We start from the raw sequence: 55,873 nt of genomic DNA on the forward strand, positions 1-55,873 counted from the left end.
GGGCGGGCCTCGCGGGGCAGGACGACGGGGCCGGGGCGCGTGGGCGGGGGACGAGGGCAGGGGGTGCTCGTCGTGTCCGTCAACGGTCAGGGATGGGCTGCGGTTCGGTGCGGACGTCGGAGGCAGCAGACGGGACGTCCTGGGTCAGGAGAGAGTCGTGCGGAGCGCGGGCGGGGCGGGGCGGCTCAGGGAGGATTCAGGAAAGAGAGGGTTGCGTCGTTACCGGGTCGTTATATAGTTCAAGTGCGTCGACCGTTTGCTGTGGCGGGAAGCGCGAGAAGTGATTGCAGGACACTCTTGGTGCAAGGGAATGAAGGCCGGCCGCTCGCCTCAGCGGCCGGCCTTCTGTCGTTCCCCCGGCCCCGTTCCTCCGACTCCCCTCCTCTCAGCACCCCGGCGTAGGCTGTACGGCGTCTGGATGTCAGGGAACCGCTTCCTGAGCGCCGAGAAGGAGGACCAGTGGGGTCGAGAGAGGCCGTCGCCGCCTGGGAGTCGCTCTTCCGCGCCCAGGTCCAGGTGATGCGCACCCTGAGCACCGAGTTCCCCTCGCGGGAGATCTCGATGAACGAGTACGACGTGCTCTTCAACCTCACCCGGCAGCCCGGTCGGCGCGCGCGGCTGCGCGACCTGAACCGGCACGTCCTCCTGACGCAGCCCAGCGTCAGCAGGCTGATCGATAGGCTCGCCGCCCGCGGCTGCGTCGAGAAGAGCGAGGATCCGGCGGACGCCCGCGGCACGATCATCGCGATCACCGACGAGGGCTACGCGCTCTTCCGCCGCGTCGCGCTCACCCACATGAGGACCATCTCGGAGCAGGTCGGCGGCGTCCTCGACGAAAACGAGCTGAAGCAGCTGACCGCGCTCTGCGACAAGCTCCGCGACGGCATCGCCTCCTCCTGATCCGTCACCGCTAGCACGGGCCGCAGCGACCGGCCAGGTCTTCGCCGCGGCGCGGGACTCGCGGATCATGGGGGTCACCATGAGTGACACCTCCCCCACCCTCGTCTGGCTCCGCGACGACCTGCGCCTGGCCGACAACCCCGCCCTGCGCGCCGCGATCGACCGTGGCAACCCCGTCGCGGTCTGCTACGTGCTCGACGAGGAGTCGGCGGGCATCCGTCCGCTCGGGGGCGCCTCCCGCTGGTGGCTGCACGGCAGCCTCGCAGCCCTCGCCGCCGACCTGCGCGAGCACGGCGCCCCGCTGATCCTGCGCCGCGGGCCGGCCGAGGCCGTCGTCCTCCAGCTCGCCGAGGAGATCGGCGCCGGAGCCGTGCACTGGAACCGCCGCTACGGGAGGGCCGAGCGCACCGTCGACGCGGCGGTGAAGGAATCGCTCCGCAACGGCGGCCTCGAGGCCGAGAGCCACCAGGGCTCGCTGATGTTCGAGCCGTGGACCGTGCAGACCGGCGCCGGCGGCCCCTACTCCGTCTACACGCCCTTCGCCCGCGCCTGCCGCGCCAAGCCGACGCCGCGCGCGCCGCTCCCCCGCCCCCGCTCGCTCGACGGCGTCACGGGAGACATCGCCTCCGACGCCCTCGACGACTGGGAGCTGCTGCCCACGCGTCCCGACTGGGCGGGAGGGCTGCGCGAGCGCTGGGTCCCCGGCGAGAAGGCGGCGGCCGACCGGCTGCGCGCGTTCCTCGCGGAGCAGCTCGACGACTACGCCGACGGCCGCGACCGGCCGGCGGAGGACGCCACCTCGAACCTCTCCCCGCACCTGAGGTGGGGCGAGATCAGCCCCTTCCAGGTGTGGCACGCCCTCGAGGAGGCGCACGCGAAGGGCCTGCACCGCGGCGACGGCAGCGACCGGTTCCTCTCCGAGGTGCTCTGGCGCGAGTTCTGCTACCACCTGCTGTTCCACTGGCCGGATCTGGCGACCGCGAACTTCGACACCCGGTTCGACTCCTTCCCGTGGGGACGCCCCGGCCAGCAGGCGATCGACGCCTGGCACCAGGGGCGCACCGGCTACCCCCTGGTGGACGCCGGCATGCGCGAGCTCTGGAGCACCGGCTACATGCACAACCGGGTCCGGATGGTGACCGCGTCGTTCCTGATCAAGAACCTGCTGGTCGACTGGCGGGTGGGCGAGGAGTGGTTCTGGGACACCCTGGTGGACGCGGACCCGGCGAGCAACGCCGCGAACTGGCAGTGGGTCGCGGGCTCGGGAGCCGATGCGTCGCCGTTCTTCCGGGTCTTCAACCCGGTCACGCAGTCGAGGAAGTTCGACCCGGCCGGCGAGTACATCCGCCACAACGTGCCGGAGCTCGGCGGAGTCGAGGGCGCCGCCGTGCACGAGCCGTGGACGCTAGGGGACACGCTGACCGGAGGCGCGGACGGCTACCCGGCGCCCCTCGTCGACCTCAAGGAGACGCGGGCGCACGCACTGGACGCCTTCGCGCAGATCAAGAGCGCCCCGCGCGACATCTCGCCGAGGGGCGACGACTGAGCGTCGCCGGCTAGACGCGTCCCGACGGGCCGGTGGAGCGGCCGGACTCGGCGAGCGGGTCCTCCTCCCCGCCCTGATCGCGCAGATCGCGGGCCGGGATGCCGACGAGCACCGCCCCGTCGGGCGCGTCCTTCACCACGACGGCGTTCGCGCCCACGCTGACGTCCGATCCGAGCACGAGCGGGCCCAGGACGACCGCGCCGGCGCCGACGACCACCCGGTCGCCGAGCGTGGGGTGCCGACGCTCGCGCCGGGCCGACCTCCCGCCCAGCGTGACGGAGTGGTAGAGCATGCAGTCGTCGCCGATCCGCGCGGTCTCGCCGATGACGACGCCCATGCCGTGGTCGATGAACAGACGCCGGCCGATGGTCGCACCGGGGTGGATCTCCACTCCGGTCGCCGCGCGCGCCGCCTGGCTGAGCAGCCGGGCGGGCAGGCGGAGGCCCCGCCGCCACCAGGCGTGCGCGACGCGGTGCACCCAGACCGCGTGCACTCCCGGGTAGGAGAGGACGACCTCCACCGCGCTCCGGGCGGCGGGGTCGCGCTCCCGGGCGGTGCGGACGTCCTCGCGGAGCAGGGCGAGGAGCCCGGGACGCTCCGGTCCGGACGGGACGCGGCGCTCCGGCCGACCGTCGCGTCCGGAGCGGGGCGTCCCGCCTCGTCTCGAGGGGCTCAGCTGCGGAGGTCCTCGTACAGGACGGTCGAGATGTACCGCTCGCCGAAGTCGCAGACGATGGCGACGATGGTCTTCCCCGCGTTCTCGGGGCGCTTCGCGACCTCGAGCGCGGCCCACATGATCGAGCCGGAGGAGATGCCGCCGAGGATCCCCTCCTGCGCGGCCATCTCGCGGGCCACCCGCACGGAGTCGTCGAGCGTCACGTCGATGATCTCGTCGTAGACCTCGCGGTCGAGGATCGCGGGGACGAAGTTGGCGCCGATGCCCTGGATCTTGTGCGGCCCGGCGGTGCCCTGGGTGAGGAGCGGGGAGTCGATCGGCTCCACTCCGATGACCTGCACGCCGGGCTTGCGCTCCTTGAGCACCTGGCCGACTCCGGTGATGGTGCCGCCGGTGCCGATGCCGGCCACGAAGACGTCGACCGCGCCGTCGGTGTCCTCCCAGACCTCCTCCGCGGTGGTGCGGCGGTGCACCTCGGGGTTGGCGGCGTTCTCGAACTGGCGGGCGAGGATCGCGCCGGGGGTCTCGTCGACGATCGCGCGGGCGCGCTCGACCGCTCCGCGCATGCCCTCGCTGCCGGGGGTGAGCACGATCTCGGCTCCGTAGGCGCGGAGGAGGACCCGGCGCTCGACGGACATCGTCTCGGGCATCGTGAGGACGACCTTGTAGCCGCGGGCGGCGCCCACCATCGCGAGCGCGATGCCGGTGTTGCCGCTCGTGCCCTCGACGATCGTCCCGCCGGGGTGCAGCTCGCCGGAGGCCTCGGCCGCATCGATGATGGCGACGCCGATGCGGTCCTTCACGCTGTTCGCAGGGTTGTAGAACTCGAGCTTGGCGAGGACCGTCGCCTGGTCGGCGCCCTCCAGCCGGTTGATGCGGACGAGAGGGGTCCTGCCGACGAGCTGGGTCACGTCGTCGTGGATGCGTGCCATGGTGTGCGCTTTCTGCCGGGGCCGGCCGCCCGGGGCCCCGGAGCGGTGGGTGGAACGGGTGCTGCAGCGCCCCTCGGAGCGGCGCTCCCCCCACGATACGGATGCATCGACCCGAGGTCAGCACCCCGGACGCGCCCGCTCCTGCGCATCACCCGCCAGCTCCTCATCTCCACCGGGAGGAGGACGCCCCGCGGGCGCACCCGTCACGTACCATGAAGCCGGGGGATCGCGCGACTGCTCGCGAGGCTTCTCGCCACCCTCCCTCAGATCTCCGCGGCCCGGCGCCGCGTCGAAAGGACGACCGCTCCATGGCACTTCCCACTGCATCCCGCCGCTCCGTCCGGCCGCTCGGGATGTCGCTGCGGGCGGTCATGGGGTTCATCGGGATGAGCGCCGTGGCGGGCGTCCTGATCACCGTCGGCGTCACGCCGGCCCTCGCGCTGACGGGCCTGGCGACGAGCAACACGATCGGCATGTTCCAGAACCTGCCGGGCTACCTCGACGTGGGCCAGCTGATGCAGCGCACCAACGTCTACGCGAGCGACGGGACGACCCTCCTCGCCTCCGTCTACGACCAGAACCGCGTCGAGGTGGGCTGGGACGACGTCGCGCAGTCCGCGAAGGACGCCGCCGTCGCCGGCGAGGACCCGCGCTTCTACGAGCACGGCGGCATCGACCTCCAGGGCACGCTCCGGGCCATCGCCGTCACGCTGACGGGCGACGACCTGCAGGGCGGGTCGTCGATCACGCAGCAGTACGTCAAGAACGTCCTGGTGCAGAAGGCGGAGTCGATCACCGACGAGGCCGCGCGCGACAAGGCCTACCAGGAGGCGACGGACCCGACCCCCGAGCGCAAGCTCAAGGAGATGCGCCTCGCGATCGGCCTCGAGAAGGAGGCGTCGAAGGACGACATCCTGCTCGGCTACCTCAACATCGCCCTCTTCGGGGGCACCGTCTACGGCATCGAGGCCGCGGCGAACTACTACTACGGCATCCCCGCGAGCCAGCTCTCGACCTCGCAGGCGGCCGCGCTGCTGGCGATCGTGAACAACCCGGCGAAGTTCCGCTTCGACAACCCGGGCGACGAGGCGAACGGCGCCGCCAACGGCTACGCCGCCACCAAGGAGCGCCGCGACTACATCCTCTCGGAGGAGCTCAAGCACGGCCGGATCGACCAGGCCGCGCACGACGCCGCCGTCGCCGAGCCGATCACCCCGAACATCACGGAGCCCTCGACCGGCTGCACCACCGCCGGCAACGCCGCGTACTTCTGCGACTACGTGCTGAACGTCCTCCGCAACGACTCCGTCTTCGGGGCGACCGACGACGAGCGCTACCAGCGCATCCGCCAGGGCGGCTTCGACGTCGTGACGACCCTCGACCTCGACATCCAGCAGGTCTCGCAGGCGGCGCTCAACGCCTACATCCCCTCCGTCGACCCGCGCTTCCAGGTCGGCGCGACGGCCGCCTCCGTCGAGGCGAAGACGGGCCGCGTGCTCTCCATGGTGCAGAACACGCAGTACAGCCAGGACGAGCAGTTCCTCGCCGCGAACCCCGGCTACAGCGCGATCAACCTCAACGTCGACCTCAGCATGGGCGGCGGCTCCGGCGTGCAGACCGGATCGACCTACAAGGTGTTCACGCTGGCGCAGTGGCTGAAGGCGGGGCACACCGTCAACGAGTCGTTCGCCTCCCCCACCTCCGGCTTCAGCTCCTACCCCCAGAAGTGCAACGTCGAGGGCGACGGCGGCTACTACGGCAAGTTCTCGCCTCGCAACGACGACCCGTCGGAGGACGCGAGCTCGATGAGCGCGCTCGGCGCGACCACGAACTCGATCAACACCGGCTTCATGGGAATGGCGCAGCAGCTCGACCTCTGCGACATCCGCACCACCGCCGAGTCGTTCGGGATGCACCGCGCCGACGGCCGCGAGCTCGCCAACGGGCCGGCCTCGGTCCTCGGGACGAACGAGATCGCGCCCCTGACGGTGGCCAACGCCTACGCCGGGATCGCGAACGACGGCACGACCTGCTCGGCGATCGTCATCGACCGGATCACCGACAGCGAGGGCAACGCCGTCGCCGCCCCGGCATCGGCGTGCACGCCCTCCGTGTCGCCCGAGGTCGCCCGAGGGATGCAGTACGCGATGCAGCGGGTGATGACCTCCGGAACGGCCTACGCCTCGAACCCCTTCGACGGGATCGAGCACATCGGCAAGACGGGCACCACCGACGAGGCAGCCGACGTGTGGACGGCGGGCGCCAGCAAGGCCGCCTCCCTGGCGGTCTGGGTCGGCAGCATCAACGGCTTCGCCGACAACACCAAGCAGAACCTGCGCTTCATCAGCCTGACGGGCGAAAAGGGGACCATCCGCGCCTCCAACGCCCGGCACGCCATCTGGAAGCCGATCATGACGGCGCTCGACGAGAAGTACGGCGGCGACGACTTCACGGCACCGCCTGCCTCGATGCTCGCGTACTCGCCGCGATCGGCGGCGAACTCCGAGGTCCCCGACGTCACGGGCGAGACGGTCGAGAGCGCCACGGCGATCCTCACCGCCGCCGGTTTCGTCGTCGGGATGCACGAGTCGGTCGACTCCGCGACGATCCCGGAGGGCTCCGTCGTGTCGACGACGCCGAGCGCGGAGGAGACGGCGGTCGCCGGCGGGGTGATCCCCCTCCAGGTGAGCACGGGCAAGGCTCCGGCCAATCCGAACGACATCTCGGACCTGAACGGCGACCTGATCGAGTAGAGACGTCGCCCGTCCCGTGAAGGGGCCGATCCCTCCGGGGGGCGGCCCCTTCTGCTGTCTTGGCGCCGAGCCTGCGCGGGCGCCGTCGCGCCGACTCCGGGCGGACGGGCGTCCGGCGCGGCCGTGGCGCGCCTCGTCGGGGATGTCGCAGGCCTCGCCTAGGGTGCTGGTGCAGCGAGAGGATCCATCCTGAAGCGACCGAACGTCCCCGTCTTCCAGCCCCGTCGAACCGTCCACGGGGCTCTCGGCGCGCTGGTCGGATTCGTGATCGTCAGCGTCCTGGCGGGTCTGCTCGCCTCGCTCGTGGTCGCCCCGGCCGCCGCGCTCACCGGCGCGGCGACCTCCGGCACCATCTCGGCGTTCCAGTCCCTCCCGAGCTACCTCGAGGTCGGGCGCCTGATGCAGAAGAGCGACGTCTACGCGGGCGACCCGGACGATCCGACGCTGCTGGCCTCCTTCTACGACCAGAACCGGATCGAGGTGCCGGCCGACCGGATCGCCGACTCCGTGAAGGACGCGCTCGTCGCGAGCGAGGACCCGCGCTTCTACGACCACGGCGGGATCGACCTGCAGGGCACCCTCCGCGCCATCGCCAGCACCTACCTCCTCGACGGCGACACCCAGGGCGGCTCGTCGATCACGCAGCAGTACGTGAAGAACGTGCTGGTGCAGAAGGCCGAGTCGATCCCGGACGAGGCGGACCGCGACCGCGCGTACGCGGAGGCGACGGCGACCACGGCCGAGCGCAAGCTCAAGGAGATGCGGCTCGCGATCGGGCTCGAGAAGGTGTCCTCGAAGGACGACATCCTGCTCGGCTATCTCAACATCGCCCTGTTCGGAGGCACCGTCTACGGCATCGAGGCCGCGGCGGAGTACTACTACGGCATCCCGGCGGCCGACCTCTCCCTCGCGCAGTCCGCCTCGCTCCTGGCGATCGTGAACAACCCCGAGAAGTTCCGCTTCGACCGGCCGGACGACACGGCCAACGGTGAGGCGAACGGCTACGCGCAGACCCGGGAGCGGCGCGACTACATCCTCGACCGGATGCTCGAGACGGGGAGCATCGACCAGGCCGCGCACGACGCCGCGGCCGCCGAGGCGATCACCCCCGACATCACCCCGCCGTCCACCGGCTGCCAGACGGCCGGCAGCGCGGCCTACTTCTGCGACTACGTGACCCACGTCCTCCGAGACGACCCGGCGCTCGGAGCGACCGACGACGAGCGCTACGCGGCGATCAAGCAGGGCGGGATCAAGGTCTACACGACGATCGATCTCGATCTGCAGAGGACCGCGCAGGAGCTGATGGACGAGCAGGTCCCCTCCTCCGATCCGCGCTTCGACGTCGGGGCGACGGCGGTCGCCGTCCAGAACGGCACCGGGCGCATCCTCACGATGGTGCAGAACAAGCGCTACAGCCAGGACCCGGACGTGATCGCGAGCGGGCCGGAGTTCTCGGCGATCAACCTCAACGTCGACGCGTCCGCGGGCGGCGGCAACGGCTTCCAGACCGGCTCCGCCTACAAGGTGTTCACGCTCGCCGAATGGCTCGACCGCGGGCACACCCTGCTCGAGCAGTTCGACTCGAAGCAGAAGAACTGGACCGGCTTCGCCGACAGCTGCGAGGGCACCTGGGACTACGACTCCTACAACCCCAAGAACGCCGGCGACGGCGGCTACACCGACACCCAGACGGCGCTGTACTCGACGATCTACTCGCTGAACACGGGCTTCACCGGGATGTCGCACCTGCTCGACCAGTGCGAGATCCGCAAGCAGGCCGAGGCCTTCGGAGTGCACCGCGCGGACGGGACCGCGCTCGTGCAGTCGCCGGGAGCGGTCCTCGGCACCAACGAGATCGCACCGCTCACCATGGCGACCGCCTACTCCGGCATCGCCGCGAACGGCACGACCTGCACCCCCGTCGCGATCACGGCGATCGTCGGAGCGGACGGCCGCGAGATAGAGCCGGTGGAGACGACCTGCAGCCGGGCGGTGTCGTCGAGGGTCGCCTCGGCGATGCAGTACACGATGCTCAAGGTGACCGCCGAGGGCACGGGTGTCGAGGACGATCCGAAGAACGGCATCCAGCACATCACCAAGACGGGCACCACCGACAACTCCGCCGACACCTGGGCCATCGGGGCCTCGACCGAGACCTCCCTCGCGGTCTGGGTCGGCAGCATCTCGGCACGCGCGGACGGCTCGAGGGTGAACCTCGACTCGATCGACTTCGACAGCGGCTGGGCGCCCTCGGCACGCCACCGGATCTGGAAGCCGTTGATGACGGCGATCGACTCCCGCTACGGCGGCTCCGACTTCCCGCAGGCCGACCAGTCGCTCATCGCGGCGCCGCAGGTCACCGTGCCGGACCTGTCCGGCCGGACCGGCGACTCCGCCGCACAGGCGCTGACCGCAGCAGGGCTCACTCCCGGAGCGACGTCGCAGGTCGACTCGACGCAGCCGATGAACACCGTGGCCGGCACCGGTCCGGCCGCGGGCACCCGCGTGGACAAGGGATCGGTGGTGGGCGTGCAGCTGAGCACGGGGAAGGCGCCGCCCGCTCCCGCTCCGGGCGGCTGACACCGCTGGACCGGGACGTCGCCGGTCGGCGAGGATCTGCGACGGGAACGGTTCAGGGGGGAACGGGTCAGGGAAGCCGGCTCAGGGCCCGACGGCTCCGGCGGGGAGCAGCCCGAACTCGACGAGCTCGTCGTCGGTGAGCAGTCGGCTGCGGATCATGAAGCGCTTGCCCTCGGGGGCTTCGACGCTGAATCCGCTGCCCCGCCCGTCGACGAGGTCGACGGTGAGGTGGGTGTGCTTCCAGTACTCGAACTGGGAGCGGGACATCCAGAAGTCGATCGGGTCCAGGCCGTCGAGCCGGAGCGACTCGACGAGCACGTCCGAGGCGCCGGTGCGGAACATCCCGGCGGGGAAGCACATCGGGGAGCTGCCGTCGCAGCATCCGCCCGACTGGTGGAACATGAGCGGCCCGTGCAGCGCCGTCATCCGGCGGAGCATGCTTGCCGCCTCCGCAGTGACGTCGACCCTCGTGGAGGTCATGATTGGTGCTCCTTCGCTCGTGGTGCGGAATGTCTGTGTGCGCCCGACCGCTGACGGCGGACGCTCCTCCGGGCGGCGTCTCGATACGCCGCTGCGCGGACTACTCGATCAAAATGAGGGGGCGCCCCCTCGTCCGATGCCTCGCCCGAAGGGCCGAGCACCGTTCTCCCGCGCGCCGCCAGGTGCCTCGCCCGAAGGGCCGAGCACCGTTCTCCCACGCGCCGCCAGGTGCCTCGCCCGCAGGGCCGAGCACCGTCCTTCCACGCGCCGCCAGGTGCCTCGCCCGAAGGGCCGAGCACCGCTCTTCCGCGCGTCGTCAGGTGCCTCGCCCGCAGGGCCGAGCACCGTCCATCCGCGCGCCGTCAGGTGCCTCGCCCGAAGGGCCGAGCACCGAACGGCGGATCCGCGTGCCAGCGGATCCGTCTCGGTGCGAGCGCTCCCCGCTCCTCCCCACCCGGCCACGTCGGCGAGCCGACCGCGGCACGGGCGACGAGGAACGAGGAGCCCGTGCGAACCAGCTCAGAAGAAGCCCATCGGTCCTTCCGCGTAGGAGACGAGGAGGTTCTTCGTCTGCTGGTAGTGGTCGAGCATCACCTTGTGGTTCTCGCGTCCGATGCCCGACTGCTTGTAGCCGCCGAACGCCGCGTGCGCGGGGTACTGGTGGTAGGTGTTCGACCAGACGCGGCCGGCTTCGATGGCCCGGCCGGCGCGGTAGAGCTGGGCGCCGTTGCGGCTCCACACTCCGGCGCCGAGGCCGTAGAGGGTGTCGTTGGCGATGCCGATCGCGTCGTCGAAGTCGTCGAAGGAGGTGAGGGCGAGGACGGGTCCGAAGATCTCCTCCTGGAAGATGCGCATCGAGTTGCGGCCCTCGAACACGGTCGGGTTGACGTAGTAGCCGCCGCTGAGCTCGCCGCCGAGGTCGGCGCGGTCGCCGCCGATGAGCAGCTTCGCTCCCTCCTGCTTGCCGATGTCCATGTAGGAGAGGATCTTCTCGAGCTGGTCGTTCGAGGCCTGGGCGCCGATCATCGTGGCGGTGTCGAGCGGGTTGCCCTGTTTGATCCGCTTGACCCGCTCGAGGCCGTCTCCGACGAAGTCGTCGTAGATCGAGCGCTGCACGAGCGCCCGGGACGGGCAGGTGCAGACCTCGCCCTGGTTGAGGGCGAAGAACGAGAAGCCCTCGAGCGCCTTGTCGTAGAAGGAGTCGCGTTCCGCGGCGACGTCGGCGAAGAACACGTTGGGGCTCTTGCCGCCCAGCTCCAGCGTCACCGGGATGAGGTTCTCGCTGGCGTACTGCATGATCAGGCGGCCGGTGGTCGTCTCGCCGGTGAAGGCGATCTTGCGGATGCGCGGGTGGGAGGCGAGCGGTGCGCCCGCTTCGAACCCGAATCCGTTGACGACGTTGAGCACGCCGGCGGGGATGAGGTCGCCGATCAGGTCGAGCAGCACGTGGATGGACGCCGGCGTCTGCTCGGCCGGCTTCAGCACCACGCAGTTGCCCGCGGCGAGCGCCGGCGCGAGCTTCCACACGGCCATCAGGATCGGGAAGTTCCAGGGGATGATCTGCCCGACCACGCCCAGCGGCTCGTGGAAGTGGTATGCGATCGTGTCGTGGTCGATCTCGGAGACGCCTCCCTCCTGCGCGCGGATCGCTCCGGCGAAGTAGCGGAAGTGGTCGATGGCGAGGGGGATGTCGGCGGCGAGGGTCTCGCGCACGGGCTTGCCGTTCTCCCACGTCTCGGCGACGGCGAGCAGCTCGAGGTTCGCCTCCATGCGGTCGGCGATCTTCAAGAGCATGTTCGAGCGCTCGGCGGGGCTGGTCTTCCCCCAGCTCGCGAACGCCTTCCAGCCCGCCTCGACGGCGCGGTCGACGTCGGCGGCGGTGCCGCGGGCGATCTCGCAGAAGGGCTTCCCGGTGATCGGGGTGATGTTCTCGAAGTACTGGCCGCTCGCGGGGGCGACGTACTCGCCTCCGATGTAGTGGTCGTAGCGCGAGCGGAAGGAGGCGACGGATCCCTCCGTGCCTGGATTCGCGTAGACCGTGGAACCCGGCTCCTGCGGTGCCTGCTCGGCGACCTGGTCGGCGTACAGCGTCATGTGGACCTCCATCGACGTCGTTGTCGTGGGCGCGGGGTGGGCGCCCGATCCTGACGCTACGTCGCGGGGGGTTGCACGACGTTGCACGGGTCGACGCACCGGCGGGAGCGGCGAGGACGGAGACCGGACCGGCCGGGCGGAGACGCGGCCGCCCGAGGAGGAGGGCCCCGCGGCCCGGACCTCAGACGCTCGCGAGCAGGCGCTGGGCGATCCGGCTCATGTAGACGCCGTAGGTCACCGTGGCCGCTGCGGCTCCCGCGCCGACCCAGGACCACACCTGCGGCCAGGCGGAGCCGTCGACGAGGACCACGACGACTCCGATCGCTCCGACCAGCGTCGTCCAGGTGGCGAGCCAGAGGTCGATGGTCCGGCCGAAGATCCTCGCCATCGGGTAGAAGTGCAGGCCCACGATCACGGCGATGGCCGGCACGAGGAACCGGTCGAGCCCGGTGCCGGTGAGGACGCCCACCGCGACACCGATCAGCACGCCCTCCGCGGCGAAGACCGCCCCGAACAGCAGACCGTTCGGCTTCGCCGCGCGGTCGGCGTCGGTGAGCTCCACCGCCATCCTCCGCCGGGCGACGAGGAGGCGGACGGCCTGCACGGCGAAGACCACGGCCGCGAGCGCGCAGACGGTCACGGCGGTCGTCGCCGCCGGTGCAGGCCAGCCGACCGTGGTGTCGCTCGCCCACCACATCGTGAAGACCGCCATCAGGAGCAGGCCCCCCGCGACTCCGCTCGCGAGGGCCCGGGGAGGTGGTGCGAGGGTGCTCATGCGTCGAGGCTAGCGAGACGGCTCCGCGGCCGGACGCTCCGGCGGGAGTCCCGGGAGCGGACGGGACGGCTCAGCGCTGCTCCGCCTCGATCGTCTCGAGGTGCGCGGCGACACCGGCACGCCGCGGCGAGCGGGGCGGGAGGACGCGCAGGAGCTCCCGCCACACCTCCGCGTCGTCGCGGCCGTCCGGGCCCTCCGCCCAGGCGAGGAGGGTCGCGGGCGCCGCATCGGCGAGGACGCTCGCCCGCACCCGCAGGCGCAGCTCGCCGGCGATCGCCCGGATCCCCGGCGCCTCGGACGAGGGCAGCGGCGCGCCCCGGTAGGCGTCCAGGGCGAGGCGGTGGGAGCCGCGGTCGAGCAGGCCCAGCACCTGGCGGGCGTCGAGGTCGACCGGGCTCGCCAGGCGGTAGGGGCGCGAGAGGGGTACCAGGCGCGGGAGGGTCGGCTCGAGCGCGCGGCGCAGCCGCACCATCTCGGCGCGGACGGTGACCACCGCGTCGTCCCGGCCGTGGAGCAGGAGGGCGAGCTGCTCGGCCGAGAGCCCGGCCCGGTGCCAGGCGAGCAGGGTCAGGATCTCGGCGTGCCGGCTGCTGAGCTCGAGCGTCGCTCCGGCGGCCGTCACCAGGCCCGTCTCGCGCCCGAGGACCCGCAGGCTCGGCGCCCGGGCCGCCGCCGTGCTCCGTGCAGCGGGCCGCCGCGGGCGGAGGAGCCGCTGCACCATCAGCTCGCTCTCGACGGCGGCGGCGGTCGCCTCCATCAGCGGGAGGGTCTGCGGGGCGACGACGTCGGCGCCGCCGGTGATGTCGATCACGCCGAGGATCTCGTGCGTCTCGGGGTCGTGCACGGGGACGGCGGTGCAGCTCCACGGGTGCACGAGCGAGGCGAAGTGCTCGGCGCCGTGGATCTGCACGCCGTGGTCGAGCACGAGGGCCGTCCCCGGCGCGGACGTCCCGACGTCGGGCTCGGCCCACGCGGCACCCTCGACGAACGACATCCCCTCGGCGAGGCTCTTGAGGTGCTGGTCCCCGTCGATCCAGAGCAGCCGCCCGAGCGCGTCGCCCACCGCGACCAGCACGCCGCTGTCCTCGTCGGCGTCGCGCACCAGCAGGCGGCGGATCACCGGGAGGACCGAGGCGAGCGGATGCCCGGTGCGGTACTCGCGGAGGTCGTCGCCCGAGAACGAGAGCGGTGCCGTCAGCCGGTCCGGATCGAGGCGCCGCCGCCGTGCGCGCTCCCACGACTCCTCGACCAGCGCGCGCCGCCGACCGCTGCCAGGGCGGGCCAGCCACGGGTTGGTCATGCGCTTCGCCTCGTCGTCGGGTCGGTGGGAGACGACGCTACTCCGCGGAGCGCGGCGGCGCCTCTCTGCCTCCGACGCTAATCCGGAAACCTAGGGCCGTCGCACCTCCCAAGCGATAGACTTTTCGACGCAATGCCCATGACCGCACGCCTGGTGAAGTTCGGTACTCGAGGGGTTGAACGGGAATTACCGCCGAACACTTCAAGCCGCAGACCCCCGGGCATCGTCCAAGAGCCGCATAAAACCACCCACCGTTACCGCGTCGCCCAGGCAATGTCGAAGTTCTCAGGAGCGTCTTGCCTATCGAGCGGCAACCCGCTACATTTTGGTCATGAATCAGGATGAGATCCTAGAAGTGCTAGAACAGGTCTCGGCGGGAAACGATGTCGCCGAAAATGAAATCGAGTTGCCTCGGATATTTATCACTGATACCGAAGTCTACCGGCGACTTTTGCGGGACGAAATAGATCTTATCACGGGCGGTAAGGGTACTGGCAAGAGCGCCATGTATCGCATGATAACCGAAACCCCCATCGCTGCAGATATCGCGGTATTAACCGCAACGAATCCTACGGGCGCACCAGAATTTCTTGCATTATTTCGCGGTAACGACAGCGAAGAGCGCCTAAGGTCTATTTGGGTCGTGTACTTCGCAAGCCTGCTCGGTAATTATGTCGTGGATAAATATGGTATAACAAGCGGGGTCGAAAGCGAAGTTTCGGAGCTACAGGAGATACTCCAAAGTTTAGGTCTTCGAAAAAAGGTAGGACCCGGTCCGTCTCTGCTCGCGCGGATAAGAAAAGCCACGACAGTGGAAGGTCAACTTAAAGCTGGACTCACCGGGTTGAACATCGGCGTCGGATTGAAGTTCGACCTGGGTGAAGACACCGACGGTCATGGTCAAAGTACTATCTTAAACTATCCTGACTTCTATTCTATCTTGCGCTCTTCCGCGGAGATTCTGGAAGCGAATGGTGATCGCGTCTGGATCGCTATGGATCGCCTTGATGAATGCTTCGTGCGAAACTCAGCGACTGAAAGACGAGCGCTCAGAGCTCTCCTCCGGGCTTCCTTGAATATCTCCCAAGCATTAGATTACACGAGCTGGGTACGACTCAAGATCTTCCTCCGTACAGACCTTTTCTCCCGATTCACAGAGGACGGCGCGTTCACCAATGCCACCCATCTACGGCGCGGAGACATTTCTTGGACTTTCAATAGTATGGCAGATCTGATAGGGCATCGCCTCACTCAAAGCTCTGAACTCTTTAAGAGCAGAGTTAGCGACGCGTCGCATTTGAACAACTCGAAGTCCACCTGGGATGCACTACTGCCCGATATGGGTCCAAAGATCCGTCATACATCGCAGGAACTCTGTCTATGGACTTGCGATGGAAGTGGTCTATACAATCCACGCAATCTCATTACTTTAATAAACCTTTCCTTAAACCGAGCCCGTGAGAATCAGCGACGCGCCATAAGCACAGGACGCGCTAGCCGCTCGGAAAGGCCATTAGTGAACTTCGGCGAAGTTAATGCAGCCGCTGGGGAATTGGCGCGACGGCGATTCCAAGACACGGTAGTCAATGAGTTTCCTGAGGTTCAGCCACTGGCTGACAAGTTAGCCAATGGGCCGAATGAGTACATCAGCAAGCAAGAATTGATGCTAAGGGTAGGAGGAACGGCCAACGAATTGCCTGAGACGACGGACACGATTTCACTCCTATTGCTCAGTGGACTAGTCGGCCAAACAAGCTCCGGAGGATATCGAATTCCTCGGCTATACAGGTCTGCACTTAGAACGAGCCGACTTAACGGTGATCCTTCGAAGAAAATTGGACATTAAACATGCCTGATAACGTGCAGTTACTGCTCTTAGTGAGCGAGTACCTTCCTCATTCCGCGGGGAAAAATTCCACGTAAGCAAGTCAGCTGAGGGCAAAGCTTAGAAGACCTTCGCCACAACACCTGTCAAGAGTCATAGTAGTGCTTGCTCAGAAGTGCCCTCGGGGTCTGGGTGCGGACGCCGGCCGCTGGAGTAGCAGCAGCACCGCCGCCACCAGCACCGCGACGCCCAGGACGGCTCCCGTGGTCAGCCGCTCCCCCAGCACCGCCACGCCGAGGAGGGTCGCGGTCGCCGGCTCCAGGAGGGTGAGCGTCGAGACGGTCGCCGCGGGAAGCACTCGCAGGCCGCGCGCGAAGAAGGTGTAGGCCACGGCGACCGTCACCACTCCGAGCCAGAGCACGGCCGGGATCGAGCCGGAGAGCCGCGACGGATCGCCCAGCAGCAGGAACGGGACCGCCAGCAGCGCCGCGGCTCCGAACTGGGCTCCCATGGCGGCGACGGGGCTGAGCCCGCGCTCGAGCAGCAGCTTGCCGCAGACGGCGTAGAGCGCGTAGGAGGCGCCGGCGCCGGCCGACGCGGCGAGGCCGGGGAGTGTCACGCCGCCGGATCCGCCTCCGCTGAGGAGCACCACTCCGATCGCGGCGAGCGCGGTCGAGGCGAACCAGCGCGGGCTCGGCGTCGTCCGCAGGACGAGCCACTCCAGCAGGCCGGTGAAGGCGGGAGCGGAGCCGAGGGCGACGATCGTGCCGACCGCGACGCCGTTCTGCGCGGTGCCGGTGAAGAAGGCGGGCTGGTACGCGGCGACACCGACCGCTCCGAGCACGACGAGCAGCACGACGGCGCGGGTCGGGCGGGAGCGGCTCCGCCGGCGCAGAGCCTCCACGCCGAGGAGAGCGGCCAGCAGGGCGCCGCCGAGGACGATGCGCGCCGCCCCGAGGAGGAGCGGATCCACGCCCGCCGCTCCGAGGGCCTGGGCGGTCCCCGTCGCGCCGAAGCAGACGGCGGCGAGGAGGACGGCGCCGATCGCCGAGGTCCGGGCCCCGCTCATCCCGCCCCGCTCCCCCGGCCGCCTGACGACCGGCTCCCAGTGTCCCAGGGATGGGCGCGTGCTCTTCCGCCTCTCGCGCCGGGGGCCCAGGATGGAGGGACCGGACTAGCGGAGGAGCACGACGTGGGCATCGCGGAACCGTTCGACCTCGAGGACCACCACCGCAGCGCGCACGGCGCCCTGCGCGAGCACTTCTCGGTGCGCGAGTTCGAGGAGGTGCCGCTGGACCGCGAGGCCATCGTCGCCACCGCGTACCTGCGGGCGATCGAGCACGCCACCGTGGCCCGGGTGCTCCCCCTCGCGCGCGCCCACCCCGACGAGCAGGTCCGCGCGTTCGCGTCCGTCTGGGCCGCCGAGCGGCACCGGATCGCCGACGCCCTGGGCGACGTGCTCGCGGCCTCGCCGCAGATCCGCGGCATCGACATCCGCCCGCCGGAGCCGACGGTGAGGTCGCGCCCGCTCCTCGACCGCGCCGCGGCCTCCCTCGCCGGCCCCGTCGCGCTGGCCCTCGCGGTGGACGCCCGGGTCACGGTGCACGGCTACCGCCGGCTCGCCCGGCTCTCGCTGCACCCCGAGATGGAGCGCCTCGCCGAGACGGTCACGGGCATCCTCGAGCGGCAGGCCGACTTCTTCACGGTGCACGCGGCGGGACGCCTCGGACGCCCGCTGCCGCGCCGGGTGCAGGCGGCCGGCCTGCTCGCCGTGCTGCGCCTCCCGATCGGCGAGGCCGACCTGCCGGAGGCTCTCGCGCGCGAGGGCCGGGAGCTCGTCTTCGGCCGGGACGACGGCGGACTCGACGGGATCGACGCGGGCGTCGTCGCGGCGTTCGCGCTGCCCTGCACGGCGGCCCGGCGGCTCGTGCACCCGTACCGGCCGGTGTCGATCCGTGCCGCGCACCGCCTCGGACGGCTCGCCGCCGACACCCGCGCCGCCGTCACGACCCTGCTGGAGCAGGTGCGCGAGTAGCGGCGGCGCTCAGCCCAGCAGCTCGCGCACGTCCTCGGCGGTGATCCCGCCGGTGGCCGCCGCGCCGTCGTCCGACATGACCGCGGCGAAGAGCGCGGCCTTCGCCTCCTTGAGGGCCATCACCTTCTCCTCGATCGTGTCCTTCGCGACCAGGCGGTAGACCATGACCGAGCGGGTCTGGCCGATGCGGTGCGCGCGGTCGACCGCCTGCGACTCGGTGGCGGGGTTCCACCACGGGTCGAGCAGGATGCAGTAGTCGGCCTCGGTGAGGTTGAGCCCGAAGCCGCCGGCCTTGAGCGAGATCAGGAACACGCCCGCCGCGCCCGAGCGGAACCGCTCGATGACCTCGTCGCGCTTCTTCGTCGCTCCGTCGAGGTAGGCGTACTCGATGCCCGCCGCGTCCAGCCGGCCGCGGACCCGGCCGAGGAACCGCGTGAACTGGCTGAACACCAGCACGCGGTGCCCCTCGCCGAGAGCGTCGCCCAGCAGCTCGTCGAGCAGGTCGAGCTTGGTCGAGGGCACGCTCTCGTGCGCCTCGTCGACCAGTGCCGCGTCGAGCGCGACCTGGCGCAGCACGGTCAGCGCGCGGAAGATCGCGAAGCGGTTCTTCTCGAAGTCGCCGATCAGGCCCAGCACGCGCTGCCGCTCCCGCGCCAGGTACGTGTCGTAGACCTTCCGCTGCTTCGGGCCGAGCTCGACCTCGAGGGTCTGCTCCTGCTTGGGCGGCAGCTCCTTGGCGACGAGCTCCTTGGTGCGCCGCAGCATCAGCGGGCGGATGCGCCGCCGCAGCTGCGAGAGCTTCTCGCTGTCGGCCTCGCGCTCGATCGGCTTCTGGTAGAACTCGACGAACCCGGCGGGCGAGGGGAACAGGCCCGGAGCGACGATCGACAGCAGCGACCAGAGCTCCATCACGTTGTTCTCCATCGGCGTTCCCGTGATGGCGAGCTTGAAGGGCACGTCGAGCCGGCGCGCGAGCTGGTGCGTCGCCGACTGGCGGTTCTTGACGAACTGCGCCTCGTCGAGGAGGAGCCCCGACCACTGGATGCCCGAGTACGACTCGTAGTCGAGCCGGAACAGGGCGTAGGAGGTGACGACCAGCTCGGCCTCGCCGATGACGCTGGAGAGCGCCTTCCGCTTCTTCTTCGACGTCTCGTCGATCCCGACGACGCGGAGGTCCGGGGCGAAGCGCTTGGCCTCGCCGACCCAGTTGGGCACCACGCTGGTGGGCGCGACGACGAGGAACGGGCGCGGCGAGGTACCCGCCTCCGCGGCCGCGGCGCGCTGCTCCTGCATCACCCGGGTGACCAGGGCGAGGGACTGCACGGTCTTGCCCAGGCCCATGTCGTCGGCGAGCACGCCGCCGAGCTGGTTGTCGTAGAGGAACGAGAGCCAGTCGTAGCCGAGCTGCTGGTAGGGCCGCAGCTCCACGGCGAAGCCCTCGGGCAGGACCCGCGACTCCAGCGCACCGGTCGCGGTGAAGCCGGAGAGCCCCTCCACGGAGCGGCGCCACGCGGCGGCCTGCGCCTCCACGACGCCCAGCTCGACCAGCTCGTCCCAGAGGGAGGACTGGAACCGGCTGATCCGCAGGGTCTCGCCGGGGTCGTCCGAGAGCTCGCGGGCCTCGGCGATCAGCTCGCGGAGGCGGCCGAACCGCTCGTCGTCGAGGGCGAAGTAGACGCCGCTGGGCAGCACCATGTACTCGTCGCCGCGGGCGAGCGCGAGGAAGATCTCGGCCAGCGGGACCGCCTCGTCGTTGACGGTGACGGAGATCTCGAGGTTGAACCAGTCGCGGCTGTCGGGCTGGGCGACGGTCTGCACGGCGACCACGGGCGCGGTCTGCGCCTCGCGGTACTCGACGCGCTCGCCGATCTCCTCGATCTCGACGGTGCCGAGCTCGCGGAGCCGCTCGACCTCGCCGGTGAGGAAGCCGACGGTCTGCATGCCGCGCAGGTCGAAGGTGGGGCGCAGGCGCCTGCTCGACGGGGACACCAGGGCCGGCGTCGACTCCGGGTCGAGACCCGCTCCCACGAGGGAGTCGAGGATCCGCTGCTCGGCCTCGGGGTCGCGGTAGCCGGCGTCCTCGCCGACCCGCAGCGGGAGCCGCTCGGCGTCCACGCCGCCGCGCGCCCCCTCCACTCCGTAGCGCCACCACCACGAGCCGCGCAGGCCCGCGCCGTCGGTGTGCTCGAGGGTGAGGCCGAGGCGCGGCTCGGGCACCGCGGGCGCCTCGAAGGAGCCGTCGCGGGAGACGATGTCGAACAGCCGGTGCAGCCGCTGGTAGTGCTCGGTGAGGAACGCCGACTCCTCGGCCACCGGGATGCGGATGGCCTCGCGGCTCCAGAGGAACGTGCGCGCGGAGGACAGCAGCGGCGCGGCGAACGGGATGAGCGTGACCGGGCGGGCGCGCATCTCGTCGCCGCCCTCCCACGTGTAGAGGCCGACGGCCGGGTCGCCGATGAAGCCGAACTCCTCGGGCGCCGGGTGGTCGCCGATCGCGACGAGCGAGCGCAGCTCGAGGCCGGCGGCGGTGCGCGTGACGTCGATGGAGGCGGTGGCCGTCGTGTCGAGGATCTTCAGCGGCGTCTGGTCGCGGTCGCCCATCACCAGGCCGATGCCCGCGCGGACGGCTCCGTGCAGGGCCGCCCAGATCGCCTCGCTCCGGCACTGGTCGAGGTAGAGCCAGGTGTCGGGCGAGTAGTAGCTGGAGGCGCTGTGCCCGGAGAGCAGGCCCTGCATCTCGCGGATCACGTCGATCTGGCGCTCGTCGTAGTCGTGGCTGTAGTGCAGGTAGCCGAGGTCGCGCCAGCTGGTGCCGGTGCGGACCCAGCGGTCGCGGTCGCCCATCCGCACCGGGCGCACGCCCAGGCGCGGGCGCGGCTCGGGCGGCGGCCGGTAGGAGTTGTAGCGGCCGGGCGGGCGACGCACGGGCTCGCCGGGCAGCAGCTCGAACTGCAGGCCGAGCGGGATGCCGGTGTGCGAGCGCTCCGCGCCGGCGAGGAGCGGGGCGAGCGCGCTGCGCCACTCCGGGACGGCGTCGACGGCGGCCTCGCCCGGGAAGGGACCGGCCACTCCACCCTCGCGCTCGCGGCGCAGGGCCTCGATCAGGACGGCGGCGACGTGCTTGCACTCGTGCTTGACCGGGCAGCTGCAGGCGCCGCCGAGGAGGGTCCAGTGCTCGCCCTCGTCGCGGAGCTGCACGCTCACGGCGTACGGCGAGCGCCCGGATCCGCGGACCTGGCCGAAGAGGCGGGTGCGGCCGCCGAACCACTGCAGCTCGCGCACGCGGCCCTCGTCCGCGTACGCGGTGCCCTTCTCGACGGCGGCGGTTCCGACGAGGGCGCGGATGTCCTGCTCGGAGAAGGGCTCGTGGCCGGCGGTCACCGGCCCGGGTGCGGCCGACGGCAGCACCTCACCGGGGGGACTCTGGCGGGCCATGGACCTCACGCTCTCCGCGCTCGAACGAGCGCATCCGTCTATTCAACCCGATTCCGGAGGCGCTGCGAGCCGCGGGCCGGGATCCGTGGAGGACGCACGGCCGTCCCTACGATGGAGGGATGCCCCGTCTGGCCGTCGTCTCGGCGCACACCTCCCCGCTCGAGCAGCCGTCGACGGGCGACGCGGGCGGGATGAACGTGTACCTCGCGGCGGTGCTCCCGGAGCTGGCGGCGCTCGGCTGGGAGATCGAGGTGCTGACCCGCGGCGAGGGCGTCCGGATGCTCGCGCCGGGTGTGCGAGTGGTCGGCGTGCCGGTGCCTGCGGGCGACAAGTACGCGCTGGCGGCCGCGGCGCCGGACTTCGCGCGCGCCGCGGAGGGGGCCGACGTCGTGCACTCCCACTACTGGGTGTCGGGCCTCGCGGGGGCGCTCACCGGCAGGCCGCACGTGCACTCGATGCACTCGGGCTCGCTCGCGAAGAACGCCCGGCTCGCCCCGGGCGACGTCGCGGAGCCGCAGCAGCGGATCGACGCGGAGCGCTCCGTGCTCGCCTCCGCCGACGCGATCGTGGTGGCGGGCGCCTCGGAGCGGGAGGACGTCGTCAGCGGGTACGGCGCGGATCCGGACCGGGTCGTCGTGGTGCCGCCCGGAGTCGACGCGCGGTTCCGCCCGGGCGGCGGCGAGCGCTCCGGAGTCGTCCTGATCGGCCGGGTGCAGCCGCTCAAGGGGCAGCTGCTGGCGGTCGAGGCGCTCGCGGCGATGGCGCCGGCGGAGCGGCCGGTGCTGCGGCTGGTGGGCGGGGCGGCACCGGGCCGGGAGTCGTACCTCGACGCGGTGCGCGCCGCGGCGGCTCCGCTGGGAGACCGCGTGCTGATCGAGGGGGCCGCCGACCGCGACCAGGTGGCGGAGCGGCTCCGGAGCGCGCAGCTGGCGCTCGTGCCCTCGGCGGCCGAGACCTTCGGGCTGATCGCGCTCGAAGCGGCCGGCAGCGGCACTCCCGTGCTCGCGCGCAGGACGACCGGCCTGGTGGACGCGGTGCGCGACGGCGGAAGCGGCGTGCTGCTCGACTCCGACTCCCCTGCGGCGTGGGCCGAGGCGATCCTGACCCTGCTGGGCTCGCCCGGCGAGCTGGCGCGACTCGGCCGCGGCGGCGTCGACTGGGCGGCCGCCCACTCCTGGCCGGCCGCCGCCGCCCGGCTGGACGCCGTCTACCGCGGCCTGTCGGCCCGCTGAGGGAACCCCGGACCGTCGAGGGACCCCGCTCCGCCGGATTACCTCGACGGGTCGGGGCTCCCTCGATGCAGGGAGGGGGTCAGTCGGCGATGGCGGGGGCCCCGGGGTCGAGGCGGGCGCCGCGGGTGGAGCGGTACCAGGGCGCGAGGCGGTCGGGCGAGACGGCGACCATCGCGGCGCCCGTGAATCCGGCGTCGTTGCCGAAGCGGGCGGGGACGATCTCGGTGCCGATGTCGAGGAAGCGGGCGAACTCGTCGAAGACGTGCGCCGCCGCGCCGCCGATCACGAACAGCTGCGGCGAGAGCAGCATCTCGAGGTGCCGGTAGTAGACGCTGAGGCGACCCGCCCACTCCTCGAGGGTGATGCCCTCGCGGCGGACGGCCGAGAAGCCGACCTGCGGCTCGAAGTCGGGACCGTCGATGTGCAGGTGACCGAGCTCGGAGTTGGGGATCACCACGCCCTCGTGGACGAGCGCCGTCCCGATGCCGGTGCCGAGGGTGGTCAGCAGGAGGAGGCCCTCGCGTCCGCGCATCGCGCCGAACTCGCGCTCGGCGACCCCCGCCGCATCCGCGTCGTTGACGACGACGACGTCGACCCCGGTCGCCTCCGAGAGGAGGGCCTGCGCGTCGAGCCCGACCCAGCGCTGCGAGACGTGGGTGGTCTGGCGGACGACGCCGCCGCGGACGATCCCGGGGAAGCCGACGCCGACGGGCGTGCCTGCGATCGGCGAGACGTCGCGGACGATGCCGGCGATCGCCTCGGCGAAGTCCTCGGGCTCCTTGCCCAGCGGGTTCGCGACCGCGAAGCGGCGAGCCGCCCGCTCACCGGTGGTGACGTCGACGAGGGACGCCTTGATCGACGTCCCCCCGATGTCGACGCCGACGGCGAAGCGCGGGAGGAGGCCGTCGTGGGGCTGGGTCACGGATGCTCCGTCTGCAGTGGTGGGCGAGTGCGGGGACTCGCGAAACGGTCGGCCCGTCGGATCCGGGATCGCGACGAGCCGAAGGCGATTCTACGAGCCGTCAGGTGCGCGCGGGCTCCGAGAGGGCGCGGAGGACGAAGTCGATCACCGGCTCGTAGAGGTGGACGGCCAGCCCGTCGTCGATCGGGACGACCACCTCGATCGAGCCCTGCGCCTCGGCGACGAACACCGCCGGGTCGTTGCAGTCGGCGATCGCGATGACCGGCAGCCCCCGCCGGCCGGCCGCGCCCGCGAAGCCGTGGTCGGCGACGACCAGGTCGGGGCGGATGCCGAGCTCGTCGAGGCGGTCGAGCAGCGCGTCCATCGGCTCCGGCGAGTGCGTGTGCTGCAGCCCTCCCCCGCGGTAGACGCAGGTGACCCCGCCGGTGCACCATAGGGCCTGGTGCTCGTCCGCGAGAGGCACGCGGATCCCGTCGGGGGCGGCGAACGGGAGCGCATTCACGTCGATCACGCGAGCGCCCCGTTCCGTCGCGGCAGCAGCGAAGCGGCGGTAGACGTCCATCAGGGTCGCGGGGTGCGCGGTGGCGAACAGGAGGAGCGCCCCCTCGCGGACAGCGGCGGCGAACCGGTCGCGGTAGCGGGCGAGACCCGCGACCGTCAGGCGGGCGTCGATCCGGTCCTGCCCGCTCTCGAAGGAGGGGTCGGTGCTGATCCCCACGCGCTCCCCCATCAGGGCGAGCAGGCTCTCGAGCGTCCAGTGCTCGGCCACGTCCACCCCGTAGAGGTGCGCGGGCTCGCGGGCGGCGAGGCCGCGGAGGTTGCCGAGGTTGCTCGCGCGGCCGGTGAGGACGTCCCCGGCGAGGAGGGAGGAGTCGAGGTACGCCTCGAGCTCGGAGTCGGGACGCGGCATGCGGGACCTCTCGATCGACGGGGAGCTCCCAGGCTACGGGCAGTTCAGGTGTTGACATCCGATCCGTCGCCGATATATCGTTACTGCATCGCCGACAGATCGGGAGCAGCCGCTCCCGACGGGCGACCGGATCCGATCGAAAGGGATCCCCTCACGGCAGAGAGCAGCACACCCATGAACTCCAGGACCTTCTTCTCCGACGACCGCCGCGACTCCTGCGACGGCGACCACTCCTCCCGCCACGAGCACCCCGGCCGCGGACAGCGCCGCGGACCCGGCGGTCACGGCCGCGGCTTCGGGCCCGGCTTCGGCTTCGGCCCGGGCTTCGGCCCCGGCTTCGGCGGCCCCTTCGGCCGCGGCGGAGGACGCGCCCGACGCGGTGACGTCCGCGCGGCCCTCCTCTCCCTCCTCTCCGAGAAGTCCTCGAACGGCTACGGCCTGATCAAGGCCATCGCCGAGAAGACGAACGGATCGTGGCGTCCCAGCCCCGGCTCCGTCTACCCCACCCTCCAGCAGCTCGTCGACGAGGGCCTCATCACGGCCGTCGGCGAGGGCCGCGGCACCGAGTACCAGCTCACGGACGCGGGCGGCACCTACGTGCGCGAGCACGCCGACGAGCTCGACGCGGCCTGGGAGGCCACTCCCGGCGCGAGCGACGCCGATCGCGCCTTCATGGAGAACGTCGGCAAGCTGATGGGCGTCGTGCAGCAGTTCCGCGGAGCGACCGAGGCGCAGCGCGCCGCCGCGTCCGCCAAGCTCGACGAGACCCGTCGCGCGCTGTACCTCATCCTCGCCGACTGACCTCGGCTCCCCTCCCGCGATCCGTCGCGGGAGCCCCGGTCGGACGGGACCCCCTCGCCTCGGCGACGGAGTCCCGTCCGTTCCGTCGTCTCCGGAGCCGGCGCCTCAGCGGGCGGCGGACAGGCGCGCCAGACCCTCGTCGAGGGTGACCGACGGGCTCCACTGCAGATCGGCGCGCGTGCGGCGCTGGTCGAACCAGTGCGCGGTCGAGAGCTGCTCGGCGAGGAAGCGGGTCATCGGCGGCTCATCGGCGCCGGGCCGCACGGCCCACACGCGCTCGACGAGTGATCCCGCGACGCGGGCGACGGAGGCAGGGACGGACCAGCGCGGCGGCTCGACGCCCGAGGCGCGGCAGATCCCGGCGAGCAGCTCGGCGACGGGGCGCGGCTCGCCGTTGGTGACGACGTAGGAGCGGCCGTGCACCTCCTCCGCCCGCCCGAGAGCGGCGACGATCGCCGAGGCGGCGTTGTCGATGTAGGTGGAGTCGATCAGCGCCTGGCCGTGCCCGAGGAGCGGCAGTCGGCCGGTGCGCGCCCGCTCGACGATGCGGGCGACGAGCTGGGTGTCGCCCGGACCCCAGACCAGGTGCGGGCGCACGGCGACCACCGCGAAGCCGGGGGCGTCGGCCGCGAGGGCCAGCAGCTCGGCCCGGGCCTTGGTGCGCGCGTAGTCGCCGCGGGCCCGGTCCGGATCGGCGGGCTCGGCGTCGTCGCCGATGATCGAGGAGCCGGAGTGGGCGACGGAGGGCGACGAGATCTGGACGAAGCGGCTCACGCCGGCGCGGGCGGCGGCGGCGAGCAGACGCCGGGTACCGTCGATGTTCACGCGGTCGAAGTCGCCAGGATCGCCGGCGAGCGAGACCTTCGCGGCGAGGTGCACGACGCCCTCGGCCGCGTCGACGGCCTCCTCGACCGCGCGCGGATCCGTCAGCGAGCCCCGCGCCTCCTCGACGCCCGCGACCCCGGAGGGCCGACGCTGGAAGGTGCGGACCTCGTGCCCCTGGGCGACGAGGCCCGCGGCCACCGCACCGCCGAGCAGGCCGCTCGCGCCGGTGACCAGGACCCTCACGGCGCCACCATCCGGCCGCCGGCGAGCACGCCCTCGGCCCAGCGCGAGAGCGCGGCCCGGTCGATCTTGGAGTTGTGGCGGATGTCGGTGGGCAGCGCCGGGACGACGAGAACCGCGGCGACGGGCCGGGCGACGGCCGCGCGCACCTCGGCGGCGAGGGCCTCCTCGGCCAGCACCACGCGGCGCGCGCCCGAGCGCAGCTCGACCACGGCGACCAGCTGCGCGACTCCGCGCGGGCCGGCTCCGACGATCGCGGCGCGGGCGACCGAGGTGACGCGCGCCTCGATCCGCTGCTCCGGTCCGACCGGCGTGACGACGCCGTCCGGCGTGACGACGACGTGCGGCATCCTGCCCTCGACCCAGAGGCGGCCGGCGGAGTCGATCCGCCCGACGTCCCCGGTGCGGTGCCAGCGCTCGCCCGGGACGGCGCCGACGCGGGCGGCGCGGTCGGTGAGCCAGAGGCGCTCGTAGTGGTCCTCGACGTGACCGGCCGAGACGACGATCTCGCCGGTCGTGCCGGTGATCTCCTCCGGCTCGTCCGCGGCGCGGCCGCCGGCGTCGAGCGGGGCGATCCGCAGCCGGACGCCCGCGGCGGGCACGCCCACGCAGACGCCTCCGCGCGGATCGTCGTCGGAGGCGGCCTCGCGGATGCCCTCCAGCGACGCGTCGGTGAGCAGCAGCCCCTCGGTCATGCCGTAGGGAGTGCGGGCGGAGGCGTTCGGCATGAGCGCCTGCGCCTCGCCGAGCAGTCCCGCCGAGACGGGGGCGCCGGCCGAGAGGAAGGTGCGCACGCCGGCGAGGGCGCGGTGGTCGTCAGTGTCGAGCGCGCCGGCTGTGGCCACGACGTTGGCCAGTGCGGCCGGCGAGAGGAACAGCACGGTCGCGTCGACCCGGGCGGCGGCCGCGGCGACGGCGGCCGCGGTGAGCGTCCGGGGCGCGGTGACGTCCATGTCCGGAGTGGCGGAGCGCGTGCCCAGCGCGGGGCCCAGCAGGGCGAACGGCGCGAAGCCCGCGACGAGCCCGGTGCCCGGTCCGATCCCGTACTGGCGGGCGAGCGCGTCGCGGACGCCGGCGAGCTGGCGGTGCGTGTAGACGACGCCCTTGGCAGGGCCGGTCGAGCCGGAGGTGAACAGGATCGCGGCCACGGCGTCGGCGGCGGGCGCCTCGCCCAGCGCCTCCGGGTCGGCGGCCAGCTCGGCGCGGCCGAGCTCGATCAGCTGCCCGAGCGAGGTGTCGACCCCGAGGGCCGAGGCGGAGGCGCGGGGCAGGGTCTGCGTCGAGACCCGGCCGCCGGGCCAGCGGAGGGCCCGCGCGACGGCGAGGCCGGGCAGGGCGCCGACCACCAGATCCGGCCAGGCACCGCGGACCGCGCGGGTGAGACCGCGCAGGCCCAGGCCCGCGTCGGCGACGACCACGACGGCTCCGATGCGCAGGCACGCGTAGAGCAGCGCCGTCAGGTCGGCACCGGGCGGCACGAGGAGCGAGACGCGGTCGCCCGGGGAGACGCCGGAGGCGCGGAGCCCGGCGGCGAGCTCGCGGACCCGCTGCGAGAGCAGGCGCCACGAGACCGAGCGGGGCCCGCCGCCTCCGGGAGGCGCCATCTCGACCAGGGCGAGCGAGTCGTCCTGCGCGTTGCGGTCGAGGTGCGCCCAGAGCGGCTCGACCGGCGCGGTCGGGCGGCGGACGTCGGGGGCGGGGTCGCCGCCGAACGGCTCCTCGCCGTCGGAGAGGTCGCCCAGCCAGGTGAGGACGGCGGACGAGTAGTCGACGTCCTCGGCCACCAGGTGGCCCGCTCCCTCGTAGCGGTGGACCTGCGCGTGCGGGAGGCGGTCGACGAGGTCGTCGAGGTAGCGGTCGGAGAAGATCGGGTCCAGCGGGCCCCAGAGCATCAGGGCCGGCGTCGTCAGGGCGCTGACGCCCTCGGCGATGCGCTGCAGCTCCGGGTCGCTCGGGTGCGCGGAGTCGACCGGGATGTCGGCGACGAAGCCGCCCACTCCGCCGCGGCGCGACGCGGACCGGTAGGGCGCGCGGTACCCCTCCTTCACCGCGGAGGGCAGCGCCGGGTGCCCCAGCGCGAGGGTCGTCTCGAGGAAGGCCGGCGTGCCGACCGTCGAGGCGCCGAGCACGCCCGACGCGAGCGCGAGCCGGAGCGGGGCCGGGATCGGCTCGTCGGCGCTCTGGTGGATCGCGGTGTTCAGGAGCATCGTGGCGCGCAGCTGCTCCGGGTGGTCGACCGCCCAGCCCAGCGAGACGACTCCGCCCCAGTCGTGGCCGAGGGTGACCACGTCGTCGAGGCCGAGCACGTCGGTGAGGTTGGCGAGCTCGCGCACGCGGTCGGCGAGCGTGTGCAGGGCGCCGGTCCGCTCGGAGAAGCCCATCTCGAGCTGATCGACAGCGACCACCCGCCAGGCGGGGCCTCCGCGGCGGGCGGACTCGAGCGTGGCGGCCGCGAGGCGGCGCCAGAGGTAGGACCAGGTGGGGTTTCCGTGCACGCAGAGGACGGTGCCGACGGGCTCCGTGCCGAGGGCCTCGCCCGTGTCGAGCAGGTGCCAGCGGCGCGGCACGCCCTGGGCGTCCGGAGCGTCGACGAGGCGCGACCACGCGGGATCGAGCCCGTCGAGCCCGGCCGGGGGCATCTGCGCGGCGGCCGTGGAGCCGAGCGCTCCGCGGATCCGCTCGGCCGGGTGGGGCGCGGTCACCAGGCGATCTCGAGCATCGCGGTGTTGATGCCCGAGCCCACTCCGATGAGCAGCACCCGGTTGCCGGGCTGCAGGGTCTCGGCCTCCTGGGCCAGGGTGATCGGGATCGACGCCGGGCCGACGTTGCCGAGGGTGGGGTAGGTCGTGGGGACGCGGCTGCGGTCGATGCCGACGGCCTTCACCAGGGCGTCGGTGTGCACGTCCGACACCTGGTGTGTGATGTAGCGGTCCATCCCGCTCCAGTTCCAGTCGCGGGTGGCCTCCTTCCACGCCGAGAGGACGAGCTCCATGCCGCCCTTGAGCAGCGCCTTCGCGTCCGTGAACATGCCGTCTACGCTGCCGACGCAGAGCTCGTTGAACTGCGTGGCCGCGCGGGTGATGCCGCCGAGGATGCGGTGGCCCTTGGGGTGCTCGTCGGCCGGGCCGAGGACGGCCGCGGCGGCGCCGGAGCCGAGGGTCAGGCTCGCGAACTCGCTCATGAAGTCCTTGCGCTTGACGCCCTCGCGGCTCAGGCGCTCGATGGTGTTGACCTGGATCTCGTCGGCGTCCTCGCCGTCGATGATGAGCGCGTAGCGGATCTGGCCGGAGTCGATCAGCTGCGCGGCGAGGGTCATGCCGTTGACGAAGCCGAGGCACGCGTTCGCGATGTCGAAGTTGATGGCCGACGAGGGCAGGCCGAGCCCGTGGTGCAGGCGCACGGCGACCGAGGGCTCGAGGTGCTTGCGGGTCACCGACGTGTTGATGATCAGGCCGATCTGGTCGGCGCGGACGCCGGCCTCGGCGAGAGCGCGCTTGCCCGCGTCGATCGCCGCTCCGTCGAAGCCCTGCTCGGAGCCCCAGTTGCGGCGCTCGTGCACTCCGGCGACGCGCTGGAGGAGCCCGGTGGGGAGCCGCAGGCGCTTGAGCGCCGGAGCGAGCCGCGCCTCGATCTCGGCCGAGGTGGTCACGCGCGGAGCCAGCGTGGTCGCGACGGACAGCAATGCGACGTTGCGGTGCGTGGTCGTTGCGTTTCCGTCCAACGGAACTCCCTGTCGAGTTGTCGATCCTGGCATGTGCCTCCGTGATTTTACGCTGTCGTTCAGGCTGCGCTTCCTGGACGCCCGCTGGGCGGTCGCGGAACGCGTCCTCGGCGGCCCGACGGAGGCTCCTCCCCCGGAACGACGGGCGAGGAGCCGCCGATGCCACACGCGACGCGCGGTGTCAACCCACCCGCCGGGGCGTCAGGTCCCCATCGCCCACGGCTCGCGATCGCCGCGGAGGCGGGCGGCGAGCGCCATCGCCTGCTCGTCGGTCAGGGTCGCGACGTAGTCGACCACACCGCGTCCCCGGCCGAGCCGCTGCAGCGCCGCCGGGTCGGAGGTCGGCCGGCCGCGCTCGTCGGCCGGGAGCCAGTCGGGGTGGTCGGCGCGCAGGCGGAAGTAGCCGTCGGTCGCGAGCTCGATCAGGTCGAGCAGCTTCTGCGGAGCCCGCGAGCCGTCGCGTGGATCCTCCAGCCAGGCGTCGAGGTGGGTCACCAGCGTCTCGAGCACCTGCGACTGGCCGCGCTGGTAGGTGGCGAAGTCCGGCCGGTCGATCACGAAGCGGGTGTGCACGAACTTCAGCACGGCCACGTCGTGCCAGGCGTCCGGGAGGAGGGAGAGGTGGCCCGAGCGCACGTTCGGCTCGGCGAGCACCACCACGGAGCGCTGCAGGCGGCCGATCCAGGAGGAGACGAAGGCCTCGATCGCGCGCTCGGTGCGCGTCGATCCGTCGAACGGGAGCGCGAGGAGCCCCTCGACCAGCTCGGTCGACACTCTCTCCACGGAGGCGCGGAAGTGCTCGTCGCTCGCGATCCACGGGTCGCGGGCCACGAGCCTCCGGCGGAGCATCTCGAGCGAGTGCCCGGGCGCGCGCGCCCACAGCTCCTCGGCGTCGAGGGCGGCGAGCGCGTTCTGCTCGCGGAGGAACGCGCGGAACTCCACGGCGACGGCCGCCTGCTGCAGCACTCCCGCGCGGTAGAAGTCGTCGAGGTCGTGCAGCGAGTAGGCGATGTCGTCGGCGACGTCCATGACCGAGCACTCGAGGGTCTGCTGCCAGGGGGCGATCGCGGCGAAGCCGGAGCGGGCGTCGAGCAGGTCGTCGAGGTCGAGGGTGTACGCCGAGAACTTCGGCGGCGCGGTCTCCCACCGGCTGGCGGTCGAGCCGCGGGGCAGCTCGGTCGGGTCGGCGGAGTCGATGCCGGGGCGGTGGACCGTCCGCCCCCACGGGTACTTGAGCACGGCGGCTCGGGAGGCGGCGGTGAGGTTCAGCCCCACCTCCACCGTCTCGCAGACGTCGAGCTCGGAGAGGATCCGGAACGACTGCGCGTTGCCCTCGAAACCCTCCGCGAGCCCCAGCCGCTCGCGCGCGAGGCGGTCGAGCGCCTGCTCGCCGAGGTGGCCGAACGGAGGGTGGCCGAGGTCGTGCGCGCTGGCCGCGGCCTGCACGACCACCGGGTCGCAGCCGCCGAGCCGCTCGACCAGCTCGCGCTGGGCGGGATCGGTGGTGGTCAGCTGCATCGCGATCGCGCGGGCGACCGCGGTGACCTTGATCGAGTGCGTGAGCCGGTTGTGCACGACCTGGCCGACGCCCGAGGGCGAGATGACCTGGGTCACCGCGGAGAGTCGGGCGAAGTACGGCGAGAAGCGGATCCGCTCCAGGTCGACGCGGTACTCGGGGTACTCCTCGCCGGTGGCGAACCGGTCGACCGGCTCGGGGATGCGCCGGTCGCGGCGGTGGTCGTGCGGGGCCGAGGCCCGCGGGGCCGTCGTCTCGGGGAGTGCCGGCTCGCTCATGGCTTCACCCTAATCAGGGGCGCGGGGGCGGAGGGACCGCGCCGCTCCGGCGGTCGGCGTCGCTCCTCCGCCGAGACAGCGGGTCTGCCGGCTAAGCCCCGCGGGGACGGCGGCGCCCCGGGGAGCGCACGGACACCTCGGCGAGGCCGGCACCTCGGCGGACGCCGGGACGCCTCGCGGCAGCCCGGCCGACGGGCGAACAGGAGACGCCGGGCGCGGACTCCCGTCAGGCGGACTGCTCGCGCGGAGCGACGGCGAGGTGCACGGCCGCGGCGACGACCGCGCCGAGGACGTAGGCCGCGATGTCGAGCCAGGAGAAGGTGGTGCCGACGACGAGGCGGAGCGGCGCCCACAGCTCGACCAGGCGCGCTGCGACTCCGATCGCCTGCAGCTGCTCCATCGCGATCGACCAGGCCAGCGCGATCCCGGCAGCCGTCACGCCCGGGATGCGCGGCAGGAGCACCGCGATCAGCAGCGCCACCAGGACGACGTAGGCCACTCCGCCGGCGAGGTCGGCGAGCAGCCCCGTGAGCACGAACCGCAGCGCCAGGCCCAGGCCGAGCACGGCGACGGCCGCGAGGGCGAAGCGGAGCCGCGCCCTCACCGGGCACGCTCCTCGAGGGCGCGCTGCAGGCGGTCGAGAGCGAGGAGGAACGTGCGGTCGTCGGCCACGCGCCAGCCGAGGGCGGCCGGGGCGGCGACGACCAGGGGCACGAGGACGGTGCGCGGGCGCCGCCTCGCCGCACGCAGGACGGCAGAGGCGGGCGGCGGCGCGAGGACCGCCAGGACCAGCGCGCGGACCCGGTGGGCACCCGAGGGCGAGGTGCCGACGCCCACCGAGACGATCCGATCCCACTCGGCGATGCGCAGGGCGTCTGCGCGCTCGGCGGCGAGCTCGAGTCCGTCGCGGCCGACGGCCAGCACCGCGGCGGCGGCGGCCGGAGCGGCGGAGGCGGGTGCCGCGATCCGGCGTAGCGCCCGGGCGAGCTCGGGAGTGCGCAGGACGGCGAACCCCTCGGTGACGGCGGCGAGCGCCGCCAGCCGGCGCTGCCGCTCCGGGGCGGCCTGACGGACCCGGGCCCGGACGGCGGCCGGGGCGGGCAGGGGCGCGGCGAGCAGCGCGGTCGGCTCGAACCGCGTGCGCGGGGGCAGCGGGACCGCCGGCGGTGTGCGCGGCGGGGGCTCGCCCCAGTGCGGCGTCGATGCGGGATCCATGCGCCCCTCCCTCCTCGCGCGGCTCCGAGCCGCCCCTGAGATCATCCCTCCTCCGCCCTCCCGCCTTGCCGAGAGGGCTCGGCGGGCTTACCATGGAGTACCCCCCGGGGGTATGCCGCGACCGGCGTGCCGACCGGACGCCCACCGGGCCGATCGACCGGATCGGACCGGACGCACGACACAGGAGGACCCATGAGCACCAGGATCGACCTCGGCCTGACCGCGAGCGGATCGACGGGAGGGTGCGGCTGCGGCGGAGGCGGTGCCTGCGCGTGCGGCGGCCACGGCGGCGCCGGCCGCTCCGACGCCGACCACGCGGCGCAGGGCTCCCTGTCCGCCGCGTCCGTGCAGAGCTTCGGCGTCGCGGGCATGACCTGCGAGCACTGCGTCCGCAGCGTCACCGAGGAGCTCGCCGCCTACCCCGAGGTCTCGGCGGTCGACGTGTCCCTCGCCCCCGACGGGGTCTCGACCGTCACGGTCGGCTCCTCCCGGCCGCTCGGCCGCGAGGAGATCGCCGCCGCCGTCGCCGACGCGGGCTACCGCCTCGCTCCCCTGAGCTGACGTGGCCGAGACCACCGGCACCCCGCTCGAGCTCGCCATCGGAGGGATGACCTGCGCCTCCTGCGTCGCGCGGGTCGAGAAGCGCCTCGACGCGCTCCCCGGAGTCCACGCGACCGTCAACCTCGCCCTCGAGCGCGCGACGCTGACCCTCCCGCCCGGCACGACTCCGGCCGACGCGATCGCCGCCGTCGAGGCCGCGGGCTACAGCGCGACGGTCCCCTCCACCGGCGAGGCGGCTCCCGCGGAGGAGCAGGAGGAGCAGAGCGACGACGACCGCGAGCGGCGCGCCCTGCGCACCCGGCTCCGCGTCTCCGCCCTGCTCGCCGTGCCGGTGGTCCTGCTCTCGATGATCCCGCCGCTGCAGTTCGCGAACTGGCAGTGGCTGTGCCTCGCCCTCGCCTCACCGGTCGCGGTCTGGGGCGCGCTGCCCTTCCACCGCAACGCCTGGCGGGCGCTGCGGCACGGCTCCACCACCATGGACACCCTGATCAGCCTCGGGGTCAGCGCCTCCTTCGCCTGGTCGGTCTGGGCTCTGTTCCTCGGCGACGCCGGGCGGCCCGGCATGAGCATGCCGTTCGAGCTGCTGGGCAGCCGGTCCGGCCACGACGAGATCTACCTCGAGGTCGCCGCCGCCGTCCCCGTCCTCGTGCTGGCCGGCCGCTACCTGGAGGCGCGGTCGAAGCGCGACGCCGGTGCGGCGCTCCGGGCGCTCCTCCGCCTCGGCGCGAAGGACGCCGTGCGCCTCGCCGCCGACGGACAGGAGGAGCGCGTGCCCGCGTCCTCGCTCGCCGTCGGCGACGTCCTCCGCGTGCGCCCCGGCGAGACCGTCGCCGCCGACGGCACCGTGCTCGAGGGCTCGAGCGCGATCGACGCGAGCATGCTCACCGGCGAGAGCGTGCCGGTCGAGGTCGGCCCCGGCTCGACCGTGACCGGCGGAGTTCTCAACGCCCACGGCCTGCTCACCGTCCGCGTCGACCGCGTCGGCTCCGAGACCACGCTCGCGCGGATGGGCCGTCTCGTCTCGGACGCGCAGGCCGGCAAGGCGCGCATCCAGCGGCTCGCCGACCGCGTCTCCTCCGTCTTCGTGCCGGTCGTGGTGGTTCTCGCCCTGGCCACCCTCGCCGGCTGGCTGATCGCCGGCGCCGACCTCGCCGCCGCCTTCTCTCCCGCCGTCGCCGTCCTCGTCGTCGCCTGCCCGTGCGCGCTGGGCCTGGCCACCCCGACCGCCGTCCTCGTCGGCACCGGCCGCGGCTCCCAGCTCGGGATCCTCCTCCGCGGGCCGGAGGTGCTCGAGGCCGGGCGCCGGATCGACACGGTCGTGCTCGACAAGACCGGCACGCTCACCACCGGCGCCTTCCAGGTCGTCGAGTCCAGCGACGACGAGAGCCTGCGGATGCTCGCCGCCGTCGAGCGCGGGTCGGAGCATCCGCTCGCCGCAGCGATCGTGGCCGGGGCCGCGCACCTCGACGTCCCCGAGGCGACCGGATTCCGCTCCAGCACCGGGTTCGGCGTGCGCGCCCGGGTCGAGGGCCGCCTGGTCGTCGCCGGCCGGCTGCGCTGGCTGGAGGAGCAGTGGGGCTTCGCGCCGGGCGGTCTCGCCGAGCGCGCCGAGCGAGCGACCGCCGAGGGCGGCACCGTCGTCGGCGTCGGCTGGGAGGGGGCGCTGCGCGGCTTCGCGGTCCTCCACGACGAGCCGAGGCCGGAGGCGTCCCGCACCGTCCGCGCCCTGCGCGAGCGGGGCCTGCGGGTGATGGTGCTGACCGGCGACAACCCGCGGGCGGCGCAGGCCGTCGCCTCGGCCGTCGGCATCGACGAGGTCGTCGCCGAGGTGCTGCCGGAGGAGAAGCTCGCGGTGATCGAGCGCCTCCGTGCGGAGGGCCGCCACGTCGCCTTCGTCGGCGACGGTGTGAACGACGCCGCCGCGCTGGCCGCCGCGGACGTGGGGATCGCGATGGGCGCCGGATCGGACGCGGCGATCGAGGCGAGCGACATCACCCTCGTCGGCGACGACCTCGGCCGGGTGCCCGACGCCCTGCGCCTCGGGCGCCGCACCCTTGCGGTCATCCGGGGCAACCTCTTCTGGGCCTTCGCCTACAACGTGGCCGCGATCCCGCTCGCGATGGCCGGACTCCTGGGGCCGCTCGTGGCCGGCGCCGCGATGGCGTTCTCGAGCGTCTTCGTCGTGCTGAACAGCCTGCGGCTGCGGTCGTTCCGCTGAGTCCCGGCGGGCCGTCCGGAGTTCCCTCGCGGAGCTCTTGACGGCCCGCCCGCGGATGGCGAGGGTGAGCGCATGAGCCTCTTCATCACCTGCCCGGTCGACGACGTCGAGCGCGCCACCGCCTTCTACACCGCGCTCGGCTGGACCCTGAACACCGAGATGTCCCGCGAGGACGTCTCCTGCTTCGCGATCGGTCCCGACACGTCCGTCATGCTGGCTAGCCGCGCGATGTACGAGAGCGTCGGCGCCACCGAGGAGCTGATCGGCGCCCCCGGCACCCCCTCGAAGGTGACCGTCTCGTTCGACCTCGACAGCCGCGAGGCCGTCGACGAGCTCGTCGAGCGGGCCGCTGCCGCGGGAGGCCGGATCGGCGACACCGACGACTACCCCTTCATGTACCAGCGCCAGTTCGACGACCTCGACGGCTACCACTACTCCCCGTTCTGGATGAAGCCGGGCGGCGACGCGGCGGAGTGACGGGGCGGCGCGGACTCACTCCGCGTGCCGCAGGCGGTGCCGCCGGACCGCGGCCCGGTTCGCGCAGCGGACGGAGCAGTACCGCTGCCGGCCGTTCCGCGTCACGTCGACGACGACGTTCCGGCAGTGGTCGCCCGGCGCCCGACCGGCCTCGCACCGCAGGAGGCGGCCCATCCCCCGGGTCGTCAGGTGCAGCGCCGTGCCGACCGCGATGACGGCGTGGAGGACGTGCGCCAGGGACTGGTCCTGGTCGCGGTAGTGCAGGTGCCAGCCCTCGTCGTCGTGGTCGGTCAGGCGCGGATACGCGGCGATCGCGGCCATCTGGCGGTTCAGCGACGTCGCCCGGTCGCTCGGAGTCGGCGCGTCGACCACTTCCAGCCACTCGTCGATCACGTCGCGCGTCCGGGCGTGGTCGTCCGGGCCGGACTCGAAGGCCATCGTCATGCCGTATTCGCGCGTGCGCGCCTCGATGCCCTTGCGGTCGGACGGCCAGTCGTTCGCGAGGGAGGCGGCGAGCAGGACCGCGTACTCGCCGTAAGGGTTGAGCTGCATAAGACCATGACAGCACAGTGGCTCCCATGCGCACCTCCACACCCTCCCCGCACCCCTCCGAGCCGCTCGCCCCCGCCGTCGATCCGCACGAGCACGGCTGGACGACCGAGTCGGCCCACCGGACCAGCGAGGGCGTCGTCGTGTACGTCTGCTGCGACGACTGCGGGACGCGGCGCGTGGACGTGCGGACCGGACGTCAGGATCCCCCTGCCGCTCTCAGCCGCGTCCTGCCCGCCTCCGACCACCGCTCCCGCCGTGGAGCAGAGGGAGGATGAGGGCATGATCGCCGACCTGACCCTCCCCCGCGACGCCGGCCCCGGGGAGAGGAGCCTCCTCCTCCGCCGCGCGGTGCTCCACGACCTCCCCGCGCTCGTCCGGCTCCTCTCCGACGACCCGATCAGCGCCGGGCGCGGAGACGTCGCCGCCGAGGAGGACGAGGCCGCCTACGAGGCCGCCTACCGGAGCATCGCGCAGGACCCGGGAAACGATCTCGTGGTCGCGGTGGACGGCGCCGGAGCCGTGGTCGGGACGCTGCAGCTGACCGTGATCCCCGGGATGGCGCGCCGCGGCAGCTCCCGCCTGCTCGTCGAAGCGGTCCGGGTGGCGAGCGCCGAGCGGTCGGCCGGGATCGGCACGGCCCTGATGCGCTGGGTGCTGGACGTCGCTGCGATCGAGCTCCGCACGCCGCTCGTCCAGCTGACCTCGGACGCCGCCCGCACCGACGCCCACCGCTTCTACCTGCGCCTGGGCTTCGTCGACTCGCACGTGGGCTTCAAGCGCCGCGTCGAGCTGCCGGGCTCGTAGTGGCGGTGCGGGCAGCCCGTCCGGACGCCTGATCGGCGTGTCCCCGCAAGCACGACCGGCGCAGGAGGGGACGCCCCGAGCGGAGGCCCGGACGGCACTGCTCGCCTCTCCCCGGCCGACGTGATTGGCTGGCCCGATGAGAACCGAGACCCGCCAGGGCGTCCCCCTCCTGCTCGTCGACGACGACGGAGGCGCGCTCTCGACCCCGGACGACGCGATCGCGCTGATCGGCGAGACCTACGGCGGCGACGTCGAGACGATCGTGGTGCCCGTCGGCCGGCTCGACCCCGAGTTCCTCCGCCTGCGCTCCGGCATCGCCGGCGAGTTCGTGCAGAAGTTCGTCTCGTACGGCAAGCGGCTGGTGATCCTCGGCGACGTCAGCGGGCCGGTGGCGGAGTCGAGCGCGCTGCAGGCCTTCTTCATCGAGTCGAACCGCGGCGACCACCTCTGGTTCGCCGCCGACCTCGAGGCGCTCGACGCCCGCCTCCGCAGCTCCGGGACCGCGACCGAGCCCGGCGCCGACGGCGGAGTGGAGCCGACGCCCGGCCCCGCCCGCTGATGCCCCTGCTCCAGCCCGGCCCCGACGGCTCTCCACCCGAGGTCGACGGCCCGGTCCGCCTCCTCCTGCTCGCCGACACGCACCTCCCGAAGCGGGCGAAGGCCCTCCCGGACGAGGTGTGGCGCGCGGTCGACGAGGCCGACCTGGTCGTGCACGCGGGCGACTGGGTCGACGAGGCGACGCTGGACGCGCTGGAGGAGCGGGCGGCGCTCCTGCTGGCCGTGTGGGGCAACAACGATCCGGAGCCGCTGCGCGCCCGCCTGCCCGAGGTCGCGCGCGCCCGCGTCGCCGGCCTCGACGTCCGCGTGGTGCACGAGACCGGAGCGGCGACCGGCCGCGAGACCCGCGCCGACGCCGCCCATCCGGGTGCCGACGTTCTCGTCTTCGGGCACAGCCACATCCCCTGGGACACCGTCTCCCCGGCGGGTCTCCGCCTGCTCAATCCGGGCTCCCCGACGGATCGGAGGCGCCAGCCGGCCTGCACCTTCCTGACCGCCGTCGCCGACGACGGAGTGCTCCGCGACGTGCACCTGACCGCCCTGCCGCTCCGGGCACGAACCATTCCCGGCGGCGGCGCAAGGGGGTCACAGAGCATTTAGGTCGGCCTAAGCTCACCTGGATGAGCAGCTCACACGACCACCCCGACTCCGCGCACCTGCGCCCGGAGGGTCTCGACGACGCCACCGTGGCGGCGCTCGGGAAGCTCTCGGAGGCGCTCGAGACGGTCGAGCACGCCCGCGGTCTGCTCTACGGCTTCCACCGGCTCACCGGCGCGGCCGACCTCGCTCTGGGCGAGGCCGTCGACGCGCTGCGCGAGGCCGGCCACGCCGCGACCGCCGAGCGGATCGAGGCCGAGCTCGTCGGCCGCAACGTCATCGAGGGGCGCTGGACCTTCCAGATCGTCGAGGACTACGACGACACCTACTACGCCGCGTTCCGGGAGCAGGAGCGCGCCGCGCGCGACGAGCTCGCCGGCGGACGCCGCCACCTCTTCGAGTCCGAGATGAAGGAGGACCGCCGCTCCGGCGGCCGCCGCCACCACGAGTCGCGCCCGGAGGCGGGCTCGTGAACGCCGTCATCCGGATGCACGCCTCGTCGCTGCGGGTCAAGGCGGTCACGCCGGGCCGCGGCGGACGCGGCACGCCTCCCGAGCCCGAGGCGACGATGCGGCGCACCACGCTCAGCATCGACGGCCGCCGCTTCCTCCTCGCCGTCTCCCTCGACACCGAGGAGCTCGAGAAGCGCCTGGTCGAGGCCGTGCGCAACCGCGGCGACATGGTGAGCTTCACGGTCGCCGGCGAGCGCGAGGTCTGCGTGCTGGTCTCCCCGGGCGTCGCGGTCATCCTCGAGCACGAGGACGTCCCGGTCGAGGATCCGGATGCCGAGGACGCGCCGATCCTGTACGACGACGTCGAGTACCTGACCTGATCCGTCGGCGGCCGGTCCCGGCCGCCGGTCCGGGCGCGGCTCTCGACTCGGGTCGTCCACCCGCTCAGACCGCTCCGGTGCTCGCCCACAGGTGGAACGCCGCGTGCGCCCGGTGCGGCCGCCACGCCTGCGACGCCGCCTCCGCCTCCGCCGTGCTCACCCGGCCGAGCGCCTTCCGCAGCACCAGGTCGCCGGCGGGGAAGGCGTCCGGATCGCCGAGGAACCGGAGCGCGAGGTAGTCGGCCGTCCACGGCCCGATGCCCGGGATCGCGAGGAGCGCGCGCCGCTGCTCCGGCAGGTCGCCCGCGCGGTCGAGCACGGGTCCGGCGGCGAAGGCCTCGGCGACGGCACGGACCGTCCGCGCCCGGGCGTTGGTGATCCCGATCGCCGAGCGCAGCGCCTCGAACTCCGGCGCGAGCAGGGCGGCGGGTGCGGGGAACGCCAGCAGACCGCGCTCCCCCGGGGCTCCGAAGGCCGCGGCGGTCCGTCCGCCGAAGGTCCGGGCCGCGGCGACGGACACCTGCTGGCCGAGGACCGCCATCACCGCCGCCTCGAACGCCTCCGGGTACTGCGTCGCGCGCAGCCCCGGTCGGGCCGCGACGGAGCGGGCGAGCAGCGGGTCCCGCGAGAGCTCGGCGCCGATCGCCACGACGTCGGAGTCGAGGTCGAACCAGGCACGGACGACCGCGGCCGCCGGCGTCAGCACGTCCGGCTCCGCCTCCACCCGCAGCCCGGTCTCCGTCACCTCGAGCACGATCGGCCGCGGCGCCCCGAGGAGGGTGAGCAGGCGCTCCAGGCGCCGGCCGTCGGCCGAGACCCGCTCCACTCCGGGGAGGGCGTGGTTGCGGAGGAGGCTCGCGGCGCCGGCTGAGTCGAAGGGCCCGAGGGCAGGCAGGTCGAGGGAGGACGTCTCGTTCAGGGGAGCAGGACCGTCTTGCCGCGCGCGCGGCCCGACTCGACGAGGGCGAGCGCGGCGGCCGCCTCGGTCAGCGGGAAGGAGGGCCCGAGCACGACCTCGAGCTCCCCGCGACCGGCGCGGTCGAGCAGGCCCGGCCGGGCGGCGTCGCGGAGGGCGGTGCCGGGACCGGCTCCCGGTCCGCCGCCGAGCATCAGGATCCCGCCGAGGCGGGCGGCGTGCTCGAAGCCGGCCACAGTGGCGATGCGCGAGCGGTCGGCGACCAGAGCCACCGAGGCGTCCAGCGCCTCGTCGGTGCCCGCCGTGTCCAGCGCGACGTCGACGCCGCCGGGGGCCAGGGCGCGCACGCGCTCCTCCAGCCCGGCGCCGTAGCGGACCGGCTCCGCGCCGAAGCGGCGGACGACCTCCTCGCCGCGCTCGCTCGTGGTGCCCAGCACCCGTGCTCCGCGGGCGACCGCGAGCTGCACCGCGAGCGAGCCGACGGCCCCGCTCGCCCCGTGCACCAGGACGGTGTCCCCGGAGGAGACGCGGGTCGCCTCGACGAGGTGCTCGGCGGTCGTCCCGGCCAGCAGCAGGCCCGCGGCCGCCGCCCAGCCGAGCCCGGCGGGCTTGGGCAGGACCGCGCTCGCGGGCGCGACCAGCTCGGCGGAGTAGCCGCCGGAGACCCGGAACGCCACGACCTCGTCGCCCACCCGGATCGGGCCGAGCGGCCCCTCGGCCCCCTCGCCGACCGCGGTCACGACTCCGGAGACCTCACTGCCCGGCCGGACCGGCACCCGTCCGCGCCCGAACATCCCGCGCAGGAGCTTCGCGTCGGCCGGGTTCACGCCCGCGGCGCGCACCGCGATCCGCACCCTGCCGGGCGTCGGCTCCCCCGGATGGACCTCGACGGCGCGCAGCGCCCCCGGCCCGTCGAATCCCTCGGCCTGCATCGCGACGACCATGCGTCCGCCTCCCGTCCCCGGGCGCCTGCGCACCCGAGCGCGACGCTAGCAGCAGCGTCCGACCCCCGGACCCCCTGCGGAGAGCGCGGCAGCCGACCGAGAACGCCCGTTCTGGTACCGCCTACCATGGAGGGATGTCCCCGATCCTCGACGAGCGCCCTCCCCGCGAGGCGATCCTCGCGGCCGCCGACCGGCTCTACTACGAGCGCGGCATCCAGTCCGTGGGGATGGACGAGCTCCGCACGGCCGCGGGCGTCTCGCTGAAGCGCCTCTACTCGGAGTTCCCGAGCAAGGAGTCGGTGGTGGTCGCCGTCCTGCACGGCCGGCACGAGCAGTGGACCCTCGGCGTGACCACCCGGGTCGCCGCGGCGGACGGACCTCGCGGCAAGCTGCTCGCGATCTACGACTTCCTCTTCGACTGGTTCTCCGAGGACTCGTTCCGCGGCTGCGGCTTCATCAACGCCTTCGGGGAGCTCGGCTCGTCGAACCCGATGGTCGCCGAGATGGCGCGCGACCACAAGGAGACGTTCCAGCGCTTCCTCGCGACCCTCGCCGAGGGGGCGGGAGGCGGCGCCGAGCTCGCCGCGCAGCTCGCGATCCTCGCCGAGGGCGCCCAGACCACCGCGGCCATCGCCGGAACCCCGGAGGCCGCCCTGCACGCGCGTCGCGCCGCCGAGATCCTCATCGACGCGGAGACGCGCCCCGTCTGAGGTACGCCGCGCGCGGGATCAGGCCTCGCCGCCCCCGGGCGGGCCGACCACCAGCAGCGCCGCGAAGACCACGGCGACCAGAGCCAGGACCAGCGCCCCGGCGAGCACGGGCCGCGCGAGCGCCCAGCGGAGGAGCCGGTTCGTCACGCGCCGGTCGCGCGGGTCGTCCGTGGCGTGCGTCCGCCACGGGCCCTCCAGCAGGCCGCGGCGCTCGAAGCCGCGCTCCAGCGGGACCGTCGCATAGGGCACGACCGCGCTGACGACCGCGAGCGCCGTCGCGCCCGCCGACCACCGCTGGTTCACCGCGAGCACCAGGGCCGCGGCTCCGTAGGCGAGGAACGCGAACCCGTGGATCGGCCCGGCGACGCTCACCGGCCAGTCGCCGGCTCCGGCCGCGTACTTCAGCAGCATCCCGACGATCAGGAGAGTCCAGGTCACCGCCTCGACGATCGACAGCAGGCGGAAGAGGCGGCGCGGGCTCATGGGATCGGCTCCGTTCGGTCCGCGGCGACGCGGCTCGGGGTCGGTCGAGGGTCGCCCGGAGCCTACGGGAGCACGCTCGCGAGGAACCTGAGCGGACGGGGACCGCTCGGAGTGCTCAGCCCAGCCAGCCGGTGAGCGAGAGGGCCGTCACCGCGCCGACCAGGCCCGCGGCGACGAGGGCGACCGTGCCCGTGACTCCGCTGCGGGTGGGGGCTGCGGCCGGGCCGCCGGCCAGGCGCGCCCACAGCCGGCGTGCCACTTCCTCGGCGGAGGGGCGGTCGGCGGGGTCGAGAGCGGTCATCGCGGTCAGCAACTCGCGCCACTCCGCCGGGACCGACTCCGGGACGACGGGCGCGTGGTGGAGGCGCTGGATCGAGATCTCGAGCGTCGTGCCGGTGTAGGCCCTGCGGCCCGAGACGGCCTCGAGCAGGACCAGCCCGAGCGAGTAGACGTCGGACGCCGGTCCGACCGGGCCGGAGCCGAGGCTCTCGGGGCTGAGGTACGCGGCGGTGCCCACCAGCACGTCGGAGCGGGTGAGCCGGGCGTCGTCGACCGAGCGGGCGATACCGAAATCGCTGAGCTTGGCCTCGTGCGCGGAGAAGCCGGATGCGGTGGCGCGCGAGCGGACGAGGACGTTCTCGGGCTTCACGTCGCGGTGCAGGACGCCCTGCGCGTGCAGGTGCGCGAGAGCATCGGCCACCTGAGCGCCGACCTCCGCGACGAGCCGCTGATCGCCGGAGCCGAACCAGACGGCCGCCGGGTCGCTGCGGTCGAAGTACTCGAGGACGAGGAACGCGAGGTCGCCCTCCTCGCCGGGGATCTCGCCCTGGTCGAGGACGTCCACCACGGAGGCGTGACGCGAGTCGATCAGGAAGCGGATCTCGCGCTCGCGACGCGCCCGCTCGTTGGGGGTGTCCGGGACGTCGCGGTGGACCTTGACCGCGACCTGGCGGGCGAGGCGGAGGTCGCGGGCGCGGTAGACGACGGCGCTGCCGCCCTCCCCCACCCGCTCGAGCACGAGGTAGCGACCGGCCAGGGTGGAGCCGACCAGCGGATCCACGACGTCGGGCAGGAGCGGCTGCAGGCGGTCGAGTTCGTCCAGCACGGGCAGCTCCCTTCGCGAATGAGTCACTAGCTCGTCTAACTAGTAGTCCCTTCGTAGTGGTCGCCGCCCTTCCAGGCAAGCACCTCGAGGGAGGTTGGCTTGTCTAGATGTTCTTGCTACGAGACTGTCTAGACTGTTCGGCATGGATGAGGTCACGCTGAAGCGACCCGGGGCCTTCTGGTTCTCGGGTGAGGCGACCGAGCCCGGAGCGGTGGAGGTCCTCGCCGCGATGCGCGCCTTCCGCACGGCGGAGGCCGCGATGCGCCGCCGGACCCGCGGATCCATGGGCATGGGCGAGAACGACCTGCTGGCCGTGCAGTTCCTCATGCGCCGCCAGCAGAAGGGCCTGCACGTCAGCCCGAAGGACCTGGCCTCCTACCTCGGCATCTCCTCCGCCTCCACGACCGTGCTGATCGACCGGCTGGTCAAGAGCGGGCACGTGGTCCGGGAGCCGCACCCGAGCGACCGCCGCGCCATCCGCATCGTCGCCACTCCCACCTCCCACCGCGAGGTGCGCGAGACGCTCGACGAGATGCACCGCCGCATGCTCGAGGCGGCCGAGACGCTCAACCCCTCCGAGGCCGGGACCGTCATCCGCTTCCTGCAGACGATGCGCGACATCGTCGAGCGCCCGGCCGACTCCGAGACGGTCGACGCCGCCCAGGAACTCGCGGGCGAGCCGATCGGCGAGTACGCCGACGGCGTGCTGGAGCAACGCCGCGCCTGACCGGCGTCGCCACGGCCGCGACCGCTCGTCCCCGGGAGTTCACTCCGAGGGTCTTCTGCCGCGCCCCGGATCCGTCGGAGAATCGAGGCGTCCGGCGGCGATGGACAGAAAACGCAGTCCGCGACGTAAGTAGCTAGCTCAACTAGTAGGAAGTCTTTCTAGCGATATAGAGTGACGGACGTCAGCCACTCGCACGTCAGATCGGAGCACACCATGGGCAACATCCTGTACGGCACTCCCCCCGCCGCCATCGAGGTCGAGGACCGCGCCCTCGCCCACCTCCAGATCGTCATCATCAACAAGTTCCGCCGCGACGAGCGCTTCCTGCTCACCCTCGACGCGAGCCCCCAGGCCGGCACCGGCCGCCGCGGCGTATGGATGCATCCGACCATCCCGATCCAGTTCGAGTTCAAGGGCAGCCGTCAGCCCACGATCAACCCGGAGTGGGTCGAGGCCCTCATGGAGCGCGCCAACAGCGGCGCCGGCCTCCGCATCGTGCCCGAGCCGACGAGCAACGCCGCCGTTCCGCTGCGCCGCGCCGAGCCCGCCGCCTGACCCTCCGCGCCGGAGCCGCTCCCGATCAGGCGCCGCCGCCGCACACCGACACGACCCGCCTTCCCGCCCGGGAGGCGGGTTCCGTCGTCTCCGGGCCTGAGAACCCCGGGAGCGCGCTCGCAAGTGGTTGACATTCCGCGCCACGGTCAGGGTCGCAGTCCTACACTGCTCCTGCGGCACGGGGTCGTTCCGGCGGGCTCGTCCCTGCTGTCGCACGCATGACCGGCCGCCGGCCGCTCGGGCCCCCCTCTCGAGCGACCGGCGGACGGCTGCGCGGCGCACCCGAAGCGCCGTCCGCGAGGTCCGCCGGAACCAGGAGCGGCCAGATGACCCACGGAACGAACAGCCTCACCACCACCGTCGACGAGGTGCGCCCGGGCGACCTCTTCTGCGCCGTCGTCGCCCACGAGACCGAGCAGTGGCGCGTCGTCGCCGTCCTCGGCATCCGCGTCCTCGCCGAGCGGGTCTCCGGAGGAGACCGCCGCAGCTTCACGCTCCGCTTCGTGCGCCACCAGCTCTCGCCGGACGTGCTCATCGCGAGGGGCGCCGCAGCGAACCGCTAGGGGATCAGGCGCTCCGCGCGGTAGCGGTCGAAGAGCGCCGTGAACGAGTCGACCGTCCGGTGGAACGCCGTGAAGCCGGCGAGGCGGGACTTGCCGATGTCGGTGACGACCTCGAGGTTCCGGCCGAGGTCGGCGTCGGTGTGCCACCAGGAGGCGACGCGGGAGAGGTCGGGCTCGATCAGCCCGTGCTCGTCGACGAGGCGCCGCCAGACGGGCTCGGCATCGGCCATCTGCTGCTCGAGCGGCTGCGGCTCCTCCCCCGGGCCGACCGGCTCGACGCCGAAGTGCTCCGCGATCCGGGTCCACATCCAGCGCCAGCGGAAGACGTCGCCGTTGACCACGTTGAAGGCCTGGTCGCGGCCCGCCTCCGACGTCGACGCCCAGAGCATCTGCTCGGCGAGGATCGTTGCGTCGGTCATGTCGGTGAGTCCGTTCCACTGCGTGAGCGAGCCGGGGAACACGAACGGGGTGCCCTCGGCACGGTGGATCGACGCCGCGACCGCGAGGGTCAGCCCCATGTTCATCGCGTTGCCGACGGCGTGCCCGATGACCGTGTGCGAGCGGTGCACCGACCAGGTGAACCCGGCGCGCCCGGCCGCGGCGAAGAGCTCGTCCTCCTGCGCGTAGTAGAAGTTCGGGGCGTCGAGGCGCTCCTCCTCCTCGTGGAACGGGGTGTCGGGCATCGCGCCCTGCCCGTACGCCTCGAACGGGCCCAGGTAGTGCTTGAGGCCGGTCACCAGCGCGACGTGCTCGACGGGAGCGTGCGCGAGCGCGGCGAGGAGGTCGCGGACCATGCCGCCGTTGACCGCGATGTTCTCCTCCTCCGTCGCCTGGCGCGACCAGGCGGTGAAGAAGACGTGCGTGGGGCGCTGGTCGGCGAGCACGCGGGCCAGGTCCTCGGCGGAGCGCAGGTCGGCGGCGAGCGGAGTGACGCCGGGGCGCGCGTCGATCGGGCGGCGCGAGAGGGCGGTCACCGGCCAGCCCTGCTCGGTGAGCAGGTCGACGAGGGCGGAGCCGCCGATGCCGGTCGCACCGACGACGAGGGCGCTGCGGGGGTCGGACGGGGGGACGGGAGTGGTGGAGGACATCCCCTGGGCCAACAGCCCCGGGGGCGAGGCATTCCCCGATCCGGGCGTCACGGAGGGACACCGGGCGTCACGGAGGGACACCGGGCGTCACGGGCGGACCGCGGACCGGGCTCCTCCCCTACCGTCGAGCACGAGCCGCCCGGGGTGGGCGCAGCGGAACAGGAGCCGACGATGACCGCGACCGACGTGCGGGCCGTGCCCGAGGTGGACTACGAGGAGCTGGCGGGGCGGTTCCGGCCGCTGTTCGCCGAGATCGCGGCGGGGGCGGCGGCGCGCGAGAGCGCGCGCCAGCTGCCGGTCGCACAGATCCGAGCGCTGGCGGAGGCCGGGTTCGGCGCGGTGCGCGTGCCGCTGGAGTCCGGCGGGGCCGGCGCGAGCCTCCCCCAGCTGTTCCGCCTGCTGACGGAGCTGGCCGCCGCCGACTCCAACCTGCCCCAGGCGCTCCGCGGCCACTTCGCCCTGGTCGAGGACCGGCTCCTCGCGACCGACGGGACCCGCGAGCGCTGGCTCCGGCGCTTCGCCGACGGCGAGCTCGGCGGCAACGCCTGGACCGAGGTCGGCACGGTCGCGATCGGCGACGTGCAGACGAAGGTCGCTCCGGTCGAGGGCGACCCGACGCGGTTCACGGTGACCGGCACGAAGTACTACTCCACCGGCAGCGTCTTCGCCGACTGGATCGACACCTTCGCCCAGCGCACCGACACCGGGCAGAAGGTGATCGCGATCGTCGACGCTCGCCAGGCGGGCGTCGAGCACGCCGACGACTGGGACGGCTTCGGCCAGCGCACCACAGGCTCGGGGACGAGCACCTTCACGGAGGCGGTGGTCGCGGCCGAGGACGTGATCGACTTCGAGACCCGGTTCCGCTACCAGACCGCGTTCTACCAGGCGGTGCTGCTGGCCGTGCTGGCGGGCTCGATCGCGGGGGCCGAGCGCGAGATCGCAGCCGAGGTGCGGGCGCGGACCCGGATCTTCTCGCACGGGAACGCCGAGTCGTTCGCGGCGGATCCGCAGATCCTGCAGGTGGTGGGACAGGTCTCGGCCGCCGCCTATGCGGGAGCGGCGATCGTGGAGCGCGCGGCGGTCGCGCTGCAGCGGGCGCACGACGCGGCCCTCGACGGCGACCCGCTCGAGGACGAGCGGCAGAACGACCTCGCCGAGCTCGAGACGGCGCAGGCCCAGATCGTCCTGACGCAGCTGGCCACCCGGGCGACCTCCGACCTCTTCGACGCGCTGGGCGCCTCCGGGGTGAGCACCCGCAAGAACCTCGACCGGCACTGGCGCAATGCGCGCACGGCCGCGAGCCACAATCCGTGGGTGTTCAAGGCGCGGATCGTCGGCGACCACGCGGTCAACGGCACCGTGCCGCCGCGGGTCTGGGCGATCGGCGCGGGGCCGAAGCGGTAGTCGCCTCGGCGCCGGCCGGGGGCGGTGGACAGCCGGCGAGGGCGGAGGAGAGGATCGAGGGGGCGGCGACGCGGCCGCCGCGGACGAGGGGGCTCGCGATGATCCGGACGACGACCGCGAGGGGCGCCGGTGCGCTGCTCGCCTGCGGGGCGGGCCTGCTCGCGCTGAGCGGCTGCACGGGAAGCGCCGACGGGGGGACGGCCCCGACGACCGCTTCACCGCTGATCTCGAGCGCTCCGACGCCGAGCAGTGCAGTGCCGACCGCGAGCGCCGGCAGCGCGACTCCGCTGCCCACCGCGACCCCGGCCACCGCCCTGCTCCCCTGCGAGGACCTGCTCACCGCCGAGGAGGAGGCGTCGCTCGCCGAGGACGGTCTCGCCCTCTCGCCCGAGACGACGGTCTACGACGTCGACTACCCCGTCGTGCAGGAGATCGCCGAGGACGGGGTGCTCTGCCGGTGGAGCGGCCAGGGCGACGTGTCGGTCGTGGTCGGGCAGCTGGCGGTCCCGGACGCGGAGTGGCCGGATCGGAGCGCCGCGCTCCTCGCGGACGGGTTCACCGCCGACGACACCGCGGCTCCGGGCTTCCTCGACGGGCCCGACGGACCGGACGAGAGCTACCCCGGCCGCGGCGTCCTCCACCGCGACGGCGTCCTCTACTACGTGAGCTACTCCGGGATCGTCGGCTCGATCGTGCCGCTCTCCGACTGAGGCGGCGGATCGAGAGCCCAGGGCGGGCGCCCAAGGTCGGCGCTGCTCCCCGTGGTCAACTGCTCGCCGTGGTGGTCGAACGACAGCGGGACTCCCGCCTCGGCGCACTCACGGCCGATCAGGTCCATGGCGTTCCAGAAGTACTCGCTCGCTCGTCGATCCCCGGAGATCGCGGAGAGCAGATTGCTCGTGGCGAGACGAGCAGCGTCGGACGCGATCGAGTTCGAGGAGCTCTCGTCGAAGCCCTCGAGGGCTTCGCGAAACGGTGGACGCAGAACGGGATCGAGTTCCGGCGCGTAGTCGTTCCACGTGCGCTCGAGCGGGACACAGGGAGCGGCCTCCTGCACGCCTCCCGGCTTCCCGCACCCGGTCAGGAGGAGCGTGGCCGCCAGTAGGGCCGGCACAGCTGTGGTGCGTCTCACGGGTCTCCTGTCGGTCGAGGGCCCGTCCCGGTCCGCTCCCGGTGCACCGGTTCCTCCGGGACGGATCGAAGGACCGTATCCGGTCCGAGCTCGCCGACCGGCGCCGCGGCGCGGTACGGCTCCGACAGGCGCGTCCGGCGTGCTGCCCGGTGGGTTCCCGTCCGGAGTCGGGTGGGGCCTGCGGCAGGGGGTAGCGTCGACAGGTGCGATTCCCGTGGCGTTCCCGAGACAGCGAGCGACTGCCGCGGGACGTGCTCGTGCTGGGGGTCGTCGCCTTCTTCGTGATGCTGGGGTTCGGCGTCGTCGTGCCGGTGCTGCCGACCTACGTGCGCAGCTTCGGCGTCGACTACACGGCGGTCGGCGCGGTCGTCTCGGCGTTCGCGCTGATGCGGCTGGTCGCGAATCCGTTCGTGGGGCCGCTGGTCGACCGGTTCGGCGAGCGGGTCGTGCTCGCTGTCGGCATCGGCATCGTCGCGCTCTCCTCGGCGCTGGTCGGCTTCGCCTCCGACTACCCGCACCTCCTCCTGCTGCGCGGGGCCGGCGGCATCGGCTCCGCGATGTTCTCCGTCGCGGCGATGACGCTCCTCCTGCGCACCGCGAGCCCGGAGCGGCGCGGCCGCTCGATCGGCTTCTACCAGGGCGGCTTCCTGCTCGGCGGCATGGCGGGCCCCGCGGTGGGCGGCGTGCTCACGGCGATCTCACTCACGGCCCCCTTCTTCTTCTACGCCGGCACGCTCGCGATCGCGGGGCTCGTCGGGCTGATCCTGCTGCAGCGGCCGGAGCGCGACGCGGCACCGTCCGCCGCGGCGAAGACGAAGCCCCTGCGCGAGGTCGCCCGTGACCGCCGGTACCAGAGCGCGGTGCTGGCGAACTTCGCCCTCGGCTGGTCGGCGATGGGAGTCCGCGCGACGCTCGTCCCCGTGCTCGTCGTCGAGGGGCTCGGCGGGCAGCCCGCCTGGACCGGCATCGCGTTCGCGATCGCCGCGGTGGTGCAGACGATCGCGCTCGCGCCCGCCGGCCGCTTCGTCGACACGGTCGGCCGGCGCCCGGCGCTGATCGGCGGATTCTCCGTCGCGGCGGTGGCGATGCTGGCGATGCCGTTCGTCTCGGAGCTGTGGCTGCTCGTCGTGCTGCTCTGCGTCTACGGAGCGGCGGCCGCCTTCATGGGCACGGCCCCGGGTGCGCTGGTCGGTGACGCCGCGGGCGAGCGCGGCGGCAAGCCGGTCTCGGTGTTCCAGGCCGCGTCCGACCTGGGCGGCGTGATCGGGCCGCTGCTCGCAGGCGCTCTCGCCGACGCCGCATCGCCGACCGCGGCCTTCGCCTCCGCCTTCGTGCTGCTGGCGGCGAGCGCGCTGCTCGGCCTGCGGATCCCGCGCTCGCGGATCGGCTAGCTGTTCCGCCCGCGGGCGTCGACGGGCCAGACGGCGCCGCCGCCGTCGCGGAGGAGGACGCGGTACTCGTCGGCCAGGTTCACCGCGACGCAGACGTGGTTCGGCGCGATCCGCACCCGCGTCCCCACGGGCAGGTCGACACCGGTGATCGTCGCATGGTGCTCCGAGAGCACCGGGATGCGCGCCTCCGGGTGCTCCGGGAGGCGGCCGAAGCCGCTCGAGGCCGCGCCACGATCGGAGGAGAGCACCTTGCTGCCCGCGTCGGCGATCAGGTGGTCGCCGCGGCGGGACACGATCGTGGCGAGGACGGTGACGGCGATGTCCTCGGGCGTCATCGTGCCGATCTCCCACTGCTGGGCGTCGCCGAGGGCCGAGACCCCCGGGCGCAGCTCCGTGAGCACCGAGGAGTCGGCGAACGCGGCCGAGGGGGTCGAGCCTCCGCTGACCACGCGGGCCTCGACTCCGGACGCCGCGAGCGACGCGACCGACTCGGCGAGCGCGCGCGCCTCGTCGCGGGCGGCCGCCGCTCCGTTGCCGGCCGCGTAGCTGTGGCCGGGGAAGGTGAAGACGCCGGCGACGTCGAGCCCGGCCGAGACGGCGGCCGCGGCGATCGCGCCGGCTTCGGCGGGGAGCACGCCGCTGCGGTGGTGGCCGGAGTCGATCTCGACGACGACCTCGAGCCCCTCGCGCTCGGGCAGGGCCGCGGCCAGGCGCTCGGCCGACTCCGCCGAGTCGACGCCGACCCGCACGCGGGCGCTCGCGAGGACGTGGCGGAGCCGCCCGGCGCGCTCGGCGTCGAGCCAGAGCGGGTAGGCGATGAAGAGGTCGCGGATCCCTCCCGCGGCGAAGACCTCGGCCTCTGAGACGGTCGCGACGGTGAGCCCGACGGCCCCCGCGGCGAGCTGGCGCCGGGCGATCTCGAGCGACTTGTGGGTCTTCGCGTGGGGGCGGAGCGCCAGACCCCGCTCGCGGGCAGCCGCGGCGACGGCGGCGATGTCGCGGTCGAGCACCGCCTCGTCGAGCACCAGCGCCGGAGTGGCGAGAGCGTCGAGCACGGCGGAGCGGGCGGAGGAGTCGGCGGCGGCGGTATCGACGGTCACGCGCCGAGCCTAGGCCGCACCACCGGCCCGCGTCCCGCCGTGAGGGCGGCCTCGGGCCGGTCCGCCGCCGGTCATCGCGCCCCGAGGAAGGGCCCGCGGAGGGATCCCGTCGAGCACGACACCGCGTCGACCTCGGAGGCGACCGCGCCGCTCCGACACCGTCTTCCGGATCGCCCACCTCTCCGCCGGAACGCTCGCGACGACGCTCCTGGGCTTCGGCGTGGTCGGGCTGAGCGCTCTCGTCCACTGACCGTTCATCCTCCGCGGGATGCGGGGAGGACCCCGGCGCTGCCAGGCTGAGCGGATGACTCCGCAGTCCTCCCGCCTCCGGCCCTTCGGCCCGTCCGGCGCCACCGTCACCCGGCTGACCCTCGGCACCTCCTGGCGCCCCGAGCGCGTCGCCGACCTCGACCGGGTGCCTGCCCTCGAGCGCGTCCTCGACTCCGACGCCGCCACCCGCGCCGTCTCCGTCGTCGACACCTCGAACGAGTACGCCGGCGGCCACAGCGAGCGCCTGATCGGCGAGGCCCTGCAGGCCCGCGGCGGCGTCCCCGAGGGGATCACCATGGTCACCAAGCTCGACCGCGACCCGAGCACCGGCAGCTACTCGGCCGAGCGGATGCGCCGCAGCCTCGACGAGAGCCGCGAGCGCCTCGGTATGGACGTCCTCCCCCTGCTCTACCTGCACGACCCGGAGCGCATCTCGTACGACGAGGCCTTCGCCGAGGACGGCCCGGTCCGCGCGCTCGTCGCGATGAAGGAGGCGGGCGTCGCCCTCTCGATCGGGATCTCGGGCGGACCCGCTCCGATGCTGCGCCACTACGTCGACACCGGCCTCTTCGACGCCGTGATCACCCACAACCGCTTCACGCTGGTCGACCGCTCCTCCGAGGAGCTGATCGACGCGTCCGTCGACCGCGGCGTGATCGTCGTCAACGCGGCGGTCTACGGCGGAGGCGCCCTCGCGCGCTGGCCGGAGCCGGTCACCTCCTACGCCTACCGGCCGGCGCCGCGCGAGATCGTCGATGCCGTCGCGGCGATGGGAGCGGCCTGCGACCGGGCGGGCGTGCCGCTCGCCGCCGCCGCGCTGCAGTTCTCGACGCGCGACCCCCGCGTGACGACGACGGTCGTCGGCGCCACCTCCGCCGAGCACTACGACTCCTTCGTGGCCGACGACGCGCTCGAGATCCCCGACGCGCTGTTCGAGGAGCTGGAGTCGCTCGCTCCGCCGAGCACCGTCTGGCAGGACGCGCCCGGGGCGACCTGGCCGCGCTGATCCGGGCATAGCCGGGCTCTCCTCCCGGTTGGAGCACGTGACCCCCTCCGCGAGATGCCGCCGGCGTGCGCCCTCACCGGCGTATCGCCTACCGAAGCGGCGTTCCGCGGAGAAGCACGACAGGAGAGACATGACCGACACCGCCTTGTTCCAGCCGCTGACGCTCCGCTCGAGGACCGCGCGCAACCGCCTCTGGGCGGCACCGATGTGCCAGTACTCGGTGGAGGCGCAGGACGGGGTGCCCACCTCGTGGCACCTCGTGCACCTCGGCGGGCTCGCGCGCGGCGGATCGGGCGTCGTCATCGCGGAGGCCACCGCCGTCGTCCCCGAGGGGCGGATCAGCCCCTGGGACACGGGGCTGTGGAACGACGAGCAGCGCGACGCCTGGGCTCCGATCGTCGATTTCGTGCACGGACAGGGCGCGCTCGCGGGCGTGCAGCTCGCCCACGCGGGCCGGAAGGCGTCGACCTACCGCGAGTGGAGCGGACGCGGATCCGTGCCGCTGGAGGACGGCGGCTGGCCGATCGTCGCTCCCTCGGCCGTCGCGTTCGAGGGCTACGCGGAGCCGCGCGAGCTGGCCGCGGAGGAGCTGCCCGGCCTCGTCGAGGCGTTCCGCGCCTCCGCCCGCCGCGCCGCGGACGCCGGCTTCGACGTGATCGAGCTGCACGCCGCGCACGGGTACCTGCTCCATCAGTTCCTGTCGCCGCTCTCGAACACCCGCGAGGACTCCTACGGCGGCTCGCTCGAGAACCGGGCGCGCCTGCTGCTCGAGGTCGTCCGCGCGGTCCGCGCCGAGATCGGGGAGCTCGTGCTGCTCGTCCGCTTCTCCGCGACCGACTGGGCCGAGGGTGGCTGGACACTGGAGGAGACGATCACCGTCTCGGAGTGGGCGCGCGCCGAGGGCGTGGACCTCTTCGACGTGTCGACCGGCGGACTCGTGCACGCCAGCATCCCGGTGGCGCCGCTCTACCAGGTGCCGTTCGCGCGCGACCTGCGGAAGGCGACCGGTGCGCTGGTCGGCGCCGTGGGACTCATCACCACGGCGGAGCAGGCGGAGGGCGTGGTCGCGAACGGCGACGCCGACGTCGTGCTGCTCGCCCGCGAGCTGCTGCGCGACCCGAACGCTCCGGTGCGGATGGCGCACGAGCTCGGCGCGGACCTGCCGCTGCCCCCGCAGTACACCCGGGCCTGGCGCTGAGCCTTCAACCGCGAGATGCCACCTGTGCGCACGCCTCGCGGCGTGTCATGTGCACAAGTGGCATCTCGCGGAGGGGAGCGGTCGGGCTCCCCGGAGGAGAGCGGTCGGGCTCCCCGGAGGAGAGCGTCAGCTCTCGGAGGGCTCCTCGGGAGCGTCCTCCTCGGGGTTGAAGTGCGAGTCTCCGGAGACCCCCACCGCCAGCCCGTCCTCGGAGTGCGGGATGGTCTCGTCGTCGCCGAGACCGTTCACCTTCTTCTCGCCCTCGGACGAGGTGGCTGCGTCGGTCACGGCTCAGGCCTCGACGTCGCCGCGCCAGGCACCGTCGGGGGTGCCCTGCTTCTCGATGTACTCCTTGAAGTTGTTCAGGTCCTTCTTCACGGCGTGGCTGCCGGCGCCGACGAGCGAGCCGAGCGTCTCGAGGAAGCCCTTCGGCTCCCAGTCGAGCTGCACGGTGACGCGGGTCTCGGTGTCGGAGAGCTTGTGGAAGGTGACGACGCCCGCGTGGTCGGTCTCGCCGCCGGTGCTGTTCCACGCGACGCGCTCGTCGGGGTGCTGCTCGGTGATGTTCGCCTCGAACTCGCGCTCGACGGGGCCGACCTTCACCTTCCAGACGGTGAGGGTGTCGGTGACCTGCTGGATCGACTCGACCTCGTCGAGGAATCGCGGGAACTCCTCGAACTGGGTCCACTGGTTGTAGGCGACGGACACGGGGACGTTGACGTCGACGGTCTCGATGATCTGCGGCACGGTGGTGCTCCTTGCTGTCTCACTCGGTGTGCGGCGTTCCGCTGCTGCGGTCGTCACGCTCGACGTTAGGCGGGAGCCGCCTGGGAGCGCACCGGGTTGCGGACTGCCCCGAACGTGGTAAGCGGAGGCGGTGCTGCGGTGCGCGCGCCGGGACGGCTCCGTCGGGTGCCGAGACGCCGCCGTGCGCGCCGGGACGTCCGCGGGAGGGCGGCGTCCGGACGGCACGGCGGCGTCTCGGGAGCGGCAGGCCGGAGCAGGCCGCGGTCAGCGGTCCTGCGGGTCCCCGCCGAGCTGGCCGATGGCGGGGAGGGGGCCGCCGTCGTCGGCGCCGGTGCGGCGCCAGCGGGCGATGGCGTTGCCCAGGTGGTAGATCACGAGGGCGGCGCCGGCGCCGAGGACGATGCCGCCGAGCTCGAAGCCGCCGGAGGAGAACGAGAAGCCGGCGATCGCGATCACGAGGGAGACCGCGGCGGTGTACTGGTTGACCGGGCGCGAGAAGTCGACGCGGTTGTCGATCCAGATCTTGATGCCGATCACGCCGATCAGGCCGTAGAGCGCGGTGGTGGCGCCGCCCAGGACTCCGGCCGGGATCGAGTTGAAGACGGCGCCGACCTTGGGCGAGAGGCTGAGCAGGATCGCGGTGACGCCGGCGACCCAGTAGGCGGCCGTCGAGTACACGCGGGTGGCCGCCATCACTCCGATGTTCTCGCCGTAGGTCGTGGTGCCGGAGCCGCCGAAGGCGCCGGAGAGGGTGGTCGCCACACCGTCCGCGATCAGGGCCCGGCCGGTGCTGGCGTTGGCGGAGGCGTCGGTCATCGTCGCGACGCCGCGGACGTGTCCGACGTTCTCGGCGATGAGGACGAGCACGACCGGCAGGAACATCGCGATTCCCGACCACGTGGATCCGGAGGCGAAGTCGGGGAAGGTGAACGGCGGCA

Annotated in this window: 53 protein-coding genes (1 of these 53 cut by a window edge); 26 read left to right on the top strand and 27 right to left on the bottom strand. The window is 73.0% G+C overall.

Annotation, left to right across the window (positions count from 1 at the left end):
* Positions 1-519 precede the first annotated feature (519 nt).
* Together C5C63_RS11795 and C5C63_RS11800 are read left to right on the top strand one after the other, a co-directional pair.
* Positions 520-900, top strand: coding sequence for a MarR family winged helix-turn-helix transcriptional regulator (locus C5C63_RS11795; RefSeq protein ID WP_104224206.1), 381 nt, complete (start codon positions 520-522; stop codon positions 898-900).
* Positions 901-979: 79 nt separating this feature from the next.
* A complete protein-coding gene (locus C5C63_RS11800) occupies positions 980-2,446 on the top strand; it encodes a deoxyribodipyrimidine photo-lyase (protein WP_104326123.1) in 1,467 nt (488 codons plus the stop codon).
* 10 nt (positions 2,447-2,456) lie between these two features.
* On the opposite strand, the gene epsC is transcribed toward C5C63_RS11800, so the two are convergent.
* Entirely contained in the window at positions 2,457-3,023 is a 567-nt protein-coding gene (gene epsC, locus C5C63_RS11805) for a serine O-acetyltransferase EpsC (RefSeq protein ID WP_104326124.1), read from the bottom strand.
* 95 nt (positions 3,024-3,118) lie between these two features.
* Positions 3,119-4,054 (bottom strand): cysteine synthase A, encoded by a 936-nt coding sequence (cysK, locus tag C5C63_RS11810; protein WP_104326097.1) that lies wholly within the window; start codon positions 4,052-4,054, stop codon positions 3,119-3,121.
* Between the two features lie 308 nt (positions 4,055-4,362).
* Between cysK and C5C63_RS11815 the strand changes: the two genes are divergently transcribed.
* Together C5C63_RS11815 and C5C63_RS11820 are read left to right on the top strand one after the other, a co-directional pair.
* Positions 4,363-6,807, top strand: coding sequence for a penicillin-binding protein (locus tag C5C63_RS11815; protein WP_159939720.1), 2,445 nt, complete (start codon positions 4,363-4,365; stop codon positions 6,805-6,807).
* 264 nt (positions 6,808-7,071) lie between these two features.
* Complete coding sequence (locus C5C63_RS11820; RefSeq protein ID WP_104233436.1) at positions 7,072-9,390, top strand: transglycosylase domain-containing protein; 2,319 nt, start codon at positions 7,072-7,074, stop codon at positions 9,388-9,390.
* 81 nt (positions 9,391-9,471) lie between these two features.
* Here the strand turns inward: C5C63_RS11820 and C5C63_RS11825 are convergent, their stop codons facing one another.
* The 4 genes from C5C63_RS11825 to C5C63_RS11840 form a co-directional block, all read right to left on the bottom strand.
* Positions 9,472-9,870 carry a DUF779 domain-containing protein gene (locus tag C5C63_RS11825; protein WP_104233437.1) on the bottom strand — a complete coding sequence of 133 codons (399 nt, stop codon included), beginning with the start codon at positions 9,868-9,870 and terminating at the stop codon, positions 9,472-9,474.
* A gap of 519 nt (positions 9,871-10,389) precedes the next feature.
* The gene (locus C5C63_RS11830) at positions 10,390-11,964 is read right to left on the bottom strand and encodes an aldehyde dehydrogenase family protein (RefSeq protein ID WP_104233506.1); all 1,575 of its coding nucleotides are present in this window, start codon (positions 11,962-11,964) and stop codon (positions 10,390-10,392) included.
* Positions 11,965-12,145: 181 nt separating this feature from the next.
* Positions 12,146-12,739, bottom strand: a complete 594-nt coding sequence (locus C5C63_RS11835) for a hypothetical protein (protein WP_104326098.1) — start codon at positions 12,737-12,739, stop codon at positions 12,146-12,148.
* 70 nt (positions 12,740-12,809) lie between these two features.
* On the bottom strand, positions 12,810-14,039 hold the full coding sequence (locus tag C5C63_RS11840) for a GAF domain-containing protein (protein ID WP_104233439.1): 1,230 nt from the start codon (positions 14,037-14,039) through the stop codon (positions 12,810-12,812).
* 331 nt (positions 14,040-14,370) lie between these two features.
* Here C5C63_RS11840 and C5C63_RS16740 point away from each other — a divergent pair, with 331 nt between their 5' ends.
* Positions 14,371-15,885, top strand: a complete 1,515-nt coding sequence (locus tag C5C63_RS16740; RefSeq protein ID WP_146086387.1) for a P-loop ATPase, Sll1717 family — start codon at positions 14,371-14,373, stop codon at positions 15,883-15,885.
* Positions 15,886-16,033: 148 nt separating this feature from the next.
* On the opposite strand, the gene C5C63_RS11845 is transcribed toward C5C63_RS16740, so the two are convergent.
* Positions 16,034-16,933, bottom strand: coding sequence for an EamA family transporter (locus tag C5C63_RS11845; RefSeq protein WP_104326099.1), 900 nt, complete (start codon positions 16,931-16,933; stop codon positions 16,034-16,036).
* 123 nt (positions 16,934-17,056) lie between these two features.
* On the opposite strand from C5C63_RS11845, the gene C5C63_RS11850 reads away from it, so the two are divergent.
* Positions 17,057-17,899 carry a hypothetical protein gene (locus C5C63_RS11850; protein WP_104295870.1) on the top strand — a complete coding sequence of 281 codons (843 nt, stop codon included), beginning with the start codon at positions 17,057-17,059 and terminating at the stop codon, positions 17,897-17,899.
* 9 nt (positions 17,900-17,908) lie between these two features.
* On the opposite strand, the gene C5C63_RS11855 is transcribed toward C5C63_RS11850, so the two are convergent.
* Positions 17,909-21,334, bottom strand: a complete 3,426-nt coding sequence (locus C5C63_RS11855; protein WP_104224188.1) for a DEAD/DEAH box helicase — start codon at positions 21,332-21,334, stop codon at positions 17,909-17,911.
* Positions 21,335-21,453: 119 nt separating this feature from the next.
* Between C5C63_RS11855 and C5C63_RS11860 the strand changes: the two genes are divergently transcribed.
* Positions 21,454-22,566, top strand: coding sequence for a glycosyltransferase (locus C5C63_RS11860; RefSeq protein ID WP_104326100.1), 1,113 nt, complete (start codon positions 21,454-21,456; stop codon positions 22,564-22,566).
* Positions 22,567-22,645: 79 nt separating this feature from the next.
* Here the strand turns inward: C5C63_RS11860 and C5C63_RS11865 are convergent, their stop codons facing one another.
* Entirely contained in the window at positions 22,646-23,488 is an 843-nt protein-coding gene (locus C5C63_RS11865) for an ROK family protein (protein WP_244229583.1), read from the bottom strand.
* A gap of 100 nt (positions 23,489-23,588) precedes the next feature.
* Complete coding sequence (locus C5C63_RS11870) at positions 23,589-24,398, bottom strand: phosphatase (RefSeq protein WP_104326102.1); 810 nt, start codon at positions 24,396-24,398, stop codon at positions 23,589-23,591.
* A 174-nt stretch (positions 24,399-24,572) separates the two neighbouring features.
* Between C5C63_RS11870 and C5C63_RS11875 the strand changes: the two genes are divergently transcribed.
* Complete coding sequence (locus C5C63_RS11875) at positions 24,573-25,199, top strand: PadR family transcriptional regulator (RefSeq protein WP_104224185.1); 627 nt, start codon at positions 24,573-24,575, stop codon at positions 25,197-25,199.
* Positions 25,200-25,304: 105 nt separating this feature from the next.
* Here the strand turns inward: C5C63_RS11875 and C5C63_RS11880 are convergent, their stop codons facing one another.
* The 6 genes from C5C63_RS11880 to C5C63_RS17090 form a co-directional block, all read right to left on the bottom strand.
* On the bottom strand, positions 25,305-26,267 hold the full coding sequence (locus C5C63_RS11880) for an NAD(P)-dependent oxidoreductase (protein WP_104326103.1): 963 nt from the start codon (positions 26,265-26,267) through the stop codon (positions 25,305-25,307).
* Positions 26,264-28,903 (bottom strand): alpha/beta fold hydrolase, encoded by a 2,640-nt coding sequence (locus tag C5C63_RS11885; RefSeq protein WP_104326125.1) that lies wholly within the window; start codon positions 28,901-28,903, stop codon positions 26,264-26,266. Before C5C63_RS11885 ends, C5C63_RS11880 begins: the two co-directional genes overlap by 4 nt.
* Positions 28,904-28,962: 59 nt before the next feature.
* A complete protein-coding gene (locus C5C63_RS11890) occupies positions 28,963-30,018 on the bottom strand; it encodes a 3-oxoacyl-ACP synthase III (RefSeq protein ID WP_104224183.1) in 1,056 nt (351 codons plus the stop codon).
* 168 nt (positions 30,019-30,186) lie between these two features.
* Entirely contained in the window at positions 30,187-31,779 is a 1,593-nt protein-coding gene (locus C5C63_RS11895) for a deoxyguanosinetriphosphate triphosphohydrolase family protein (protein ID WP_104233447.1), read from the bottom strand.
* Positions 31,780-32,005: 226 nt separating this feature from the next.
* Complete coding sequence (locus C5C63_RS17085; RefSeq protein ID WP_181027128.1) at positions 32,006-32,383, bottom strand: DUF2809 domain-containing protein; 378 nt, start codon at positions 32,381-32,383, stop codon at positions 32,006-32,008.
* Positions 32,380-32,994, bottom strand: coding sequence for a hypothetical protein (locus tag C5C63_RS17090; protein WP_181067801.1), 615 nt, complete (start codon positions 32,992-32,994; stop codon positions 32,380-32,382). Before C5C63_RS17090 ends, C5C63_RS17085 begins: the two co-directional genes overlap by 4 nt.
* A gap of 192 nt (positions 32,995-33,186) precedes the next feature.
* On the opposite strand from C5C63_RS17090, the gene C5C63_RS17425 reads away from it, so the two are divergent.
* The 3 genes from C5C63_RS17425 to C5C63_RS11915 all read left to right on the top strand — a co-directional run bounded on the left by C5C63_RS17425 (position 33,187) and on the right by C5C63_RS11915 (position 36,250).
* Entirely contained in the window at positions 33,187-33,555 is a 369-nt protein-coding gene (locus C5C63_RS17425) for a heavy-metal-associated domain-containing protein (protein WP_104326105.1), read from the top strand.
* A gap of 1 nt (position 33,556) precedes the next feature.
* Complete coding sequence (locus C5C63_RS11910) at positions 33,557-35,773, top strand: cation-translocating P-type ATPase (RefSeq protein ID WP_258065448.1); 2,217 nt, start codon at positions 33,557-33,559, stop codon at positions 35,771-35,773.
* Between the two features lie 72 nt (positions 35,774-35,845).
* A complete protein-coding gene (locus tag C5C63_RS11915; RefSeq protein ID WP_104257136.1) occupies positions 35,846-36,250 on the top strand; it encodes a VOC family protein in 405 nt (134 codons plus the stop codon).
* Positions 36,251-36,265: 15 nt separating this feature from the next.
* Here the strand turns inward: C5C63_RS11915 and C5C63_RS11920 are convergent, their stop codons facing one another.
* The gene (locus C5C63_RS11920; protein ID WP_104326106.1) at positions 36,266-36,802 is read right to left on the bottom strand and encodes a CGNR zinc finger domain-containing protein; all 537 of its coding nucleotides are present in this window, start codon (positions 36,800-36,802) and stop codon (positions 36,266-36,268) included.
* Between the two features lie 26 nt (positions 36,803-36,828).
* Here C5C63_RS11920 and C5C63_RS11925 point away from each other — a divergent pair, with 26 nt between their 5' ends.
* The 6 genes from C5C63_RS11925 to C5C63_RS11950 all read left to right on the top strand — a co-directional run bounded on the left by C5C63_RS11925 (position 36,829) and on the right by C5C63_RS11950 (position 39,593).
* On the top strand, positions 36,829-37,077 hold the full coding sequence (locus C5C63_RS11925; RefSeq protein ID WP_104326107.1) for a hypothetical protein: 249 nt from the start codon (positions 36,829-36,831) through the stop codon (positions 37,075-37,077).
* 4 nt (positions 37,078-37,081) lie between these two features.
* A complete protein-coding gene (locus C5C63_RS11930) occupies positions 37,082-37,606 on the top strand; it encodes a GNAT family N-acetyltransferase (protein ID WP_104326108.1) in 525 nt (174 codons plus the stop codon).
* A gap of 136 nt (positions 37,607-37,742) precedes the next feature.
* Entirely contained in the window at positions 37,743-38,165 is a 423-nt protein-coding gene (locus C5C63_RS11935) for a DUF4180 domain-containing protein (RefSeq protein WP_104233454.1), read from the top strand.
* Positions 38,165-38,764 carry a metallophosphoesterase gene (locus tag C5C63_RS11940; RefSeq protein WP_104287709.1) on the top strand — a complete coding sequence of 200 codons (600 nt, stop codon included), beginning with the start codon at positions 38,165-38,167 and terminating at the stop codon, positions 38,762-38,764. The genes C5C63_RS11935 and C5C63_RS11940 overlap by 1 nt, the downstream gene beginning before the upstream one ends.
* A gap of 20 nt (positions 38,765-38,784) precedes the next feature.
* Positions 38,785-39,234 (top strand): hypothetical protein, encoded by a 450-nt coding sequence (locus C5C63_RS11945; RefSeq protein WP_104224173.1) that lies wholly within the window; start codon positions 38,785-38,787, stop codon positions 39,232-39,234.
* Entirely contained in the window at positions 39,231-39,593 is a 363-nt protein-coding gene (locus C5C63_RS11950; protein WP_104224172.1) for a hypothetical protein, read from the top strand. Before C5C63_RS11945 ends, C5C63_RS11950 begins: the two co-directional genes overlap by 4 nt.
* Before the next feature lie 64 nt (positions 39,594-39,657).
* Here the strand turns inward: C5C63_RS11950 and C5C63_RS11955 are convergent, their stop codons facing one another.
* Both C5C63_RS11955 and C5C63_RS11960 read right to left on the bottom strand, forming a co-directional pair.
* The gene (locus tag C5C63_RS11955) at positions 39,658-40,512 is read right to left on the bottom strand and encodes an AlkA N-terminal domain-containing protein (RefSeq protein WP_308471549.1); all 855 of its coding nucleotides are present in this window, start codon (positions 40,510-40,512) and stop codon (positions 39,658-39,660) included.
* Positions 40,509-41,453: an NADP-dependent oxidoreductase gene (locus tag C5C63_RS11960; RefSeq protein WP_258065449.1), complete on the bottom strand. Its 945-nt coding sequence runs from the start codon at positions 41,451-41,453 to the stop codon at positions 40,509-40,511. Before C5C63_RS11960 ends, C5C63_RS11955 begins: the two co-directional genes overlap by 4 nt.
* A 134-nt stretch (positions 41,454-41,587) precedes the next feature.
* Between C5C63_RS11960 and C5C63_RS11965 the strand changes: the two genes are divergently transcribed.
* On the top strand, positions 41,588-42,163 hold the full coding sequence (locus C5C63_RS11965; protein WP_104326110.1) for a TetR/AcrR family transcriptional regulator: 576 nt from the start codon (positions 41,588-41,590) through the stop codon (positions 42,161-42,163).
* An 18-nt stretch (positions 42,164-42,181) separates the two neighbouring features.
* Here the strand turns inward: C5C63_RS11965 and C5C63_RS11970 are convergent, their stop codons facing one another.
* Together C5C63_RS11970 and C5C63_RS11975 are read right to left on the bottom strand one after the other, a co-directional pair.
* Positions 42,182-42,646, bottom strand: coding sequence for a DUF3817 domain-containing protein (locus C5C63_RS11970; RefSeq protein WP_104326111.1), 465 nt, complete (start codon positions 42,644-42,646; stop codon positions 42,182-42,184).
* Positions 42,647-42,761: 115 nt separating this feature from the next.
* The gene (locus C5C63_RS11975) at positions 42,762-43,751 is read right to left on the bottom strand and encodes a serine/threonine-protein kinase (protein ID WP_181110612.1); all 990 of its coding nucleotides are present in this window, start codon (positions 43,749-43,751) and stop codon (positions 42,762-42,764) included.
* Between the two features lie 142 nt (positions 43,752-43,893).
* Between C5C63_RS11975 and C5C63_RS11980 the strand changes: the two genes are divergently transcribed.
* The 3 genes from C5C63_RS11980 to C5C63_RS11990 all read left to right on the top strand — a co-directional run bounded on the left by C5C63_RS11980 (position 43,894) and on the right by C5C63_RS11990 (position 45,596).
* A complete protein-coding gene (locus C5C63_RS11980) occupies positions 43,894-44,478 on the top strand; it encodes a MarR family winged helix-turn-helix transcriptional regulator (RefSeq protein ID WP_104282456.1) in 585 nt (194 codons plus the stop codon).
* Positions 44,479-44,691: 213 nt separating this feature from the next.
* Positions 44,692-45,033: an ATP-dependent DNA ligase gene (locus C5C63_RS11985; protein WP_104224199.1), complete on the top strand. Its 342-nt coding sequence runs from the start codon at positions 44,692-44,694 to the stop codon at positions 45,031-45,033.
* A gap of 326 nt (positions 45,034-45,359) precedes the next feature.
* Entirely contained in the window at positions 45,360-45,596 is a 237-nt protein-coding gene (locus C5C63_RS11990; RefSeq protein WP_104225949.1) for a hypothetical protein, read from the top strand.
* Here C5C63_RS11990 and C5C63_RS11995 read toward each other — a convergent pair.
* Positions 45,593-46,684 (bottom strand): SDR family oxidoreductase, encoded by a 1,092-nt coding sequence (locus C5C63_RS11995; RefSeq protein WP_104224165.1) that lies wholly within the window; start codon positions 46,682-46,684, stop codon positions 45,593-45,595. The two genes, C5C63_RS11990 and C5C63_RS11995, sit on opposite strands and share 4 nt — an antisense overlap.
* Positions 46,685-46,855: 171 nt before the next feature.
* Between C5C63_RS11995 and C5C63_RS12000 the strand changes: the two genes are divergently transcribed.
* A complete protein-coding gene (locus tag C5C63_RS12000; RefSeq protein WP_104326113.1) occupies positions 46,856-48,091 on the top strand; it encodes an acyl-CoA dehydrogenase family protein in 1,236 nt (411 codons plus the stop codon).
* Between the two features lie 98 nt (positions 48,092-48,189).
* On the top strand, positions 48,190-48,801 hold the full coding sequence (locus C5C63_RS12005) for a hypothetical protein (protein ID WP_104266702.1): 612 nt from the start codon (positions 48,190-48,192) through the stop codon (positions 48,799-48,801).
* On the opposite strand, the gene C5C63_RS12010 is transcribed toward C5C63_RS12005, so the two are convergent.
* Positions 48,759-49,223, bottom strand: coding sequence for a hypothetical protein (locus C5C63_RS12010; RefSeq protein WP_146086389.1), 465 nt, complete (start codon positions 49,221-49,223; stop codon positions 48,759-48,761). The genes C5C63_RS12005 and C5C63_RS12010 overlap by 43 nt on opposite strands.
* A 203-nt stretch (positions 49,224-49,426) precedes the next feature.
* On the opposite strand from C5C63_RS12010, the gene C5C63_RS12015 reads away from it, so the two are divergent.
* Positions 49,427-50,614: an MFS transporter gene (locus C5C63_RS12015; RefSeq protein WP_258065450.1), complete on the top strand. Its 1,188-nt coding sequence runs from the start codon at positions 49,427-49,429 to the stop codon at positions 50,612-50,614.
* On the opposite strand, the gene C5C63_RS12020 is transcribed toward C5C63_RS12015, so the two are convergent.
* Positions 50,611-51,714: an alanine racemase gene (locus C5C63_RS12020; RefSeq protein WP_258061247.1), complete on the bottom strand. Its 1,104-nt coding sequence runs from the start codon at positions 51,712-51,714 to the stop codon at positions 50,611-50,613. The two genes, C5C63_RS12015 and C5C63_RS12020, sit on opposite strands and share 4 nt — an antisense overlap.
* Positions 51,715-52,018: 304 nt before the next feature.
* On the opposite strand from C5C63_RS12020, the gene C5C63_RS12025 reads away from it, so the two are divergent.
* Both C5C63_RS12025 and C5C63_RS12030 read left to right on the top strand, forming a co-directional pair.
* Positions 52,019-52,990: an aldo/keto reductase gene (locus tag C5C63_RS12025; RefSeq protein ID WP_181110613.1), complete on the top strand. Its 972-nt coding sequence runs from the start codon at positions 52,019-52,021 to the stop codon at positions 52,988-52,990.
* A 130-nt stretch (positions 52,991-53,120) separates the two neighbouring features.
* Positions 53,121-54,188 carry an NADH:flavin oxidoreductase/NADH oxidase gene (locus C5C63_RS12030; RefSeq protein ID WP_104326116.1) on the top strand — a complete coding sequence of 356 codons (1,068 nt, stop codon included), beginning with the start codon at positions 53,121-53,123 and terminating at the stop codon, positions 54,186-54,188.
* A 126-nt stretch (positions 54,189-54,314) separates the two neighbouring features.
* Here the strand turns inward: C5C63_RS12030 and C5C63_RS17095 are convergent, their stop codons facing one another.
* The 3 genes from C5C63_RS17095 to C5C63_RS12040 form a co-directional block, all read right to left on the bottom strand.
* Positions 54,315-54,476, bottom strand: coding sequence for a hypothetical protein (locus C5C63_RS17095; RefSeq protein WP_181068302.1), 162 nt, complete (start codon positions 54,474-54,476; stop codon positions 54,315-54,317).
* 3 nt (positions 54,477-54,479) lie between these two features.
* Positions 54,480-54,935, bottom strand: coding sequence for an SRPBCC family protein (locus tag C5C63_RS12035; RefSeq protein WP_104224157.1), 456 nt, complete (start codon positions 54,933-54,935; stop codon positions 54,480-54,482).
* Positions 54,936-55,199: 264 nt separating this feature from the next.
* Positions 55,200-55,873 carry the 3' portion of a uracil-xanthine permease family protein gene (locus tag C5C63_RS12040; protein WP_104225956.1) on the bottom strand. It continues 652 nt past the right edge of the window, so the window shows 674 of its 1,326 coding nt (coding positions 653-1,326); its start codon lies off the right edge, out of view; it ends in the stop codon at positions 55,200-55,202.

The sequence above is a fragment of the Rathayibacter sp. AY1B8 genome (assembly GCF_002932775.1).
In the GTDB taxonomy this organism is placed as follows: Bacteria; Actinomycetota; Actinomycetes; order Actinomycetales; family Microbacteriaceae; genus Rathayibacter.

Excerpts from the sequence above, each read along its gene's own strand:
- C5C63_RS11795 (WP_104224206.1), top strand. The coding sequence starts at position 520 with ATGCGCACCCTGAGCACCGAGTTCCCCTCGCGGGAGATCTCGATGAAC.
- C5C63_RS11800 (WP_104326123.1), top strand. The coding sequence starts at position 980 with ATGAGTGACACCTCCCCCACCCTCGTCTGGCTCCGCGACGACCTGCGC.
- cysK (WP_104326097.1), bottom strand. The coding sequence starts at position 4,054 with ATGGCACGCATCCACGACGACGTGACCCAGCTCGTCGGCAGGACCCCT.
- C5C63_RS11815 (WP_159939720.1), top strand. The coding sequence starts at position 4,363 with ATGGCACTTCCCACTGCATCCCGCCGCTCCGTCCGGCCGCTCGGGATG.
- C5C63_RS11825 (WP_104233437.1), bottom strand. The coding sequence starts at position 9,870 with ATGACCTCCACGAGGGTCGACGTCACTGCGGAGGCGGCAAGCATGCTC.
- C5C63_RS11830 (WP_104233506.1), bottom strand. The coding sequence starts at position 11,964 with ATGACGCTGTACGCCGACCAGGTCGCCGAGCAGGCACCGCAGGAGCCG.
- C5C63_RS11835 (WP_104326098.1), bottom strand. The coding sequence starts at position 12,739 with ATGAGCACCCTCGCACCACCTCCCCGGGCCCTCGCGAGCGGAGTCGCG.
- C5C63_RS11840 (WP_104233439.1), bottom strand. The coding sequence starts at position 14,039 with ATGACCAACCCGTGGCTGGCCCGCCCTGGCAGCGGTCGGCGGCGCGCG.
- C5C63_RS16740 (WP_146086387.1), top strand. The coding sequence starts at position 14,371 with ATGAATCAGGATGAGATCCTAGAAGTGCTAGAACAGGTCTCGGCGGGA.
- C5C63_RS11845 (WP_104326099.1), bottom strand. The coding sequence starts at position 16,933 with ATGAGCGGGGCCCGGACCTCGGCGATCGGCGCCGTCCTCCTCGCCGCC.
- C5C63_RS11855 (WP_104224188.1), bottom strand. The coding sequence starts at position 21,334 with ATGGCCCGCCAGAGTCCCCCCGGTGAGGTGCTGCCGTCGGCCGCACCC.
- C5C63_RS11860 (WP_104326100.1), top strand. The coding sequence starts at position 21,454 with ATGCCCCGTCTGGCCGTCGTCTCGGCGCACACCTCCCCGCTCGAGCAG.
- C5C63_RS11870 (WP_104326102.1), bottom strand. The coding sequence starts at position 24,398 with ATGCCGCGTCCCGACTCCGAGCTCGAGGCGTACCTCGACTCCTCCCTC.
- C5C63_RS11875 (WP_104224185.1), top strand. The coding sequence starts at position 24,573 with ATGAACTCCAGGACCTTCTTCTCCGACGACCGCCGCGACTCCTGCGAC.
- C5C63_RS11885 (WP_104326125.1), bottom strand. The coding sequence starts at position 28,903 with ATGCCCCCGGCCGGGCTCGACGGGCTCGATCCCGCGTGGTCGCGCCTC.
- C5C63_RS11890 (WP_104224183.1), bottom strand. The coding sequence starts at position 30,018 with ATGCCAGGATCGACAACTCGACAGGGAGTTCCGTTGGACGGAAACGCA.
- C5C63_RS11895 (WP_104233447.1), bottom strand. The coding sequence starts at position 31,779 with ATGAGCGAGCCGGCACTCCCCGAGACGACGGCCCCGCGGGCCTCGGCC.
- C5C63_RS17090 (WP_181067801.1), bottom strand. The coding sequence starts at position 32,994 with ATGGATCCCGCATCGACGCCGCACTGGGGCGAGCCCCCGCCGCGCACA.
- C5C63_RS17425 (WP_104326105.1), top strand. The coding sequence starts at position 33,187 with ATGAGCACCAGGATCGACCTCGGCCTGACCGCGAGCGGATCGACGGGA.
- C5C63_RS11915 (WP_104257136.1), top strand. The coding sequence starts at position 35,846 with ATGAGCCTCTTCATCACCTGCCCGGTCGACGACGTCGAGCGCGCCACC.
- C5C63_RS11920 (WP_104326106.1), bottom strand. The coding sequence starts at position 36,802 with ATGCAGCTCAACCCTTACGGCGAGTACGCGGTCCTGCTCGCCGCCTCC.
- C5C63_RS11925 (WP_104326107.1), top strand. The coding sequence starts at position 36,829 with ATGCGCACCTCCACACCCTCCCCGCACCCCTCCGAGCCGCTCGCCCCC.
- C5C63_RS11930 (WP_104326108.1), top strand. The coding sequence starts at position 37,082 with ATGATCGCCGACCTGACCCTCCCCCGCGACGCCGGCCCCGGGGAGAGG.
- C5C63_RS11935 (WP_104233454.1), top strand. The coding sequence starts at position 37,743 with ATGAGAACCGAGACCCGCCAGGGCGTCCCCCTCCTGCTCGTCGACGAC.
- C5C63_RS11940 (WP_104287709.1), top strand. The coding sequence starts at position 38,165 with ATGCCCCTGCTCCAGCCCGGCCCCGACGGCTCTCCACCCGAGGTCGAC.
- C5C63_RS11945 (WP_104224173.1), top strand. The coding sequence starts at position 38,785 with ATGAGCAGCTCACACGACCACCCCGACTCCGCGCACCTGCGCCCGGAG.
- C5C63_RS11960 (WP_258065449.1), bottom strand. The coding sequence starts at position 41,453 with ATGGTCGTCGCGATGCAGGCCGAGGGATTCGACGGGCCGGGGGCGCTG.
- C5C63_RS11965 (WP_104326110.1), top strand. The coding sequence starts at position 41,588 with ATGTCCCCGATCCTCGACGAGCGCCCTCCCCGCGAGGCGATCCTCGCG.
- C5C63_RS11970 (WP_104326111.1), bottom strand. The coding sequence starts at position 42,646 with ATGAGCCCGCGCCGCCTCTTCCGCCTGCTGTCGATCGTCGAGGCGGTG.
- C5C63_RS11980 (WP_104282456.1), top strand. The coding sequence starts at position 43,894 with ATGGATGAGGTCACGCTGAAGCGACCCGGGGCCTTCTGGTTCTCGGGT.
- C5C63_RS11985 (WP_104224199.1), top strand. The coding sequence starts at position 44,692 with ATGGGCAACATCCTGTACGGCACTCCCCCCGCCGCCATCGAGGTCGAG.
- C5C63_RS11990 (WP_104225949.1), top strand. The coding sequence starts at position 45,360 with ATGACCCACGGAACGAACAGCCTCACCACCACCGTCGACGAGGTGCGC.
- C5C63_RS11995 (WP_104224165.1), bottom strand. The coding sequence starts at position 46,684 with ATGTCCTCCACCACTCCCGTCCCCCCGTCCGACCCCCGCAGCGCCCTC.
- C5C63_RS12000 (WP_104326113.1), top strand. The coding sequence starts at position 46,856 with ATGACCGCGACCGACGTGCGGGCCGTGCCCGAGGTGGACTACGAGGAG.
- C5C63_RS12005 (WP_104266702.1), top strand. The coding sequence starts at position 48,190 with ATGATCCGGACGACGACCGCGAGGGGCGCCGGTGCGCTGCTCGCCTGC.
- C5C63_RS12025 (WP_181110613.1), top strand. The coding sequence starts at position 52,019 with ATGACTCCGCAGTCCTCCCGCCTCCGGCCCTTCGGCCCGTCCGGCGCC.
- C5C63_RS12030 (WP_104326116.1), top strand. The coding sequence starts at position 53,121 with ATGACCGACACCGCCTTGTTCCAGCCGCTGACGCTCCGCTCGAGGACC.